The following is a 54,960-nucleotide window of genomic DNA, read 5'->3' as shown; positions in this document are numbered from 1 at the left end:
GGTCTTGATTTCCGTCTCTGTCACCCGAGCGTGTCGGATTCTGGCTCTAAGATCAGTCAAGCGTGAATCAAGGGCTGGCGAATTCTAAGAAAATCGATCTGGCTGACTGTCTCGACCGCCGCGCCGAACTCAACGAAGATTTCGGCAGGATCAGGTTATTATCCGCTACAGCCGATGGCGCTCGTCTAAAATTAGCTTCGACGCCAAGCCTTCCACGTTGATCCGCAAGAGCGAGGTTCTCTCCGTGTGGATAGTTGCGACGGCGCTATGATTACGAGGGTGTCCTGTGGAGGTCTAAGGCGGCGCTTACGTCTATTTAGCGGCCAGCAGCTACCCCCACTGAACTCGACATGATCCCTCCGATGTGAGGCTAGCTGTGATGCAACTCACGCGGCTGCTTCAATGACTCGATGTGAGCTTGCCTTTTCATCCGGTTTCGCTCAGCGCTCAGTAACTCGTCCTCGCCTACCAGGCCGTTGAGGAAAAGCTTCAGGACATGGGATGCGAGTGTCTGTGCCTGCGGGCTGCTAAGTGCAATACCATTTTCTTCGCAAGCTGTCCGACAGACGCGGGCGAGCATCTCCAATTCATCGGACATGACGACTTGACCAGGAAACAACATGGCTTCCTTCTCCACAAAATGCGCTTGGGAACACTGGCACGATGACTCCGCATGCCCCTTCTGTCTTTAAAAAATGATATCGGCAGGCGGCTTGGTCCGAAATGGTACAGGGACGTTCACGCATTTTGAAAAGTTTGTGGAGGTGGCTCTTCCCTCCAGCTGCCGAACAAGAGACGCTCCACCGGGCCTAGGCGTGAGTGCGCGGTCCTACGGAACCAGCCAGGAGCAAGAGCGATAATCCGACTATCACTACTTTGGTGGCGACGATGTCGACCTAGCCTTCCACGTCGCTACACGAAGCGCTGCGACCTCCGGGGCTTTGCTGCAATTTGCGGGCGAGGTGGGTGACAACCTGCTCGCTGGGCTATGTCAAGCGGGGAGCAGAGGATCTGGCAGGAGCCCAATACGATTGGTTCGCAAGTTGCCGGCACCCTCACCTCGTCCGGCCAGCTGACCACACCGCACGCTCGGTGGGTTTCCTGTTAGCTTTTTGGAGGCGAAAGGAACTCCTCTCAGAATCCGAAGTTTGGATTCGAGAGCTTAGGACCGCCGAGATGGCCGACATATTCAATAACCTGATCGGAGCAGTTGCCGCGATCTTTTATGTCTCCGAACACGAGCCTGCGCTGCCTGTGAATGCGCCGAATTTTCCCGACGACCTTGACCCGGTGATCAGGGCGGAGACGTTCGCGCCGGGGTTCTCCCAAAGTTCGGACTTTAGGGATAAAGATGATGTCGATGTATGAGCCATGGCGCAGCACCTGTCCCGCCATTGGCGCCAAAAAGGCTCCCACCAGTATAGGTTAACTCGCCTGATGCAAGCAGGGACAAAAAGCGCTGCAAGCCGTCCCGTTAATGAAACTATCCAGCCTTTCGCCGGTTACTCAGCGTTGACTTGCAGGAGGATCTGATATGCCAGGATCGGGTGAGGTTGTGGGAAGCAAGGCGCCAAGAAAGCCCCGCAGCAAGCCGCTGAAGGGCGAAGACGCCGAGGTGAAGCACGTGGTCGATACACACGATGTTTCCCCAACCCAGGCGAGAGAGCTGGTACGGCGCCATGGCAACGACTGGCGCAAAATCGACGAAGCCGCGAAGTCCTATAAAGACGAGAAATGAGGCCTTGCGCGCTGCCGGCAAGCGCATTGACCACGCGTTCGCCTTTAGGAAGTACGGCGAAGTTGAGTGGCTGAGAGCGACGGCCTTCGAAGCGGCAACCGAGAAAGCTATTCCAGGACTTGTCGATGGCACCGACCACTCGATGAAGGCTTGGAGCCCAGCGGCCGAGGTCTGACAATTGTGACCTTGGTCGACATCTTCAACGCCTGCCGAACGAAATCTGACTCAGAACGTTGACTTGAGCATGGCGTCATCAGTCGGGGCACTTCCATGAAAAAGGTCGAGCTTTCCACCTATCGGGCCAAACGGGATTTCACCAAGACAAAGGAGCCCAGCGGCGACCGCTCCATGCTGAAGTCGAACCGGCTTCGATTTGTCATCCAGAAACACGCGGCGACCCGGTTGCACTACGATCTTCGTCTCGAACTGGACGGCGTCTTCAAGTCGTGGGCCGTAACCAAGGGGCCGTCGCTGGACCCCCAGGACAAACGTCTCGCGGTCGAGGTCGAGGACCACCCGCTCGATTATGGAGACTTCGAGGGCACCATCCCGAAAGGCCAATATGGCGGAGGTACGGTGCAGCTCTGGGACCGCGGCTATTGGGAGCCGGAGGGCTCGATGTCTCCCCAGCAAGCCTTGGAAAAAGGCGACCTCAAATTCACGCTCGACGGCAAACGCCTGCATGGAAGTTTCGTCCTGGTGCGCATGAAGCACGACCGCAATGGCGGCAAGCGGATCAACTGGCTGCTGATCAAGCACCGAGACAAATACGCCACCGTTGGCAATGGAGACTCCATGCTCGCACAAGATCGGTCCGTAGCCTCCGGCAGAAGCATGGACAGGATCGCGGCGGGGACAGGGGCTGCGCCCAAGCCCTTCATGCTCCGAGGCGCCGGAGCGGAGGCCGACGCCGTCTGGGACAGCAATCGAGGCGATGCCGCCAAAACGCATGCGACGAGATCCGCAAAACCGACGGCACGCCCCGCGAAAGTCGCTCGATCGTCCGGAGCGAAAATGCCCGATTTCATCGAGCCCCAACTGTGCGAAACGCTCTCTCGGCCGCCAGCGGGAGCGAACTGGGTTCATGAGATCAAGTTCGACGGCTATCGCATGCAGATGCGCGTCGACGATGGCGTCGCAACCCTGAAAACCCGCAAAGGGCTCGACTGGACCGGGAAATTCGGCGCCATCGCAAAAGAGGCGGTCAGCCTTCCCAGTCTTATCATCGATGGCGAGATCGTGGCGCTTGGCCAGAACGGGGCACCCGATTTTAGCGCGCTGCAGGCCGCCTTGTCGGAGCGCAGGACCAAGGACCTGATCTTCTTTGCCTTTGACCTTCTGTTCGCGAACGGCGTCGATCTGCGCAAACAACCGCTGACCGGGCGCAAGGAACAACTCAGCGGCATCCTGGGCGATGTAGATCGCGGCGAGGCAAATCTCATCCGCTACGTCGAGCATTTCTCCAATGGCGGCGACGCGGTGCTGCGCTCCGCCTGCCGCCTTTCCCTCGAAGGCATCATCTCCAAGCAATCCAATGCGGCCTATACGTCCGGCCGCTCCAGCAGCTGGGCGAAATCAAAATGCCGTGCCGGGCACGAAGTCGTCATCGGCGGCTGGTCGACAACCAACGGCAAGTTCCGCTCGCTGCTCGTCGGCGTGAACCGAGGAGAGCACTTTGCTTATATTGGGCGCGTCGGCACCGGGTACAGCGAGGGGAAGGTCAAGCAGCTCCTGCCTAGGCTGAAGGCTGTGAAGGCAGCGATGTCGCCATTCACGGGCGATGGCGCGCCGAAAAAAGACTCGACGATTTTCTGGACGAAGCCTGAACTCGTGGCGGAGATCGAATTCGCTGGGTGGACTGGCGGGGGAAATGTCAGGCAAGCCGCGTTCAAGGGGCTGCGCGACGACAAGCCTGCCAGCGACGTGGAGGCGGAACGCCCAGCCGATCCCGAGGACACGCAGATCGCTCAGCCGGCCAAGGCGACGACGAGCCGGACGGGAAAGAGCCCGGTCGTTATGGGCGTCATCATCTCGAAACCCGACAAACCGCTGTGGCCAGACGCCGGCGACGGCGGGCAGCCCGTCACCAAGCTTGACCTTGCCGAATATTTCGAGGCCGTCTGCCACTGGATGATCAAGCATATCAAGGGGCGCCCATGTTCGCTCGTGCGGGCGCCTGACGGGTATGCCGGCGAGCAGTTCTTCCAGCGCCATGCAATGCCCGGAACGTCGAACCTTCTTGAACTCGTCAAGGTTTTCGGAGACCACAAACCGTATCTGCAGATAGACCGTGTCGAGGGTCTGGCCGCCATCGCCCAGATTGGTGGCCTCGAGCTGCATCCGTGGAATTGCCGGCCGGACCATCCCGAAATCCCCGGCAGGCTGGTCTTCGATCTCGATCCCGGCCCTGAGGTTGACTTTTCACGAGTGGTCGCGGCGGCCAAGGAAATGCGGGATCGTCTCGACGGCCTGGGCCTGCTGAGCTTCTGCAAGACAACGGGCGGGAAGGGCCTGCATGTCGTGACCCCCTTGGCGGGTCAGCGCAGCAAGACGACCTGGGCCGAAGCCAAGGCATTTGCGAGAGCGGTATGCCAGCAGATGGCGGCCGACAGTCCCGATCTCTACCTCATCAACATGGCCAAGAAACTGCGGACGTCGCGCATCTTCCTCGACTATCTTCGAAACGACCGCATGGCGACCGCGGTTGCTCCGCTGTCGCCGCGCGCAAGGGAAGGCGCCACCGTTTCGATGCCGCTGACATGGGGTCAGGTCAGGGGCGACGTCGATCCCCGAAAATACACCATCCGCACCGTACCCGGCCTCCTGAAGAAAACATCCGCCTGGGCGGACTATAACGATGGTGAACGTTCCATCGCCAGCGCCATCAAGCGGATGGGCGCGGCGGCAAGGATCGCGGCATGACGACGCGGGATCTTAAACCGGATTATGCACTCCCACTGGACACCGCGCCGATGGAAGCGAAGTCAGTCGACGCCCTGCCTGACGATCCGGGCCATTGGCAGTACGAGCCCAAATGGGACGGATTTCGATGCCTCGCATTCAAGGCTGGCAAGGCGGTGGAACTGAGGGCCAAATCGGGCAAGCCGCTGGGCCGATATTTTCCGGAAGTCGTCGCGATGTTGCGCGACCTTGAGGCCGACGCGTTCGTCGTTGACGGCGAGATCGTCATCGAGGTGGATGGTGAGCTTTCATTTGACGCGTTGCAGATGCGGCTGCACCCGGCCGAAAGCAGGATCCGCAAATTGTCGGCGGCAACGCCGGCGCGGCTTATTCTTTTCGACATGTTGGCCAGTGTCGACGGGCCATTGGTTTCCAAGCCTCTTTCAGCTCGGCGCGCCGAACTAAAGTTGTTCGTCGAGGCGGCCAGGCGCAAGGATATCGAACTATCCCGTGCCACGCGGCGCCTTACGGACGCAGCCAAATGGCTTGACCAGTCGGGACACGGGTCAACCGATGGTGTCGTCGCCAAGCGTCTCGATGATCCGTACCGGCCGGGCGAGCGCGCCATGATCAAGGTGAAGCGCTTGCGCACCGCGGACTGTGTGGTGGGCGGGTTTCGTTATCTGGCCGACTCGCGAGACGTCGGTTCCTTGCTACTCGGTCTCTACAATGACGACGGCAGGCTCGACCACGTCGGATTCACTTCGACAATTGCTCGCGAGGATCGCAAAGATCTGACCCGGCGTCTGGAAGGCCTGCGTGCACCACCTGGCTTCACGGGCAAGGCGCCGGGCGGACCGAGCCGCTGGAGCACGGAGAGGAGCGGACAATGGGAGCCGGTGCGTCCCGAGCTCGTAGCGGAAGTACGTTTCGACCATGTCACCGGGGATCGCTTCCGGCACGGCACGAAATTCTTGCGCTGGCGCCCCGACAAGGACCCAAGGCAATGCACGTTCGAACAGATACTGGGCCAATCTGTGCGGGCAGGTACGTCCGCTTCATTCCCAGCGGCGCGATCTCGTTTTGGCTCGAGTAAAGGCTGAATGGGCCTGAGACGGTCTATCTCGGCAGATATGGCAGAGACCGCATTTCGCTCGCTTTCGCCCGAGAGAAGTGCCTCGACGCAAAGCGCGTTATCGGCGAGGGGCGATTGCCGGCGATCGAGAAACTGCGCGACAAGCGTCGCCTGAAAGAGGCAAAGAGTTTTGGCGAATTCGGCGAGAAATGGCTCGCGGCCGGGCCCGATGGCCGGTAGCACGCGCGCCATGGGCGCGTCATCTTCGAACGGTCGCTTCCTCCGGCCCAGCGCAATCTCCTGCTGACGGAGATCACGCCCCGATGACCCGCGGTCCCTTGCGGCGCTCCGGCGACCCACGTTCGAGATATCCTCGTCGACCCGACGCTGTTTGGATCTGATCCCGCCGCAGAGCGCGAGACTGAGACAAACGCCGTGGTTTTCGTCATTCAACAATTCGTTGGCGCGGTGAGGGACGTTCGGCAAGTTCGCGCAGGCGAGCCTTCGCCAGTTCAAAGTCAAGTTTCGACCATCGTTCAAAAGCCTTCCGGTGCGAGGCGTGGGGCCACCAGAGCACGGCGTCGATAAGGTCGCGCATTGGTGGTTGCTGCTCCACAGGTCGACGTCGACCTCCACGGCGCCGATAGAACGATACCGGGCTTGCGCCGAACGCGACATGTCAGTTGTAACGCGTCACCGCGGCAGCGGCCGGGCGTTCGGTAACCCGGTACTGGTTGTCGCGAGATGCCGAAACCAGCTCATAGTCGCCGGCAAGGCCGTCGATGACCAGGTCGAGGAATGCATTGCAGGCGGCAACCCAGTCAATAAAATCAGGCACCGCGAGCGAAAAGGTCCCACGCTCGCCATAGCTGGCAGACAAGACAGACCGTGACCCGGGTCGGCTCCAGCGCACACTTAGCTCAGCCCACGAGTCCGCCAACCTTGTTTGCTGGGGCACTGCTTTCGCTGGAAGTCCTCGGCGGCTGCAACACTCTCCCAGGATCGATAGCCGCAGATCAAATCCTCGCAGCAGGATCGTAGGCGATTTCCCCAACCTCTTTCGCGGCGGACGCCACCAGCCGGTCTGTGCAAGCACGGGATGGCCGAACGATTGCGTGTTCACCAGAGCCGAAATGGCGTCTGCTAGAACAGTTCTGCGCGGAGGATCAACCCTCGCGTCAAACACCCCGCATTCGTAGTATCCATCCTCGCGCATCATCATGGAATTCCAGTCCACAGCACCGAACAACGACCAGGCAGTGACGGCGCGTACGTCGATACCATCAGCCGCGCATTCGCAGGCAGCCTGCCACCCCTCCATGAACCACCGCAGCTGTTCCTCACGAGTGCAGGCATTGTGCACTTCTCCGATTATCACCGGCAGAGCGTAGCGCCGCCACACTTCACGCAGACGCGAGGCAAATCCGAGTTCGCGGACCGGCACCCCGGCGCGGCAAGCGGCGATATCAACGTATGGATCGATGCCGTTGCCGCCGACCGGTTCTCGACGATGCCGTTCAATGCGGTGATCTAGAAACCGGTCGCTGGTGAGGTAGTAATCAATGCCGATCAAATCCGGAGGGCAGGGCGCGGCCTCCAACTCTGCTAGGTGGGCGTGATCGACACCAGCACCAAGAAGGCGTCCATGGAACGGATGGCATGGACCCACACGCCCACAAAGCAGATCCAGCGATAGCCATCGCCGGCGATTCTCGTACTCCGCCTGGTATGCTAGTTCCGGCGTCGCAAAAATCTTTCCGAAATCCTCGGTCTGCAGAAAGCGGGCTTCGGGGATGATTTTGCGAATGGTTGACATCGTCTTGGCGATCGCGCGGCATTGGGCAACCAGAAGCCTGAAGCAACTTGGCTCGTCCGCGCGGTGCGGATGCCAAAATCCATAGAGACCGCTGAGACGCGCTGTCGTCATCGGTTCGTTAATCGGCGTGAAAGTCCTTATCCACTGGTACCGCCGTGCGACCCGCCCGGCAAACGCAGCGAGACGATCGGCAAAATCGGGCGCGAGAATGGAGGTCCAGGATGGCCCGCTTCCATGATGGACTAGGGCTGCCATTGGGGTGATGCCGAGTTGCCGCATACGTTCGAACCGCTCGTCCAGCCAGGTCCATTCATCCTTGCCCTCCACCGCCTCGACGTGTTCCCACAACGCCGGGCATCGAAGCGTTTTGATGCCGAGGGAAGCGACGAGGTCCAAATCCTCGATGCGTTTTGAATGACCGGTTTCGAGGAGCTGATTGCGGATCACACTGCCGACACGAACCACGCTGCATTCAACGCCACCCCAGACCTCCACCATGACTACCCCGCCGCGCCTCTGGCCAGGGATAGCGCCGGCGCGTCCGTCTTCTGAATGCGATTGAAAGCGGCCAGAGCCTGACCAACCACCTGGTCCATATTGTAGTACCGGTAGGTTGCCAGCCGACCGACGAACATCGCATCGGTTTGCTGAGCAGCGAGTGCCTCGTATCGCTTATAAAGCACTTCATTCTCCGGCTGAGGCACTGGATAATATGGATCGCCGTCATCCGTCGGATATTCGTAGGTCAGACTTGTTTGAGGATGCTGTTGCCCCGTCATATGCTTGTATTCCGTGACCCTGGTGAAAGCCTCGGTCTGCGGGTAGTTGACGACGGCCACGGGTTGGACCAGTGGCGTGTCGAGCGTAACGTGCTCGAAGCGCAAAGACCGGTACGGCAACTTTCCCAGCCTGAAGTCGAAAAATTCATCGATCGGACCGGTATAGACGAGGCGCCGATAGGGGATGACCTTTCGAACTTCGCGGTAGTCCGTCTGCAGCATGACCTTGATCTTCGGATGAGCCAGCATCCGTTGAAACATGCGTGTGTAGCCGCCCGCCGGCATGCTCTGAAACGTGTCGGTGAAATACCTGTCATCGCGATTGGTTCGTGTTGGCACCCGCGCTGTCACCGATTTGCTCAGCTGCGAGGAATCGACCCCCCACTGTTTTCTCGTGTAGCCTTGGAAGAACTTCTCGTAGAGTTCGCGTCCCACTGTCCCCACGACCACGTCCTCGGCGGTGCGAATCTGTTCCACGCTCTCTCTGCGTTCGGCCAGAAACTGCTCCATTTGCTCGGAGGTGAGGTCGAGGCCATAGAGACGATTGATCGTGTCGAGGTTGATCGGGATTGGCACCAGCTTGCCGTCTACTTTGGCGAGGACACGGTGCTCATAAGGACGCCACGTTGTGAAATGGGACAGGTAGGCGACGATGGCTTCAGCATTGGTGTGAAAGATGTGCGGCCCGTAGCGATGTACAAGAATGCCGGCCTCATCATACCAATCGAAAGCGTTGCCGCCGATGTGACTGCGACGGTCGATGACAAGGACGGTCTCTCCGCGCTGACTGGCAAGGCGCTCTGCCAAAACGCTTCCGGCAAAGCCCGCGCCGACGACAAGCCAATCAAACATGGTCGACCAACCGGCTAAATGTGGGAAGACGCAAAACCTTCGCGGGCTTGAGCAAATCCTGCATGGCGCTCCAGGTCGAGTCCCAAGACATTTCCGAGAGGAACGCGTCGACCTTGGCCATTTCACCGCGACCTTTGCACAGAGCGGTGCTGAGGGCGGCGGGCATCGATCCTGCGTCAGCAATTTCGACCAGTCCGCGACGGCCGTAGATCTGTACAACATCGACGATGGCCGTCGCAACCACGGGCAGTCCGCCGGCCAGGAACTCAGGCGTCTTCGTCGGACTGATGTACCGCGTCGCTTCGTTCAAGGCGAAAGGCATCCACCCTGCGTCCCAACCGGCCATGTAGCTCGGCAATTCGGCATACCGCTTGGCGCCTAACCAATGAATGTTTGGCCCAGCGGGCAACGTAGCTGGGTCGATCTTGACGACTGGACCGATAGTGACGAACTGGACAGCAGGCATCGCTGCAGCAGTTCGAGCCATCAGGTCGATGTCGAACCGCTCGTCAATGACCCCGAAGAAGCCCACGCGCGGATGGGCAATGGTTTGCTGGTCGGGAGGGTCTGCCTGAAGGCGGCGCGCCTGATGGAAGTGTGCCGTGTCAATGCTGCTTGGAAACGCATGAACGGAGGGATGCTGGCTGCGCTTGGCTTCATAAAGGCTCATGCCGCCCGTAAACACAACGTCGGCCCTGCCAAAGAGCTGCTGCTCAAGCCGCTGGAGTTCTGGCGGTGCGTTCTTGAAGGCAGAAAGTTCGTCCATGCAGTCGTAGATGCAGACATCCTCCTGCAGCGCGGGGGTGAATTTGAGGGCCATGGGCGTGTAGTACCAGGCCACCAGGTGGTCGTGCTCGATGCTGGCCACCAGGCCCTCAAGCAGGATGGCCATTGCTTTGTCGACCTCAACCTTGGGCTGATGGTTCGGCAGCACGGGGGTCACAACCTCAAGGCCGGAGGCCGCCGGCTTGTGGCGAAGGACAGGGGTCTGAACGGGCTCGAATACCGGTTCTTCGAAGAACACGACGGTGTAGGTGGCTGCAGCGCGCGTCATCAAATGCTGCGGGCGTTGAAAAACAAAATCCCACCGCAGGTGTGAAAAGCAAATCAGGAGTGGCCTATCAAATGGCATAGGCAAGGGGTTGGATACGGTCTGATCCATTACAACGATCCGCATTAGGGTTAGCTTATGGTGGATGAAGCTCCGTCCGCAGATCGGGTTCCACGACGACGACGGAATTTTGTATTTCCCAGCCAAACCAAGATTTCTCATTACTCCTGGAACGGGCATCGCCTCCGCAAGTTGTCGGCGGGGAGGCGCAAATGATTGTCGATGCACATCTTCATACATCGGGCCGCGAGACGACGGGGGAGGTGCTGCAGTCGCTCGATAATGCGGGCGTGGACATCGCCTTCCTGCTGGCGCCCTTCATGACGTCGCCTTATTCGCTTTACGACCGCGAATCGTTGCGAGCTGGCAACCGCTACCTTTCCGACCTGATAAAGGGTCACTCGGACCGGCTCGTCGGGTTCGCGGTTGTCAATCCGCTCCATCCGCAATCAGCCGGTGATCTTGAGGAGGCAGCCGCGCTTCCCGGTATTCGCGCCCTGAAGATGGTTCCGACCGGCTGGTATCCATATGATCAGTGCGCCCATCGCGTGTACGCGGTCGCTGCGAGGCTCAATCTCCCCATCTTGTTCCACAGCGGGATTTTCATTGACGGCCGATCAGGGCGGTTCTGCCGGCCGTCATTCTATGAGGGGGTTCGCGATCATCCCGGCCTTCGCGTCACCTTGGCTCACCTTGGCTGGCCATGGTGTGACGAAGCCAACGCGGTTGGCGTTATCGATCGGATCAATGGCATCGACCCGACCGAGAGCCAGTTTCGCTTCGACCTGTCGTTTGGACCACCTCCCATCTATCGCGACGAGGTCTTTCGAAAGGCAATCGACGTGATCGGTCCACGCTCTCTGCAATTCGGGAGCGACCGCTTCCTGCCTTGCAGCGGTGCTCATATTCGCGCGGCAATAGATGAGGTCCGAGCAATTCTCGATCAACTCGATGTCGCAGCAGATGACCGGGATGCAATCATGTCGGGGACTGCAATGGATTGGCTCAGGCTGCGCCCGTGGCAAGGAGGTAATTGATGACCCGGTCACCGCGCGTGCTGCCAGGCGGCCAAACTGATGAGCGCACGCATGTCCTTGAGGTTTTGGGTAACGCCATTGTCGGCGGCATGGAAAACTATGTGCGCAACCTGGCCGCAAACCTGCCATCGAACGAGTTCAAAGTCTCGCTGCTATGCCCTTTTGAGAGCCCTTATACCGCCTTGCTCCGGTCCGAAGGCAGAGACGTCTATATTGCGCCGCTGCGTGACGATCCGCCTTGGAAGACAGTCGAACTGATCTGCACACTCGTCCGCGAAACGGGTGTCGGTCTGCTCCACGCGCACCTGATGAACGCGCATACCGTGGCGGCCATAGCCGGCCGACTGAGCGGGACGCCGACCGTAGCCACATTGCATGGCATGAGCTTGCATGCGCAGGAAATCAGCGTCGCGCGCACAACCGGGAGCCATACCATTGTGGTGTGCCGTGAAGCCTGGTCACAGGCACTTGCGGTGGGATTGGCGCCTGAGCTTGTGAGCCTCGTTCCCAACGGAGTCGACCTCGCAAAGTTTCATCCGAAGTCCGCTGACCCCGCAGAGTTCCGCCAAACGATCAACGTCGGCCCTGCCGACATAGTGGTTGGGTTCGTCGGCAGGCTGGCTTGGGAAAAAGGCCCCGACAAGTTCATCAAGGCAGCCGAATTCATATTGCAAAGGCGACCCGAGGTGCATTTCGCAATGGTTGGGACCGGGTTAATGGAAAAGGACCTTGGGGCTACAGTGCGACGCGCGGGACTGGAGTCTCGCATCCATATGATCGGGCTTGCGCGCGAACCACATCGGATTTATCCGGCACTTGACTTGCTGTTGCATACGTCTCGCGCAGACGCGATGCCGCTCACCATCCTGGAGGCCATGGCATCAGGCGTGCCGGTCGTGGCGATCGGCGTCGGCGGAGTACCGGAAATCGTCGCCACAGGCGAAACCGGTGTTCTCGTGGGCACCACCGAGTGGCCGGGTATCGTGTCGGAATATCCCGGAGACTGGGAAGGCGTCGCCTTGGCGGCAATCTCCCTTTTATCCAACCCAGCAAGACTGAAGTCGATGTCCGGTGCCAGCGTGAGGCGAGCGCAAGCCTGCTTCGATATCCAACAGTCGGCGACGTTGACGAGTCATATCTTCCGGCAGTTGCTCGGAGCTCGTACGGATAAGGCTCGCCTCCACTCAGTTCCATGAGTTCGGGAGCGGGACGTGCAGGATATCAGGATTTGGTGGCCCTGATTGCGGTAATGACAGGGTACAAGGGATCAACGACGTCGAGGCTTGCGCGATCGATCTCTTCGAATGCGAGACCCTGAAGGAAGGCTGTAGCGGCGAGCACGTTGCCGAATTGCTGTACCTCCACTGCGGAGGAGCCAAACCGTTCTTCGAAGAGGCGTTGTGCCGCAGTCTGGGTCATCGCCCAGAACCATTTTTCTGGTCCGTCATGGGCGTCGATTGACGTAATACCTGGTACCGTCGCTAGTACGACGCCGCCTGACGCCAAGGCGCGATGGATAGTAGCAAGGGCACCCCGCACCTCATAGATCATATGCAGCGTCTGAGTCACGATGATGCAGTCAAGGCATCCGCCCTCCACGGCATCCTCGTTCTGCAAATCGATGCGCATTGTGGCGTGTGGATTGGCACTCTCAGGCGAGTCGATGATGTCGGAACGCACGACACGGTCGAGACCAAAACGGAGCGTGTAGACGTTGTCGCCTATTTCCGCGACACGCCCCCGAATGTCGTTTGCATGACGCTCCAGGAAACTCTCGATATAGTAACGGTCGAGCGGCATGCCGCGATCGCCGCCAAATCTCCGGCTCAAAGGCTCGACCTCGCCAAGGTCCCCAAAGACCACGGTACCTGGCACTGGGATTGATCTCATGTGATTCAAACCTTGGGACCGCAGCGCGGTAAGGGTCTCAGTGAAATGTCATCAGGCGGCTGGCGATCATGGAAGCTTCCTTTGGCGCATCTTTCGTTGCCATGTCTTGTCATGAAGCGGGGGCCGCGCCGCCGCCTTGGCAGTCTGCACACCATGAGAGCATAATGATCCGCATCGGTTAGCTGTCGGCTTTCTTCCTCGCTGCCGTCGCATTGTGGCCGGTAGGAGCTGCACTCTTTGCGTCCTTCGAGTGAGCTGCCAGAGCGGGACCTGCGCCGGTCGCCTTGCGCATGTCCCCGCTGCGCTTTTCCGGCTGTCCTTTTTTCCCGAAGAGGCCCGAAAAATACCTTCCGAAAAACCCCATCACTTCCTCCTCGCTTAGCAATTCAGCCACGTCCAATACGAATTTGCGAGACGATGATTTGTTCCTCCGCAAGCTAGCTCTGTACGATTTCCATCCGCGGCCGCGATCGTTGTGACAAGCGGATCCATGGCCCCAGGCCAGTCGACTTGGCTCTGCTTGGCAACCCCCGCTTCGGGACCTTTTGAGATACGCTGTCGTTGAAGATTCGACAGGTCGATCGATGTGTCACGCTTCCGCGCACATCGATTTTCGACCGGGACGGTGGAACGTCCTGACAAGATCGACGTTGGCGCTGATCTTAGTCGAGGACGCCAGCATGGTGATGATCACCGAAACGAAGGTTCGACAGATAGTCGAAAACGGACTGCTCTCGACTGACGAAAAGATCTCGCAGTTGCTCAAGTTCGACTCTGGGCTTTGCCATGAGTTGAAGGGGAAACGGCGTTGGCCGATCATGGCGGCGGCAGGGACGTTCCTTGCGAAGACTTTTCTTGTGTTGGACGGCTCAGCGAGAAAGCGCGGATCGCAGTCGCGGGTCCTCTGCGGAAAGCGTTCCGACCGCGTGGCTGGCGGGTTTTCCAAAGGGCGAGAGTATCCCATTCAACGTCGGAGCAAATGTACCGGGGCTTCTACAAGCGTCTGGTAGACGCTGTCGACTTCCTCGTCGATCTCGCCTCGCTTGATTCCGATCGCTTTTGCATCGGCGAAAAGCTTATGTGTGAATTCGCTTACCGTCACTGCGTCGCTTTTAGCTTTCTCAGGAATATTGTTGGCAATCCAGCCATTGAGGAAGTCGATGCCACGCGGGCTCATGGCGCTACAACCTCAGTTCCCGCAATGGTTTCCACTGTGTTCACGATCTTTGCCGATGCTCTCGCGGATTTTGCATTCAGCGCTTGGCGCGTGGCACGGAGCACTTTTTTGGCCACGCAGTCGGGCGTTTGAAGCTTGTTCAAAAGCGGCGCTGTTTGTTTTCGGCGCAAAGATTACGGGCTCGGAAAAATGTGCAAGGACAAGGTTAGTTTCCATCTCATTTGTGCAGTGTAATCGATGGCGTAGTCGACTACGCCCCCACCAGGCGCCTACCTTGATCACCTGTCTTGACCCTCGCCGCATTGCGCGCGAATTTTTAGGAGCGTCGAACCATTTGGGTGATCGAGGAACGGACAATGCAGGGCAGAAGGTCGCAGGAGCGGAAGGGGCAATACCCTGTAGGTGAATTCGCATCGAAGCATGGTTTGTCCGAGAAGTCGGCTACGATCATTTTCTCAATCTTTACGGACCATCTAGGCCGGCGTGCGATGCTGCCGCACAGGCTTTCAAAGAAGCGCTCAAAGAGCGGGAAGCTGGCCGGTTGGTAAACCTGCTCACCATCGACTAGGACGCGCCCAGAGGCTTTGTCGAGCCTGAGTTTTCGAGACGTTGTTCGTCATAGGGAACCTTAGAGGGGATGGCCCGCGCCTGCGGTCAAGGCTGCGCGGGCCGATCAAGACGACCGACATCTCGGCAGCGGCACGAACCGATGAAGAACGCGCCGCCCCGGCTCCACCTTGAACGATCGCAAGGGTTCCCACTGTCAAGAGTTACGGGGTCCCTGCCCACAGTTCACTACGCTTTGACAAGCGCCAAGCCTTGGCCTGCGCTGAGCCTCAACTCTCTGAGCCGGGATGTTTTGGCGTCTCTGGCCTGACGTTCGGCGTCGATCAGCTTACGCGCTTCGCGGTCGGCTCTTTCAAGTCTTTCCTTGTCGATGCGCCGTTTTTTCATGGCAGCCTCCTTTGCAGCTTGCTGGCAACTTCATCATCCAGACCAGACGCCGGAGCGGCGCTTTCCTCACCAGCTCCTCAAGGCTAGATCCGTGTGAAATCTGCGAGCGCCAATCGTCGCCGTTGACCTTCCGCGTAGGCCAAGGCGAAGGATTCGATCTCGAATGACCGCGTGTGCTCATGGTCTTCCTCAACCACACGGACGTGCCATTCACCGTACCCGTCGACCAATTCGACACACGGAACGTTCAATACGGTTTTTTCCACGGCAATCGTCCTCGTCGTAGATGACAATTGGAAATCTAACTTCGTTAGACTCGGCCGCATTAAGAAATGTTAGTACGGACTCGTACCCAAGCCGCTTCTGGTCTCGAAAAATGCTCTTAGCCATTGCTCTGACTAGGTGGGGATAGTTAAGCCAACGCTTGCTGACTGTTAGGGCGCAAGCGGCTGAGAGATAGCGGTGCTCGTGCTCTTGCCCCAGACCGGAGGCCAAGAGCATGGCTCAGCTTCAACAATCGACCGTTCGCAATCGTCTATTGGCGTCCCTTTGCGCGGATGACTTTGCACTGTTGCAACCCACCTGGAGAGGATAACCTTAGCGGTGCGCGACCATCTGTTTCGAGCCGATCAGAAAATCGCTCACCGGAATATGGAATTGCTTCCATCGTCGCAGATACCGGGGAGCGGCGGTTCGAAGTCGGCATGGTCGGATTGGAGGGGTTGGCAGGAACACGGTCGTACTCGGCATCGATCGCACACCTCATAGCTGCCTGGTTCAGGCCGCTGGCGACGCGGTTCGGATTGGTTCAGCCAAGCTCCAGTCTGCGATGGAGCGCAGCCCGGATGCGCGCGCACCTGCTGCGCTTCATACACACGTTCATCGTTCAAGTCAGTCAGACCGCTTACGCAAACGCCGGTTATGCGCTTGAGGAGCGGCTCGCATGCTGGCTGCTGATGACGCACGATCGGATGGAGCATGACGACATGTCTATCACCCACGAATTCATGAGTATTATGCTCGGTGCCCGTCGACCCGGCGTCACGCTCGCGGTGCAAATGCTGGAAGGCACCGGAGCCATTCGAGCCACCCGCGGCCAAATCACGATACGCGATCGCGACAAGCTGGAATATCTCGCCGGCCAATCTACGGCTTTGCCGAGAAGGAGTATTCCAACGTGTTCGTGCTCCCGATCAAGCGAGGCCGGTGAGTTGAAGTTGCGCTACTTTCATGAATATACGCTGTCGCGGTCGCATCACGCCCGATTGTGAAGGCGATGAGCTACCCGACGAGAAGGCTCTGCACGACCACGCGCTCGCCGCAGCACGCGATCTCGTCTTCGGCGCCCGGGTGGACGCAATCTGATTGCAGTTTTGAAGTCACCGACCAGAGCGGCCGGGTCGTTCTCGTAGTGCCGTTTGCCGCAGTGCTTGGCGAGCCTGAGATCGGACCAGCTTGACTATCTAGTCCCGACTATTCGGTACGATGGCGCCTGGGTGCGCGATCGGCCTCTACAGCCGCCGGAGTGCGACCGGCACACCAAGGCCAGCGCCGGCCGGCGCGGCGAGCTGAACGCTGCTGCGCTCTAGCGTGCATACGAGCGCCGGCAGCCTTGAACGCGCCACGGCTCCGCACCCGAGGTCGCGGCGGGTTTTCGGCGACTTCCTCTCCGGATTTTCTTATCCGACGCGGAACAATTAAGAACGTCGCGAAATTAGATAGTGCTACCGGGTTGGAGCGCATGCATGCGGTTTGTTGCTATCATGGATCCAGCCGACCTTTGGCTGGTTTACGATGAGGTCGCCGGGATGCCGGCGGAGAGAGATGGAAAGGTTTTTGTCGGGCTATCGCGGGAGGCTGCGGAACGCCTGGCTTCAGAGGCGAACTGGCTTGGCTCAGAGGTTGGGACGGTAACCTTACAGCGCCGGGTTTGTGCGTTTCAAACGTTGATCAGCGCCGTCGGGCATAAGTGTTTTCTACTTCCGTCCGTGGTAGTGCAGGGCGAGAGACGCGATGGATGAGCATCCTAAATGTAGTGTTTCGATTGCGCAGCTAGACGGCCAGTGGGCTGTCCAGATCGTGGAAGCTGGGACGGTGACCAAGCGCCTTTTCGAGCGAGAGGAATTCGCCAGGAATTATGCTGCCGGCCAGTGGCTGAGGCTTAATCCAAAACCGGTTCTGCCGAAGAGCAGGCGAAAGCCCAAAGTGTAAACTCGGTCAGCCGTTGTTCACTGCCATCACGGCGGAACGGGTTGTCAGCAGGCGCGTTGCTCCAATTCCAATAGGGAGAACGCAAATGGACGACGACCTCCGCAGAAGACTCAAGGAACTCAGCATCGCGTTGCAACATCGTGCGAAGGAATTGTCATTGACCGGCGCCAGCGGAGACATCGCCATTCTCATGTCAGGGGCCGCAATCACACTAGAGGCATTGGTGGTCATAGCAGAAGAGGCAAAGGCCCCGCGTTCAGGCCCGTCGGTCGATCCCTTGGCTTCTGCTCCAACTTGAGGGGCACAAAAAAACCCGCCGGACTTGGCGGGTCCGCGGCGCAAATCAGGACCATGGGCATCACGAGCATTGCGCACGGTTGCAGTTATCGCGACGGTATCGCCGACTTTGATGCCTTGGCCCATGCATGATTCTGGCGCGGCCGCCGCCGGCGTCAATATGCGTGGAACCTAACAAAAACCGCGAGCTTATGTCCTCATGAGCGCACGCGGCACCGACTTTCTATATCGATGGATCTCCACCAACGTGCCGGAGACGGCAGGCGCAGATATGATCTCTCGTTGCCGAGCTGACCGAAAAGCTGTTTGCCGACGCCAAGGAATTCGGCATCAGCAGCACCGAAATCGAGGAAGATACGGGGAGCGTTTACGAGGCATTCTCGACGCAATCGTCCACTCCGATGCTGAAGGCGAGCCGAAATGATAGGCGCTACGTGGACGCTCCAGTCGCCATCGACGCGAAGATGGCAGTCACGGCGTTCTGCAACGTCGCGTGCATGCGGTCATTCTAAATCTGGAAGAGCTGCGCGACCGCGGGCCGGACACTCCGCTATGGAGTGGGACATCAGGCCGAGGCTGAAGTGCGAGGTCTGCGGATCAAAACAGATCGGCCTGATTTACGCGCCCGATTCCTAATCCGCGCGCCGGCGCGGATTATGAGGGTTGGAGGTCTGCCATGAACGAAACTGTCGTCATAACGCGCAAAATCGGACCCGAGGAACGCCGGGAAAGGCGCAGACTGCGACGAGACAAGCAGCGCGCGGCTAACATCGGACGCGCTGAAAAGATGCACCTAGCCCGGCTGGCGGCGACGTCTCCGGAACGCCAGTCTGCCGCTTTGGCGGCATCGGCCTTTGTGGGCTGTTCCGGCTGGTTCTATTGGAAATGGCGAGGAGCGTTTTACCCAATAGAGCTTCCAACGAGCGAATGGTTCGGCCACTACGCCGAGTGCTTCGACACTGTTGAAATCAACGCATCCTTCTATTCATGGCCGACCGTCGCGAACGTGAAAAGCTGGCTGCGTCAGCCGGGAACCCGAACATTCATATACACGGTCAAAGTGTGTGAACTGATCACGCACATCCAGAAGTTCGAAGATACAACGGCTCTGGTGAAAGACTTTGGACTGATCGCCGATATCCTCGGCGAACGGATGGGCTGCTTCCTCTTCCAACTGCCGCCCAGCTATCACTTCACCGAGGCCCGGCTAAGCGCCATCCTGAGTCAGCTTGACCATAGTCGGCGCAACGTGGTGGAATTTCGTCATGCCAGTTGGTGGAATGATACCGTTCATGCCGCCTTCCGCGGGACGGGCACGGTATTCTGCTCTTGCAGCGGGCCTCGACTTCCGGACGCGCTGGTCCGCACCGCCGACGATGTCTACCTGCGGCTGCATGGTCCGAAGCGCTGGTACCGACATGACTACTCCAACAGCGAACTGGCTGAGTGGGCCGACAAGATTCGCGCCAGCGGTGCGCGGAGAGCGTGGGTCTATTTCAACAACGACTACGAGGGGTTTGCCCCAAGGAATGCGCTGACGATGCGCGATCTTCTTGAGGAAGCGGGCTTCATCCGACCCGAAGCCGAAACGGGCAACCCCAAATCGCTGGTCGGTTTCCGATGAGCATGCGAACTCCGGCAACGTCTCATTTCCTAACTGCCAACTGGCCGCTGCCGGCGTCGGCCACGTTGGGCTCCTCGGTTAGAACCAGGCGCATCGAGCGAGAGATTCGCGCCCGGTTACCTTTGGCTGCGCGAAAATTCGTTGTCTTTGAAGCCGGGAACGTAACGATGCAAATGGAGCAGAGTGAGAGCGATCAGTTCAAGACGGCGTCGGCGAAAATCGATCGTTTGCTTCAGCGAATCGAGACGCTACCCGTGCTTCCGCGCGAGGCCGAGGACATTCTTTCCATTTCTTCTCGGGAGCGACAGAAATGGCTGAAGGATGGCCGGCTCAAGAGTATCGGGACGCGAACCGTGAAGATGCGCGGGCGGGCCAGGAAGGTTACCTTCCACGTCTTCGATCCTTGCGAAATCGAAGACGTGCTTGACCGCGACCTCCCGACCTTATGGAGAGCGGAGGACGCGTTAGAGGTCGCAGAGAACAGACGGCGGGGCGCGGGCAAGGCCGCGCGGACGCGTTCAAGCGGGTCCGCGCAGATCCTCCCTGTTGTGACGAATTCAGCGCGCGAACAAACGCGGACCAGTCTGAAGGGATGGGACACGTTCGATAAGGATGGGTTGCTGCGCGACCCTTAGCGGCCTCGGTCTTCAATGCCTATTTGATGAAACAGGGCGGAATAGCGGCGCGCCGCGCGCGGCCCGGCCAGGCGCATAGCGATCCATCGCAACTTGCTGCCAAGCCAACCTGCCTTGATCAACTTCTACGCGTCCCTCCGGGCAACGAGTCGAAAAAGTCGTCCCCAGAATGCTTTGGCATCCGCCGGTTTCTCCCCATCAAGAACGCGGGCCTCGTCATACAGAAGATGTGCCACGTCTTCCTTGAAGCCCGGTTCGTCCTCCTCGAGCTTTGCCAGCGCGGCGATGCGCTCATGCCGGGATCGATTTGCAGAACGGGCTTCGCAGCCTTGTCCAACAGATCATCCATCGACTTGGCCATGAGGTGAAGCCGACGCGACGACGGCTGCGGGTGGGCAACTGTTGCGGCTTTGTGCGCGTTCTGGCACCGACGAAAGCTGCTGTACTGGAGACAGATTTTGGCTGCGCGGCCACTGTTTTCCTACACGGGCATCCAGGGGAACAAAGGGTTGCTCACCGCGTTGCGGCAACGGTGACCGTGATATGGAGGCTTTCACCGTGAATGATCGTGATTTACTTCGGGATCCCCGCAAGGAGTATCCGGCGCCACCTTTTCCAAAGCAGCCGCAGATCACGCCTGGCCTTGCCGGAAAGATGGACCCGATACCGGACCACGGCGAGCAAAGCTATGGGGGCTCTGGCAAGCTTGCTGGGCGCAAGGCACTGGTGACGGGGGGCGATTCCGGGATAGGGAGGGCCGTGGCCATCGCCTTTGCCCGCGAAGGGGCGGACGTGGCTATCTCATACCTTGCGGAAGAGGAAGATGATGCCAAGCAAGTCATCGCACTCATCAAAGCCGCTGGCAGGACGGCCCTAGCGCTGCCTGGCGACGTCAAGGAGGAGGCTTGGTGCGGGGATTTGGTCGAGAAGGCCGTCTCAGCCCTGGGTGGGCTGGATATCCTTGTGATCAATGCCGGGAGGCAGCAATATCGCGAGAGCATTGAAGAGCTGACGACAGACGACTTCGACAAAACCATGAAGACGAACCTGTACGCCCTTCACTGGATCGCTCAAGCAGCCGCGCCGCATTTGCCGGCCGGCGCCTCCATCATCACTACGGCATCAATCCAGGCCTATGATCCTTCGGCTCTCCTGCTCGACTATGCCACGACGAAAGCCGGCATTGTCGCGTACACCAAGGCGCTTGCCAAGCAATTGATCAAGCGGGGCATTCGGGCCAATGTCGTGGCTCCCGGGCCCGTCTGGACCCCTCTACAGCCGAGCGGCGGTCAGCCAGATGAAAAGGTCAAGCATTTCGGCGAAGACAGCGATTTCGGCCGTCCTGGACAGCCAGCCGAGCTGGCGCCGGTGTATGTGCTGCTGGCGTCGGGGGAAGCCAGTTTCATCAATGGCGAAGTTTATGGCGTCACTGGCGGCAAGGGAGTCGCTTGAGCCTATACAAACATCGAGCATAAGGATGTCATGAGGCGCATTGCACGCAAAATTGCTGTCGCCATCATGCTGGCCGCAGCGTCGGCTGCGACAGCAGCTTTCTTGATGACCTCGGCTCATCTGCCGTTCTCGCCAGACGATCCGCGATTTGAAGTGAGGGGGGATGTGGGCCGCGGCAAGCTGGTTTTCGCGGCGGGACAATGCGCCTCCTGCCACGCCACCCCCGGTCAGTCCGATCGATTACAACTTGGCGGTGGCATGGCGCTCGCGTCGCCGTTCGGCACTTTTCGGCCGCCCAACATCTCTCCGGATCCTGTCGACGGAATAGGCAGATGGAGCGCTGCCGATCTAGCAAATGCGCTTATCGGGGGGGTCTCTCCCAAGCGCGAACACTATTACCCGTCCTTCCCCTACACCAGCTTCACCGGCATGACAGTTGCCGACATCAACGATATCTACGCCTATCTCATGACTCTGCCAAAAGTGTCTGGACGTGCGCCGCCGCACGAACCCGCAATCCTGTTCAGCATTCGGCGGTCCGTCGGATTCTGGAAGCTGCTATTTTTTCGCCAGGGCCGGTCGACTGCGAATGCTGACGGCAAAACGATGCTCGATCGCGGCGCATACCTCGTCGAAACCGTTTCTCATTGCGCGGAATGCCACTCCAGCCGAAATGCGTTTGGAGCAATCCGGGCCGATACGCTGTTTGCCGGCGGTATCGACCCGCAAGGTACCGGGTTCGTGCCCAACATTACGCAGGAACGATTGGGCGCGTGGACCGAGACCGACATTGCCACGATGCTTAGAACCGGAGAGACGCCCAACCACGGTCGGGTGGGATCTTCCATGGCCGACGTGGTGACAAATACCGCCATGCTGCCTGAAGGGGACCGCGAGGCGATCGCGCACTATATCAAAGCGCTTCCGCCGGTCGCGACGCCACACCCATAGGCTCATTGGGCATAAAGATAAGCTGCAAGATCTCTCGCTTCCCGTTCAGAAATCCCCGATGGCGGCATCGCCGTTTGCGGGGAGAAACGCTGCGGCGAAACGATCCAAGCGACCAGATTGTCGGGACGGTTTTCCAGGACACCCGCGATATAGACGCGCTTCGACAGTTCCGTCAGTGGCGCACCAGCCTGGCCGTCCGCCCCAGGAATCCCCGAGATCGTGTGGCATCCGGCGCAGCCATAGCGGCGAAAGATCGCCGGCGCTCTATCAGTATCGCCCCCGGTCATCGCCCTGGCAATGGCGGCCCTGGCATGCTTGTCACGCACGACGCTGGCCGAGATGAAGGCGGCCGAGGCCACGACAATAAGCATCGTCACCAAGGCGGCCTGGCCGGGGGCTGATGCGAGCGGGCTAGACATTCTGCGCTTTTCTCGCGCTCGGGCCTCTGATCCAAAGCGCCAGCATCGTCAGTGCCGCGGCTGCATAGATGGTTCCGGCGGGGACCCACATGATCATGCCTGCCAGTTCTTGGTCTTCAAGCGGCGTCAAGCCCCAGGCCATCGCGGCTTGCGTCTGCGCGACGTACAAGACGCGGGGAGCGAGGGCCATCAATGCGCCCAGAACGCTTGTGTGGATCATGGTGAAAAACAGATGCCAGGCAGCTGAGCCGTAATCACTTCGCCAAACAAGCGCCCACCAGAACAAAATCGCCGTAGCGAAGAAACTGAGGTGCTGCAAGCGATGCATTGCGGGGTTTGTCAGGGCGGCGTCGAACACGATCGGCACATGCCAGGCCCAGATCGCAGCGCCATGCAAGATGGTTGCGCTGGTCGCGCCCGCGCACCTGTCCCACAGCCCACGCATCAGAGGCGCCCGCATCACCATTCCCGCCCCCAGGCGGACCCTGCCGGGCAATCCCCACAGCAGGATGCCAGTCGGACGCGCCAGCACGATCAGAGGGGCCGACACAGCCATGACGATTTCGTGCTCAATCATGTGAAAGGTAAAGAGGTGTTCGCCAAGCCAGTGAAGTGGGGATAGCAGCGCACCCGCCAGGGTCAGGATTCCAGCGCTGTAAAGGCAGTTCCGGCTATGCATGCCGCCGGGCCGGCTTATGCGTCGAGCCAGCCTTGCCGCTCCCACGCAATATAGCAAGGCCAGCGTCCCAAGTGGCGCTACAATCCACGGATCGAAGGTCCAGGCAGGCTGCAAGCCATGCGCATCGTCGCCATGCGCCATGGCCGGGCAGGCCATCATGCCCCAGATCAGGGCGCAGATCAGCGTTGGCATGCGTCCAGCAGCATCGAGGCTGCCTCCTGCAACAACAGGGCAAAGACAAATGCCAGCGCGACCAGAAATCCCGCATCAACGAGAAAGCGCCTGGTCTTGGCCATTTCCGGCGATGCGGCGCGTGCTGCAGCAAGACCGGCGATGGAGATAACCAGGAGGATGCCGCAGAGGGCGGCGCTCCATGCACTATTCTGTCGGCAGTCGATGTAGGGCATGATTTGGCCAAGCTGGGTGCTGAGTGCCCAAGCCAGCGGCGGGACGCCAAGTCCGGTCCATTGCAGCCTAATTTTGTTCACAGCCGAGGTATCCAATAAAGGCAAGCGTACATTGGCAACCACGTCGCAACCACGAAGTTCCAGTACATTGCACTGTCGCTGACATCTCCGAACCGGCGCGGCGTGTCGCCATGCCGGGAAAACATCAGGCAGGTGAGAACCAGCGTCTCGATGACATCAGTCAGAATGTGGGTGGTGTGGAGGCCAAGCATGACCCATACAATCGATCCGTATGCGTTCTGATCCCACTTGATATGCATCGCCGGAAACTCGAAGGCGCGCAGGATCAAAGGCACTATTCCAAGCACTGCCATGACGATCAACCCTACGCGAACCTTTCGCAGATCCTGCTCGCGCGCCCAGCGTGCGACGAGGATGTTGGGAACAAGGCTTGCCAGCAGAAGGACTGTCAGCGTCGTGCCGGCAAGCAGATCCGGTGGCGGGGCGCCCAATGGCCATCGCGGTGCCAGGCTCATCAGGTAGAGATAGATCACGATCGAGAGGGCAAAGCCCGTCCCTTCGATGAGCATGAAAGCCAGCGTGCCCCACCATGACGGGCTTGCGGTGCCAAGGCCATGTGCTGGGAGTTCGGTCAGATCGAGCACAATATCTTCTTTCATGACTCGTCCTCCGGCACGCCTTTGGGCCAGAACCAGCCTATCAGCGAGACCGAGACCGGGATGGAACCCCAGACAACCGCCCATGGGCTGAATATCGACCAGACTAGCGTCAAGGTGGTCGCAAGCGCTGCCCAAAGCGGCCAGATCGAATTGCCGACCGATGATTCCAGCGCTTCTGGAATGCCCTCAACGACGCTGGTGATCAAAAGCTCGCGACGGTCGACTCGCAGGCCGGCGACGACTGGGAGGGCGGTCGCTTCCGTCCACAACGGCTCGCGGCTGCCGACCACGGGTGGCCTGGCAAAATTGTAGGGTTGTGGCGGCGAAGATGCCGCCCATTCAAGCGTCGAGGCTCCCCACGGATTGGCTGTCGCAACGGGACCTGACCAGGCGCTCCGAATGGCGTCGATGAAAAATAGAAGGAAGCCAGCGGCCACGGCAATTGCGCTGAGGCTAACGAACATGTTGAGGCCGGCCCAAGGCATCTCAGGCTGATAGGTGTAGATGCGACGCGGCATGCCCTGCAGACCCAGGATGTGCATGGGAAAAAACGTCAGGTTGAAGCCGCCAAAGATCAGGCCGAAGACCCAGCGGCCCAGGGTCTCGCTCATCATTTTGCCCGTCAGCTTCGGGAACCAGTAATAGATCGCGCCGAGCAGCGGAAAAACCGCGCCGCCGACCAGGACGTAATGAAAATGGGCGACAACGAAATAGGTGTCGTGGACCTGGGTGTCGAACGGAACCGATGCCACCATGACGCCTGTAAGGCCGCCAATCACAAAGATCACCATGAAGCCATGACAAACAGGAACGGTGTCTTGAAGATCGGCTTTCCCGCCCAGATAGTGGCAAGCCAGCAGAAAATCTGTAATCCGGCCGGGACCGCGATCGCCATGCTGGAGGCGGTAAAAAAGCTCTCTCCAAGCCGTGGCAGACCAGCGACGAACATATGGTGGACCCAAAGGCCGAAAGCGAGAACCCCCGTCGCCACCAAAGCCATCACCATGGCCAAATACCCAAACACTGGCCGACCTGTAAAAGTCGCCACAATTGTCGACACCATGCCAACCGCCGGGAGAAAGATTATGTAGACCTCGGGATGGCCGAAGAACCAGAACAGATGCTGCCACAACAACACATCGCCACCTTCGGCAGGGTTGAAGAAGTGGGTGCCGACAAGGCGATCGAGGATAAGGCTCGTGCTTGCGATCATGATCGCCGGCATGGCCAGGATGACAAGAAACGAGGTCACGAGCATCGACCAGACGAACAATGGAATCCTGTCTAGCGACATCCCTGGCGCGCGCTGCTTGAACACGGTCACAACGATCTCGACGGCGACGGCGAGCGCAGAAAGTTCGGTGAAGGTGATCATCTGTGCCCAGATATCGGCACGTTTCCCCGCGCCATATTGCGGCCCCGACAAAGGTACGTAAGCAAACCATCCGACGTCCGGGCCGGTGTCGACGATGAAGGCAATCCACAAAAGCAAGCCGCCGGCGACATAGATCCAGTAGGAAAATGCGTTGAGGCGTGGGAAGGCGATGTTGCGTGTCCCCACCATCAAAGGCACCAGGTACACGGCCATTGCCTGCATGACGGGAACCGCGAACAGGAACATCATGTTCGAGCCGTGCATGGTGAAAATCTGGTTGTAGCGATCGGGTCCGATGAATCTGGCTTCAGGCTGCGCCAGCTGCAGCCGCATCAGCAGCGACAACACCCCTCCAAGGGCAAGGAAGACAAACGCTGTCGCGATATAGCGTCGGCCGATCACCTTGTGATCCACCGTCGACAATGCCTCCCACAGGCCCGGCTGCGCTGACCAGGTCGAGGCGAGGGCGCGCTTCAGCTCCCTGTCGCTCAATGCCGTGTCCCTGAGGCCATCCTCCGCAGAGCGGGTCATTTCAGGCTCTCCATATAGGCGGAGATGTTCTGTAGCTCGACACTGGTTAGCGGCACCATCGGCATGTTGTTTCCGGGCTTCAGCGTCTGGGGATCGGCGATCCAGGCGGCGAGTGAACCGCGCGTGGTCTCCACGAGGCCGGCCGCGATCGTTTGACGACTCCCGACGTGGGTAAGGTCAGGCCCGGTGTTGCCAGTAGCGGTCGTACCCCGGATGGTATGGCAGGCGGCGCATGGCTTTGCCAGGAAAGCAATCCGTCCGGCGGCAGCGTCAGGAGCGACCAAAGGGATTGCATCAGCACTTTGCGCAGCGGTCCAGCGCGCGTAATCGGCTGGCGCCTCCGCGATGACCATCACGGCCATATGACCGTGCTGCAGTCCGCAGAACTCAGCGCACTGCCCGCGATACACACCCGGCTTTTCGGCCCGCAGCAGCAGGCTGTTGGAACGACCCGGTACGAGATCTTGCTTGCCGGCCAGACTTGGCACCCAAAAAGAGTGGATGACATCAGCGCTTTCAAGGCGAACATGAACATCCTGACCGACCGGGATGTGAATTTCATTGGCGGTCTGAAATCCGGGCGTGGCGGCGGAGCTGGCATAGAAAACCTGCCACCACCACTGCTGAGCTCTTACGGTGATCGCTATGGAGGCCCTTTGCGGGAGGCCAATGCTTCGGGTGGTGTAGAAGCTGGCAACCGTCATGCCGGCAATCAGAACGGCCGTCGCAGCCACTGACGCGGTCACGACCACAGCCAGCCGGCGTTGCTGGATTTCCGTTTCGCCCTGCTGCCGTTTGCGCCACAGTGCGAGACCAAGCACGAGCATCACCGCAACCCAGATCAGTGTGCACAGGGCGACGATGCCGACGATCAGGTGTTCGACATGAATGGCGGGAGCGCCGTAGGGGGCGAGCGCGGACTGGTTTCCGCTGCAGCCGCACGCGAACGCGGCAGGCCACAAGGCGACCACGCGCGCGGCTCTCAAGGCGACGGCCCCTGGTCAGGGTGAACCCCCGCCGGACCCTGGTCGAAGAGGATTTTTGCGGGTCCGCGATTTTCGGCGGGCCGGGTCTGTTTGTCATCGTTTCGACTAGGCGCCGCTACTTTCGGCTTGTAGGCGCCGATCGTCTGAACATAGCCCGCGAGCTGCCATATCTGTTCGGTTGTCATCCGGTCGCGAAACGCTGGCATGCCGTGTGGGCGCCCGTCGCGGACGGAAGCAACGATGGAAACGATCTCGGGCCCGTAGAGCCACCAGCCGTCCAGGAATGACGGGCCCGCTCCGCCGTGACCATCACCATGGCACGCTGGACAGCCGAACCAGGCATAAAGACGCTTGCCCTGGCTTAGATTATAGGCGTCCGTTTCGTAGGGCTTACCCAATGCAAAATAACTCTCGGGCGGCGTTCCGCTGATGCCATTTGGCATCAGCCGAAGTCCATCAAGATCAGACGCTACAGGCGGATCCAAGCGGAGCTCTCGAGGCTCGCGAAGCCATCCAAGGGCGGCGCTAGCAAAGCCAAGCGCTATCGCCGCAGCCACAAAGGCGCCGTTCGAGTAGCTGATCTCCCTCTTCATCATTCGCTTACAACAATTCAACCATCCTGAGTCAGGATTGATCGGCGCAGACGCACTGGCAAAAGTTTATACGAAGGGGTCTTCGACCTTGGGTCGTGATGCGCCAGGGGAAACAGCGGATTTGTCTCAGGGTAGTACGCCGCACAACAGCCCTTGGGGATGTGGTACCGCACGACCCTAAGCCCGCCGATTTCGCGGACGCTGTTGTCATCAATCGCCGTCATCATGTCGATGAGTTCACCATCGACAAAGCCCAGACGGGCGATGTCTTCGCCGTTCATGAACACAATGCGACGCGTGCCTTCAACGCCTCGGAAGCGGTCACTGTAGCCGTAGATTGTGGTGTTGAACTGGTCGTTCGATCGCAGGGTCGCAAGATGCAAGACGTCTGCCCTCCCCGCCGTTGAAAAATCGGGAAAAAGCTTGCTCGGCGTGATGAAGTTCGCCTTTCCCGTTTTTGTCACCCACTTTCGTTCGCGCGCCGGCAGCGGCCTGGCAAATCCACCCGGCTTGAAAAGCCGTTCGTTGAAATCTTTGAAGGTTTCGGGGTAGGTCCGCTCAATCGCATTTCGGATCTCGGCGTAGTCGCCAACCCAAGCATCCCAGGGGGGGCACGGCTCTCAGGAAATTGCCGCCAAGGCTGACGAAGGCGCGGGATTGACCGCTCATTATCGCTTCGCACGTTTCGACCGTCGAGCGGCCTGTCCATCGCGGCGGCTCAAAGTCATAGAGTTGGGAAAGCTTGTCGAGTGGCGCCAGGCCGGGCTTCTCCGTGATCCCGACCGTGCGCTGGCCCTGCACGTTCGAATGGCCACGCACGGCACAGATATTCGCCCCAGGCTTGCCGATGTTGCCGCGCAGTAGGGCCAGGTTGCAGACCATGTGAACGTTCTCGACGCCCATGAGCTGTTGTGTCAGGCCCATGCCGTAAACCATCATCACTGCGTTTGAGTTGGCATAGGTTGCAGCGGCCTTTTTCATCTCTGAACGGGTCAACCCCGACACACGCTCAAGTTCGTCCCATTGATGTGCGCGGGCGGCCGCTGCGAATTGCTCGAAGCCGGTCGTGTGTTCCTTGATGAAATCGTGATCGAGAACGTGCTTCTTGTCAGCCGATGCCATTGAGGCCGCAAACGCAATCATGGCGGCATTGTCTGGATCTTTAGGCGTCGCGTCCCGTCCGGCCACAGGTTTCTGACCGGAGGCCTTCAAAGCGTCGTCGGCTTCGAGGAGCGCCTTGCACACGCCGAACAACGCTGCGATATCGCCGCCATTTTTGACTTGATAATATTCCGACGAAATCGGTGTTTCTTTCCCGGTCAGCATCTGGACGGGCGATTGAGGATTGACGAAGCGCTCCAGTCCGCGTTCCCGCAGCAGGTTGAAGGTAACAATCTTTACGCCTCGGTTGACTGCGTCCTGCAGATCATGAAGCAGGCGTGGCGACGATGTCCCGACATTCTGGGCAATGTAGAAAATGCAGTCCGTGTTTTCGAAGTCGGACAAAATGGCCGTGCCGACGGACGCGCCGATGCTCTCGGGAAGAGCCACCGAAGAGCTTTCATGACACATGTTCGAACTGTCGGGCATGTTGTTGCTGCCATACATCCGTGCGAACAACTGATACATATAGCTGGCCTCGAGTGACGCCCGCCCGGATGTGTAAAGATCGACCTGGTGCGGATCCAGCGCGCGCAACTCCCTGCCGATCTCTTCGAACGCGGCGGACCACTCCACGGGCACATATTTGTCGCTGGCAGCGTCCCAGCGCATGGGATGCGTCAGTCGACCCTTCTCTTCCAGATCGTGATCCGACCAGTGCTCAAGTTCGCTCAGCGTGTGGCTGCTGAAGAAAGTGGGATCCGCACGTCGCGACGTGGTCTCCCAAGCTGTCGCCTTGGCGCCGTTCTCGCAGAATTCCAGTGGATGCGGCTGGGCTGGTTTTGCCCAGGCGCAACTGACGCACATATATCCCTCGGGCTTGTTCTGAGTCGAAAGCAGTCGGCTCCCCTTTAGGGGCACGTGTTCTCTCAACAGAACCCCAGCCACGGATTTCGCTGAGCCCCACCCGCCGGCGGGCCCTTCATACGGCTTCATGGTGGCTGTTCTTGTTTTCGGAGTCATTTCCCGCCTCGTTTGCACCCTCTCACCTGTTAAAACGCTCGTCAGTCAGCATTTCCCGGCAATATAGAACTTGGGACCCGTCTGACGGTTCCACGAACCAAGCCGACTTCAATCTCTCAACGTTTGCCAGCGACGAAGCGAGATGTCGACGAGCGTGGCGGCACGGTTGCCACATCGGTGAATATGACGTTCCCAAGACTGCTGACGGACCACTTCCGGGGGCACTTCGGGATTGCATCCCCGCTCTGGAACCTCGTGTCGTGTGGAAAGTTGTCCAATGTCCCTGATGGAGATTCCAGCCATGGCGCGTCCAGATAACAGACCCGGTCCTGCCGAGCACTGGATGGCCACCAGGGCTCCAACGGGCGATCAACCCCACATTCGGACGTCTGTGACGGAGAAAGATCCATGACCATCGCCAACCTTCAGCTGGAGGGGCTGCTGATGGCGGTCGCAGCGGTCAACAACGCCTTGGTTCGTAAGGGTCTCCTGTCAATCGATGATATCGACATCGCCTTGAAAACCGCGGAGGCCGCGTCCACCGGCAATGAGGGCCCGATGCGGTGTGCTTCCCTTTGCGGCTATTGCAACTGGCGAATGCGAGTCAGTTCGAGTCCGGCGTGCCGCCGGTTTGCGAGTTGGCCAGGCAGGTCGGGATCGCCAAGCAGCCCTACAACGACCAGATGTGAAGGGAGCATAGGCATGGAAATCTTGGAGATCGTCGTTGCCAACAACGTTGTGGAATTCCGCGGGCAAGGGGGTGACAAGATAACCGTTACGGTCGCGCAACCGGCGGTCTTATCCCCTGAAGAGCTGATAGCAAAATCCAAGATCATGCTTCTGCACGCCGCCACATTTAGTGTCGACGAAGAGAATTCTCGTGAACAGCGGATAGCCGATGCCGGGGATGAGTATCGGCTTGAGTATCATGACAATGGGGAGATCCGTGGGGTGGGAGGCCTGGTCTTTCCCGATCTGGACGCGGTGCGCGACGAATGCAGGCGATCGGCGGAGGACCTGTGGAAAGACGCGCTGTCTCGGGGTGAAGCACCGGTGGGCTGGGCCGTCAGGGCGCGTGACCGTCGCGGTGACATCGTCGCCACGGTCGATTTTTCCGACTTGCAACACGCCTCGGCCGACCTGAACCAACGACCTCAATCCGGAATTTGAGCCTTCATTCGCATGCGTTTTCAAAGGAGAGAACTATGCCGCGTAAGCCAGTAGCCGAAGCCAACGCACCGACAGCCACCGTCCACGACTTGACCTTGAACAGAGGTCAAGGCGGGGAATTGCATCAGCTTGCGGAGGGTGACACTGACGTCCTGACAACAGCCCAGGGTGGCCCGGTCTCAGACGACCAGAATACTCTCAAAGTCGGCGCACGTGGCCCCACCCTGATCGAGGATTTTCATTTCCGCGAGAAGATTTTCCATTTCGACCATGAACGCATCCCTGAGAGGGTTGTGCATGCGCGGGGCTACGGCGCCCATGGCTTTTTCGAAACCTACGAGTCGCTCGCAAAATATACACGCGCCGACATCTTCCAGCGAGCCGGAGAAAAAACGCCAGCGTTCGTCCGGTTCTCGACTGTGGCCGGCAGCAAGGGGTCATTCGACCTCGCTCGCGACGTGCGCGGGTTTGCCGTGAAGCTTTACACCAAAGAGGGCAATTGGGACATCGTCGGAAACAATATCCCGGTGTTCTTCATCCAGGACGCGATCAAGTTTCCAGATGTCATTCATTCGGTCAAGCCGGAGCCTGACCGTGACTATCCGCAAGCCCAATCGGCGCACGACACATTCTGGGATTTTATCAGCCTGACGCCGGAATCGATGCACATGATCATGTGGGTCATGTCGGATCGCGCCATTCCGCGCTCTTTCCGTTTCATGCAGGGGTTCGGCGTGCATACCTTCCGGCTTGTCAATGCAGCCGATGAATCCACGTTCGTGAAATTCATCTGGAAGCCCAAGCTCGGCATGCAATCAGTCGTGTGGAACGAAGCGGTCAAGATCAACGGCGCCGATCCCGACTTCCATCGCAGGGACCTCTGGAATTCCATCCAATCCGGCGACTTCCCCGAATGGGAGCTATGCCTGCAACTGTTCGACCAGGAGTTTGCTGACAATTTCGACTTCGACATCCTCGATCCGACCAAGATCATCCCGGAAGAGGTCCTTTCGCCAATACCTGTCGGACGCCTCGTTCTCGACCGCATGCCGGATAATTTTTTCGCCGAGACCGAGCAGGTCGCGTTCATGACCCAAAATGTCCCGCCCGGCATCGACTTCAGCAATGATCCGCTGCTGCAGGGCCGCAATTTCTCTTACCTCGACACCCAACTAAAGCGCTTGGGCAGCCCCAATTTCACTCATCTGCCAATCAACGCGCCGAAGTGCCCGTTCCATCATTTCCAGCAGGACGGCCATATGGCGATGCGAAACCCGGTCGGGCGGGCCAACTACCAGCCGAATTCATTCGGCGCCGGCCCGCGCGAGTCCGCTGAGCGTGGGTTTCGGTCCTTCGCCGACGGCGAAGAAGGCCAAAAGGCCAAGCTGCGTCCCGAAAGTTTCGCCGACCACTACAGCCAGGCCGCACAGTTCTTCAACAGCCAGACTCCGCCGGAGCAACGCCACATCACTCAGGCCTTGACCTTTGAACTGAGCAAGGTGGAAACCCCAGCCATCCGCGAACGGATGATCGCGCACTTGCTGAACATCGACGAGGGGCTCGCTGTCACGGTCGCCGACAAGCTTGGCATCGCCGACATGCCGAAGCCGGCCGACGCCGCCGTATCCCCGCGGACGGATCTCGAGCCCTCGCCAGCACTGAGCATCATCGCCAACGGGCCAGAAAGTTTTGCGGGCCGTAAAGTAGGTGTCCTGATCGGCAACGGCACGGACGCCGGTCTCTTTAAAGCGTTGCAGGCTGCCATTAAGAAGGAAGGGGCAACCATGGAGGTAATCGCGGCAAAGGTGGGTGGCGCGCTGGCGAGCGATGGTACCGAAATTGTGGCCAAGCATATGATCGACGGTGGCCCATCGGTGCTGTTTGACGCGGTCGCCCTCCTGCTGACCGAAGAGAGTGCCAATTTGCTGGCCGGCGAGGCAGCGGCACGCGACTTCGTGGCGGATGCCTTTTCTCATTGCAAGTTCATCGGCTTCACCCCCGGCGCCGTGCCGCTTCTGGGCAAGGCGGGCGTTGAGCCTGGGGCTGACGAGGGCATGCTGCCGCTCGCAGACAAGGCGAGTGCCACGGATTTCATTGAGAGTTGCCGGGGTCTGCGGCTGTGGGCGCGGGAATCAGTGGTCAAACTGTGAGCCCGTTTTCAGACAGGAATAGGAGGGGCCCGCAAAAGCGGGCCTCTTTTCGGTGGATCGTTTCAGCATGACCATGGGGGTTCTTGTGGAAGCGGCTCCTGGAGGCCAGGTGAGCGACCACAAGGGCGCCTGTCTCGTCCTTGACGCTTGCCGCCAGCCTCTCATCTGATCGCCGATTGCGGCTACGACAGTGCCTGGTTCCGCGAGCGACTCGCAGCCAGGGCATTGAGCCGTGCATCCCCTCAAGCCGCAAAGTCCCACACGCCTACGACACAGCGCTCTACCGCCATCGCCACAAGGTTGAGAACCTGTGCGCCAAACTCGAGGACTGGCGCGCATCGCAACCCGCTTCGACCGATGCCGCCTATCTTCTTCTCGGCCTCTGCATCGCAGCCGGCGTCATCTTCTGGCTCTGATCAATGAGTCCTGACCCCAGGCGAAATGCTTTGAGTAAAAGTTCGCCACTGATTTTCGTCGCCGCTGCACGCCGCCGAAGCGGGGACGGCTGAATGGGCGGCCAGCGGCCGGGGCGACACCATAGGTTGCTCTGCACCTCTAGCAGTGTTTCACTATTGCCTCCGGTGCGCAAAGGTCCATTGAAAGCGCAATCCAGAAAGGACACTTGTAAGGTCTCCATCGGATGGCGAAGAAACTAAAAGTCTATCAAACCTCGATTGGCTTCTTTGACCTTGCCATCGCAGCACCATCGATGAAAGCTGCCGCAGAGGCCTGGGGCGCCGATCCCGACATCTTTAAACGCGGATTCGCGAAACCGACAGAAGACCCCAAAGTGGTGGAAGCAACAATGGCCGCGCCAGGCGTCGTGTTGCGGCGGCCAGTCGGATCGCATGGGAAATTCACTGAAAAGGCTGTGCTTCCGAAAGCACCAAAGGGTGTCCAGCGGGCTCCGCAGGGTCGTGCGCAGCGCGCCGACACCCGCAAGCAAGCCAACACGAAATCCGACGGGAAAGCCAAACGCAACGCGGCGGTCGCTCTCGAAAGGGGAAAAAAACGTGAGGCCCTTGATCGCGCAAAGGCGGACGCCAGGAGCGAGCGTGCGAAGAAGCAACGCGAGCGGATGATCGCCAAGGCCAATGCCGCCTTCGCGCGCGCCCGTAGTCGCCATGAGAGCAGGACGAACTCCATCAGACAGCGACGAGAGGAGCTGGACAAAGAGGAGGCCAACGAGAGCCAAAGATGGGAGCGCGAGCAGCAGGCGCACGGTGACGCGCTGAAGGAGGCAGAAGAGTAGGCAGGCGTAGGCTTGCGCCGCGACATCCCTGGCGCTTTTCACGGTCTGTCCAAGGATCTCGCTCGCCTGATCGCGAATCTTGTCGCTAAGTTGGCCGACCTGCGTCTTTCAGTTCGAGGTAAAAGCGGCGCCCCTATGGCCGTACCCAACGCCGGCCTGGCGCGGCAAGAACGAGGGGCAGCAAATCAGTTGTTGCAGTCGTGGCCTTGGCTGTCTGTTCCGCAGTGGCTGAAGCAATCCCGCTCGCTGCTCGAAATGCCACGTGCAATGCGGGCTCCGCCTCGTGAGGTTCACGCGGTGACAGCGGACCCAATATGGCAGAAGCCTCGAAACTTCGGCGCGGGAAAACGCGTGCAGGCAATGGCCCGGTCATTTGTGTTGTGCAACGTGAACGACTTCCTACCCCCGGTGGTGACGTTGGGTACCTCGACAACGACTCTCACGCCGCGGGCTAACCACTCCTCGGTAGCCCCTTGAAGTTGACGCTGTATCGAAGCTTCGGCGATCACATGCCAAAACCTCGGATAACCGCGGGCGGCGGCCCGCCGGTTTCTTCCCAAACGAGTGCCAACCATTGCTTCGCGGAATTTCGTTCCAACTGACCGCGAACTGGCCAGTGTCCTGCGAGAGCGAGCCATGTGAGGGCCATGACGGTGTCGCCGTGGCCCTCCCGCAAGGGGACTGAGGTCAAGCCGCTTTTTGCTGCTCGGCCGCCCTATCGTTTACTCCACCCTCGCCTAGCGACGTCAGGGCCTCGTCAGTGGCCCTCTCCTCCTCAAGCGTGGCGTTGAGAAGCTCGACGATGTCATCCTTGCCCAGCGACGTCGCCCAAGCGATGAGTGTGCCATAGCGCGCAATCTCATAGTGCTCAACCGCCTGCGCGGCAGCGACAAGGCCGGCGTCAAGCGAGGTCGTGCCTTTATATTCGTCCAGGATTTCGGATCCTTCCTCGATGATGCCGTCGATGGCCGGGCAGATCTTGCCGCGCGCAGCGACCCCGAGGATATCGAACACCTCCTCAAGACGCTCAACTTGGCCCTCAGTCTCCGCAAGGTGTTTTTCGAAGGCGGCAGACACCTGCGCGTCGTCCGCACCCTTGGCCATCTTTGGCAAGGCTTTTAGTATCTTCTTTTCGGCGTAGTAGATGTCCTTAAGACCGTCGAGGAACAGATCCTCGAGGCCCTTCGTGCTGGCACTGGCTTTGTTGGTGGCTGCCATCTGACAATCTCCTTTGGTTGAATTACCCCTTCGGGTGCTAATCCAACTCGGATCTTCATGGCGGGTTCCTCCGAAACTCAGGTGTGATTGATTTTCTTTTTTAGCCTCGGAAATCTATTCAAATGCGCCGGGAAAAAGAGCGAGCTTTGGCGCTCGGCTCGCTTTCTTGCCGCTAACGAATGGTCCTGTTTGCTGCTATGGCTTCGAAGGCCTGGCTGTGAGCCAAGCGAGCTTGAGAATATCGGCGGAGACAAACACAATCCCCTCGTGCACGGGATTATCTTCAGTGAAGCAAGCCGTACGGTCCGATTTGGCCGCGCACGATCCGGTAGCTGAGTTGTCGCGGGTCAGCCGGCCATGTGAACAGGCGCTCGGCGCAGTGGCCGTCCACCCGAATGGCATGAGGCACCATCACATCTGCGGCTCCGTGGACGCACCCGGCCCGCTTGGTTAGACGAGCATGCTTGAAGATCCGGATACGGTGAGCCAGCGCGCAGACCACATCAGCACCGGCCAACCGGTGTGGCCAGAGTTGAACTCGATCGCGTGCGGAACCTTTTCGAGCGCAATGCTTTACGCATCCGATGTCACGCAGCGTACTAGCAATCGCAAAAACCACCCTGTGCCGTCTGCTGGCTCCGGTGTTGCTCGCCGGTCTAGCTGGCTGCTCTTCATCCGATTCTGGAGGTAAGCAGGTCCAGACCGCGAAGTCGGCGGCCAATTCAGCGATCATGATCATCGACAATTGGACCGCCGGCGCCGCGCCTTCCCACTATGCAGCAGCCACGTTGCGGGCATTAGCCGACATGCTAGCTGACTGCGATCGTCAACTACAAAGGGAGAACGTTTCGGATACTTTCAAGCAATCAGCGCGGCAGCTCGCAGCTGCAGCCGCGCGGGCCGAGGACGCCGTCAACACCGGCAACCAAGCGCAAGTGGGGCCAGCCCGCCAGGATCTTCGGACTGCCCTTGCCAAGTTCGTTGTGGCGAATGCCGCAGACCAAGCGACAAATCCATGAAAAAATTACTGGAAATTTCACTTGGCGTTGTCACCAGTGTTGGCGGTTTCCTTGAGGTCGGATCGTTGGCGACGGCAGCTCAAGCCGGTGCATTGTTCCACTTTCAACTGGTCTGGGCCATTCTCCTCGGCACTATCTGCATCATTTTCCTTGTTGAGATGGCCGGCCGCTTCGCCGCCGTCAGCAAGCATACTATAGCCGATGGCATTCGGGAGCGCTTCGGCTTCAATGCATTCGTATGGCCTTTGATCGGCACACTCCTGCTCAATTTCCTGGTGCTGTCTGCCGAGATCGGTGGGGCCTCCATTGCTGGCGAACTCGCAACCGGTATTGGTTTCCGGTTGTGGGCGCTGCCGGTAGCCTTAATTGCGTGGCTCTTGCTGTGGAAAGGCACTTTTGGCCTGATCGAGAAAGGCGTTTCGCTATTGGGGCTGATTACGCTTTGCTTCGTCGTAGCCGCGGTAATCCTCAAACCTGAGTGGACACGGGTCGCCGCTGGTTCGGTGCCCACACTGCCACACCACGACATATCAACTTACTGGTTCATGGCGGTAAGCATTCTGGGTGCTTCCATCTCACCATACCTCTTCATGTTCTATTCGGCGGGAGCGATCGAGGACAAATGGGACAAGAGTTATCTCGGCACCAATCGCGCCATTGCCGGGCTCGGTATGAGTTTCGGCGGAACGATCTCGATAAGCGTGCTTATCGTGGCGGCGTTGGTGCTTGGGGGGAACGGTATTACCCAGGTAGACGATTACCACCAATTGCCTTTGATGCTGACGCCAGTGTTCGGTTTCTGGGGCTTTGCGCTGTTCGTTGCGTCGCTCGGCATTGCCTGCTTCGGCGCCACGGTCGAAATCGCCCTCCAGCAGGGATACCTCGTGGCGCAGGGGTTCGGGTGGAGATGGGGCGAGGACCGCAAGCCTCGCGACGATCCTGGCTTCGCCATGGTTTATACCTTCACGCTCTTCGCGGCGGCCATACCGATCGCACTCGGCCTTGATCCGCTGAAACTTACCATCTTCACAATGGCCCTTACGGCCGCCAGCCTGCCCCTGACTGTGGTGCCATTCCTATTCCTGCTCAATGATGAGGCTTATATGGGCGAACATCGCAACGGCGTGATCTCCAACGCTGCCGTGCTTTTTATTATCGCGCTTGGCTTCATTCTCGCGGTTGTGACCATTCCGCTTCAAATATTTGGAGGCAGTTAATGCATGTCATACGCGACGTTTTGGATAAGCAGATTGTCGACCGCAATCACGTCAAGATCGGCAAGGTGGACGGGGTGGTAGCCCGACTAAGACAAGGCAAACCCCCAAGGATCGTTGCCGTCGAGATCGGCTCGATCGCACTGGCGCGCCGCTTGGGACGGGTCCCCGGACGCTGGATGGCCATTCTGGCTACCAAGCTGGGTGGCGACCGCCACGCCAACCCTCATAGGGTGGCATGGAGCAAGGTTCGCACCATCGGCCTGGAAATCGAGTTAGATATCGACGCGCGCGAGACTGCCATCTTGGACTGGCAGGTCTGGCTGCGCGACCACATCGTCCGAAGGATTCCGGGAGCTTGACGATGGCAACCATAAACCTCGACCAACTGGCCGGCCGGCGCATCTTCTCGAAGGAGGGTCGCTGCATTGGCCACTTGGAAGAGATCGTCGCCGACGCAGATGGCAACGAACTTATCGTCGCTGAGTACCATGTCGGTATATTCGCGGCGTTCGAGCGTCTGTCCGCCTCGTCAATCGGAACGGCCCTCCTCGACCTCGGCCGGCTGCGCCATCGCAAAGGGATTTATCGGATCCCGTGGGACAAACTAGACATTTCCGACCCGACGCGTCCGACCCTGCGCTGCTCAACGCAGGAGCTTGCGGCGCTGCAATCCAGCGCCTCAGTCAAACGCTGAGACTGGCCTAGAATCTCCGCGTTGAACACAGGCGCCCCTGGGATGGGGCCGCTTTTGTGCAGCGGGATACCTGGTGAATGATCGTTGGCGGGTATGCTTCCTTAGGACAGGATTGGCCTCCACGCGACTTCCGTCACGTGCTCGTCAGAGCTGCGACCTAAGCCAGGCTGCAAACCAGTCCGTGATCCGATCTCGCAATGGGCGGGCTTGCCATTCCTCCAGGCTGATCTGTCTGGATCGGCGGAGATCTTGGTCGAACAGATCGATTTGGGTCCTTGCGAAATCCTTGCCATAGACGTTCATCATGGCTTCATCGTTCAGTCGCAACGATCGCTCGTCCAGGTTGGCTGAGCCGAAGCTCGCCCACGCATCGTCAACTATCAGCAGTTTGGGATGGTACATGGTGGGCTGAAACTCAAAAATTCGGACGCCGGCTTTGAGCAACGTGCCCCAGAAGTAGCGCGAGGCCTTCCGGGTCAGTGGCACGTCGGTCAGCGAATTTGGCACAATGACATCAACCAACACGCCTCGCTTCCTGACCTCCAGGATTTGCTGAAGCGCAATGTCGTCCGGCACGAAATATGCCATGCCGATACGCAAGTGGTCGTGAGCTGCGGCCATTGCCGCCAACATCATAAGTTCCATGTCCGCAGAGCCATTCGGCTGTGAAGACAGGATCAGTTGGGCGTCAAGCGCTCCGGCCGGCACAGGAGGAGGATAGAACCTGTCACCCTGCAATGTCTCCCCGGTCGTTTCTAACCAGTTTTGTGCAAATGCGCTCTGGAAAGCCGACACCGCTGGTCCTTCAATGCGGTAGTGCGTGTCACGCCATTCATCGGGGCTGCGCGCATCGCCCCGCCAGTTATCCGCAATTCCGACGCCCCCGGTGAAGGCGACGCGCCCGTCCACGATCAGCAGCCTGCGGTGCGTTCGATTGTTTACGCGGTCAATCGTGTACCAGTGTACGGGTCGATAGCGCTCGAACGTTACGCCGGCGTTTGTCATGATGTGGATCAGGTCTTCATCGAACGGGAAACTGCCGACCCAGTCGACCAGGACTCTGACCTCAACGCCTTCCATCGCCTTCGCAGCTAGTGCCGTGGCGAACCCGTGGCCGACATCACCCGACCAGTAAATATATGTCTCCATATCAATGGTCGAATGAGCCCTTCGAATCGCTTGCAGCATTGAGGGAAAGATCTCGTCCCCGTTGACGAGGGTCTGCACGGCATTGGTTCTGAACATTTGCGCTTGCGAGAAACTGCTCAGGGTCCTGGCGAATTGCGGGTCTGACGAATCGAAGCGGTGTGGCACAATCGATCGCAAGACGCGGGGCTCGGGGATGAGATATATCGCCAGCAAGGTGAGCAAGCTTGCGATGGCGGCAATGGCAATATAGATCAGCTTGTCCAAACGGCCCGCTCTGACGGCTGCAGGCGAAGCTATGAACGCTAGAGGCCGCACGGTGGTCCCTGTTTCGTCTCGATCTATGCACCGCAATGATGGAAGAGTTCCCGCCCGGATTGAGGTGTGACACGCTTGCGCTCGAGTAACTTTCCATCACCAAAACTCAGGACCGCGGCGTAGGTTCCGGGCATCGCCAGCGATCATAAAGCACATGCGACAGGGGTATTTGATGTAGATGGACCCCCGGGTCGGGCGGCCCCTGCCTGGCGGCCGATTTCTGGCGCTTCCGATCCACCAGAGAAGGTTCGTGGTTGGAGACGTCGCAGCTGGCTTATGAAAGAGCGTCCCCTCAATTAATCGACGTGCGAGTGTCTGGAAATTGTCTCACTCGATATCCCCGGCAAAGGGGCACAGCGATGTCGCTTTGTCGGGGCAGGTGTTGACGTCTCGGTTCTGACCAATTCCCTGGCCGCCACAGAACGTCGCCGCCGTCCACGGCGCTTACCCAAACTACCGCAAGCGCTGGTGAGGAAGCACGTCAAACTTTTCGAGCTTCAACCCTTCACGACAGGACCGGCTTCGTCGGCTCCTTCAATTTCGATCCGCGGTCAGTGTCTTTGAATTCGAAAATGGGCGTCCTATTCGAGGATGCGAGAGTGGTCGCTGAACTGCGGAGCCGATTCCACCGGAATCGAGCTATCGGCTCGAACTCAAACAGAATGTGCATTGGCACGGATACGACGAGGGCAAAATGCAGGGCTACATGAACCAGAACCCGGATTCTTTCGTCGTATCCTGGCGAGCTTGGTCCGTTACCTTCCTATTGAATTTCAGCTTTTGCCCGCAGCACAAGATTGCAACGCGGGCAGGTGGTCGGGGTCCCACCTGACAGTGCCGGCGGACGTCGGCGGCAGATACGGCATTCGGATTTCACCCGGCGAGTTTTTCGTTGACCGTGCGCCCAACTTTCTAGCGTCATTGATCTTGGACATGCGAACAGTCTCGATGGTCACATTCACAATAGTTCAGCTCTAAATCGTTCGTTCCGCCATGGAGCGGTTAACGAGCGCGTTGGAAAAGCCCCAGAAGCGGGCCTTTGCTTCCGTAGACGGGATCCTTGCGTGGACGGCCAACCTTGGGAATTGTCTCCAGCGCGTCCTCATGTTGGTCGGCAGTCGTGCATTCGTCGTATGTTCCAAAAGGCGGATACGCACCGACGACCAGGAAATCGCCGGATGCAGATAGGCATTGGTGACCGGTGCCAGCCGGAAGTACCGCAACGTCGCCCGCCTTCAGCGACAGCGTACGGCCCTTTTTGCCGCCAAATTGTACCTTGGCGGCGCCGCGTGCGACGCCCAGCACCTCGTGAATCTGCGAGTGGTAGTGAACGTAGGTGTAGATGCCATTGCGCCAGCTGCCGTCCCAGCCATTGACTCCGAACAACGCTTCCATGACGGCGGCCGGATCGAATTCGTCGGGCAGGCGTACTGCGCCCCGGTAGACGACCAGCGGCCAAGCCGGGTGATTGGGCACAAGGCCATCATCCTTGAATCGGAAGGCATTTGCTTTGCGCCGTCTGACGAGACCGGCGAGATCTTTCTTCCCGGGTCTCGCAACACCGGTGATCTTCTCGACGGCTCTCTTCGCGTTCTCCAGAATGCTCATGCCGAAGCCTCGCGTTGGTACTAGCCGCGCCTGAGCCCTAGTAGTTGAGCTTCGGATACCAATCGGTTCCGCGTCCGCCAGGGGTAAGGTCAAGGATCGACCAGAGTGACGCGATGTCTGGAGCGTCTCGGGGATCCTGGCCGGGGTCGGCCATCTCCGCCGTCATCTCACTGGCCCAGAAAAGCCGTACCCGCTCATCGTCGCGCCTGAACACGACCAGGGCTGGGTTTTCGCTGCCATCGGCGTTGATCAGCTTGAGGTCATTGGCGTAGTCGTCGCCGACTGTCTGGACGAAATCCAAATCGCGCCACCCACGTTCCTGTGCGAATGCGATCTGCCGCTCGACCGGACTGCGTCCAAGAATTTTCAGGCCGACGCGCTGCTTGATGTCAGCGGCATTTCCATTCACCGCACCCAGCCAGTTCGTGCACATGGGACACGGGCGCGCGCGCTGCGGCCCGAACATCCAAAAATAGGTTACCACTGTGTCCTTGTCGCCGAAAAGCTCAAGCAGTCCGAGATCGGCGCCGTTCGCATCCTTGAAACGATAATTCTTCTCGATGACCGGTCCATCAGGCAGGCTTCTGCGCTGCTCGGCAACGCGGGTCATATGCCGACGGAATTCGATCTCGTCCTTCAACAACGACTGTCGAGCCTTTTGGTATTCATCGCTAGCGCCAGGAAAAGGTGTCCGGGCTTTTCTCGCCAGTGCGTCGGCAGGCGTGAGATTGCCGCTATCCATGATAGATCTCCAATATGTGCGCCGCGAGTGCAAGATGATTGCAATTTTGGGCGGGGAGCAAAAAAGTCAACGACGCACCCTGTCTCAGATCGACGGTATCCAATGCAGCTTCAGCGGGGGCCATCGGCAGTTCCGACTAGCGTTCAGTTGTGGATCCAGACTTTGTGCGGCGCGCCTTTTCGGGGATCAGTTTCCATCCATTGGCGGGGAGGCCGCGGATGAACTCCTCCAGATAACGAAGCACCTCAAACAAAACGACCAGGATCATGATTGTGGCAATGTAGGCCACCGGCAGGGCTCGGGCTTCCAGCGTCCCACGTCGGCATCGTCCTCGGCGTCCGCCAGACCCGCCTCTGCAAAAAAGCAGCTGAACAAGGCGCGCAACAGAGGTCACGCGGACAGATAGCCAGGGACAGGATGCCGCCACGGCGGTGCCCCGGTCCAGGCCGGAAATTTAGCCGCAGGATTATTCGTTTGCGCTAGGAACTGGTTGCTGTTGGCGGAGTTCAATTCACGACAACAGGAGTGAAAAATCGTGAACACACCAACCAACGACCTCAGCGAATCTTCAAGCGACCTGGAACGGATTCACACTTCCGATGCCGACAAGGCAGGCACCAGCAAGGAAGCACTCGGCAAGTTGAAGTCGAGCGCAGCCGAAACAGCAGGGCATCTCAAAACCGCTGCCGCGTCAGTTTCGACTGACGCGAAGAATTATGCCGGTTCGGTGGCATCCGATGCTGCTGGAGCGTTCAAAGAAGCGGTGGAAACAAACAAGACCGCTGGCGCCGACGCGATCGCCAACATAGCCCACTCGGTTAAGGAAGCCGCCGACGGCATCGAGAAGCAAGCGCCGCAGGTTGCTGGCATGGTTCGCAGCGCAGCCGAAGGCGTGGAACGGATTTCGTCGGATATCAGGGATCGCAACGTGGGAGAATTGCTCGATTCCGTGACGAAATTCGCGCAGCGACAACCGGCTGCCTTTTTCGGCGTAGGCATCCTGGCCGGCGTTGTGCTGACCCGGATCATGCGAAGCTCCGACCGATCCTGAGATAAGGGCATTCAAATGGATGATGGTTTCGATCGCCGACCTTTGGGGAGCGTGTTCAGCGAAGGTCTGAGCCATTTCGCTTCGCTGATGCGCTTCGACCTTCGTCTTCTCCAGGCGGAGATGAAGGTCAAGACGTCGACGATCGTCTCGTCGGGCGCATGCGGAATCGCGGCATTAGCACTCTTTGTCCTGGCGGCGTTCGCAATGGTCCAGTTCCTGATCCTCGCGATGATCCATGTCGGGGTAAATCCGATGGTCGCTTGTCTGGCGGTCGGCGTTTTGCTGGGGGTCGGCGGAGTGCTGTTGCTCTATCTTGCCAAGAGAGCGCTGGTGGGATGGACCATCACTCCGGTCGAGACCGTCAACCAGGTCCGCACCGATATCGCAGCACTAAAACAGGGGATGCGTTTTGGCTCAACCCAGTGAAGAGATGCGAGAGATCATGCTGCAAAGCCGAGTAGAACGGCAGGCCTTGTTTGAGCCTGTCAGCGAAATAACCCGGCGACTGCAGCCCCGAAATCTGGTCGATGCGTCGACCCGATACGCGAAGCGGAAGGTTGCGAAGGCGCTTGGCGGTGTGTCCGATGCGGTGAAGGATAATGGCGGCGCCGCCGCAGCGGTCGCGTTGGGCGCAGTTGCGGTGTTTGACGCCGGCAGGCGAAGTGCCCGCGGCCTAGCAAGCGCGGATCGTGACGCTGTCGACCTGGTTGCCGGCACCACGCATTCGGACGCAGCGTCAATTCGATACGAAGCCCATACGCCCAAGGCGATCACAAACTCAATGCGTGCGAAGGTGCTTGCTGGATCTGCAGGAGGCCTGTTGCTTGGCCACATTATCGGCAAGGCCTTCGAGCCCACAGCAAAAGAGCGCGCCCTGTTCGGCAAGGCTGGAGCTGACGTTCAGGATGCCGCGGACAAGTTTATCGCTGAACATGCGCGCGGTGCGAAATTGGCCGCCGCACAAGCGTTCGGATTTGCCAGATACGCCGCTGCATTCCTGTCTGTATTGACGGCAGCCAGCGACTATCTCGGCCGCGCGGATGAAGACGACGATCAGCCAAATCGCTGATCGGCGGTGGCGAAGGGCTGTTCATCGCTGTTTGAAGGAATTCCCCTGCAGATTGTTGGAATCAACATTGGACCTGCGGCTGCGCCCTCCGGCCCGCCTCTGGTTCGAGTGGTGTTTGAGGGCGGGGAATCTGTCGCCGTGGAAATGGCGCGAGGCGAAGACGCCGACGGCGCGCTCGGCGCAATCGACCGTGCAAAAGCCCTGCTTGTCCAGACCGCAGCGTTCGAGATGCGTGTCAACGGGGACGACATGTCGTCTGCGGAAAGCGACGATGTCCACTCGGGGGAGAGCCGTGTTTACACGTTCGAATATCGCGATGGGGAGCAGGCTCGCCAGGTCAACCCCGCCGAAATGCCAAGTTTTGAGGCCGCTCGTGCCGAAGCGATCCGCTGCGCAATCGACATCGCTAGTAGATCTGAAGCCCGGCGCTGACAATCTGACCGATGGCTGGTACGCGTCGCGACCAGGCCGGCAACGAGCTTTGCGCGATCGACGTTGCCGAGGCTCAAGCCGCCCGGCAGACCAATGGCAACACGTCGCTTTGACCTGGCAGTTGTGGGCCGGGACCTGAGGGGCTGGCCATGCGCTGGATCGGTTCGCTGGTGGCCGCGCAATGGCGGCGGCGATTGTCCGGCTCTGCGTCTCGAACCACGCGCATTTTGTTCGCCCGTCACCTCTTTGGGAGGCGACGGGCTGAAGTAGCAACGTGCTCAGTCGTAGACCTTGACGATTTTGCGGGTGCCCGGATCCACGAGAACCGTGCGGTTGTCGATCACGACGTAACGGTATTGGACGTTCGGCACTTCGTGAAGCTCGACCGTATCAGGCAGAGCCGTGCCGACGTTGAGTTCCACACCGGGAAGCTTCACCGAAGCGAGAGGCTGTTTCTTCACATACTCACGGATAACCGTGTCTTGCTCGGGCTGGATGATGATATCTTCTGCAGCAGCGACGCCGATGCCTGCGAGAAGCAGCAGCGCGGCTGCGGTGCCAGTAAGATAGATTTTCATGATTTTCTCCTTTGTTAGGTCCGCACGGACGACCCTCGTCGTCGGCCTGGCCAATCCAACTTTGTCGTCTTGCAAATGTTCCCAGGCACAGGCTTCGGTCGGGCTGACGCAGGACCAAGGTCTGACTGCAAGACGCAATGGTCTTGCGGATTATGCTGCCCGGAACAGCCACTGCCTGCGCTCGTTGTTTGATGCAGATTGCAGGAGGAATGATTGGAATATCCCTTGGCTGACGATCTCAACATCTGCTTGGCCCATTGCTGCGCTGAGAGGATTCTACTGCAGCGGAAAATGGCGATCGAACTCTCTGTCCTGACTGATGAGCGTGGAGTGAACTAATGTTTGACAAAGAAGTCCGGTTCCTGGAGGCAGGCTTACTCGCGGCAGTGCCAATTTGCGTCGCCCTCGCTGCCCTCATGGCCTTGTTGACCGTGGCAAGGACGTGAACCGCATCCTTTTCTTGGCGGCCGATTTCCTATCGCGGCCACCGGGTTTCTACGTCTTGATGATAGCCATGGTGGCGTGTACCGCTCTGGTGCCGTTTGGCATGACAAATGCAGTTACCTATGCGCTTTCAGTAGCGGCTATCGTGATCACGGGCATCGTCCTCATTCAGGGCTATCGAGACACAGCCGCCATCCACGCCAAACTCGATGAGATCATCGTTTCACTGGAGGAAACCAGAAACGATGTCGTCGGATTGGAGCACGCCGAGCCGGAGGAGATCCGGGAAAAGCTTATCGTGCTCGAAGAAGAAGCGGCAGATCGAGGACAGCGATCATGAGCGTTTCTGGCCCCGCAGACGACGTGGCCATGTCCGTCGACCCGCTCACGGCATCTGATCAGAGGAAGTGCCAAGCGTCTGGCCGAAGATGGGGGCGGGCGTGTTGCGCCTGTTCCATCTGAAGAGAAGTCCTTTCGTTTCTTCTTCCTGTCAAGGGAACCCGACCTCGACCCGATCAGGCTCGCAAACTCGTCGATAGCATTGAAGGAGACGGTGCCGCGTTGGTGGACGCCGCAGGCCGAATGAAAATCAAGCCCCATGACTGACGAAGGCGACATGCCTGATCTGATTTTCGCTTGCTGGCAGCCTGTGTCGGGGGATCAAAAAACCCGGTCGCGCATTTAAGTAATGGCTAATAATGGCCTAAGGAGGAATCAATGAAAAAGACACTTCTTATTTTGAGTCTACTTATCCCGCTCGCAGCATGTTCGCGCACCGAACAGGGCGCTGCCGTCGGCGGATTGGGCGGCGCAGCAGTGGGCGCCGCCGTGGCAGGCGACCCCGTGAAAGGCGCAGTTGTTGGCGGCGCAGTTGGCGCGATAGCCGGGGCGGTCATTGGGCACGCCAGCGAAGCCGGCCAGTGCAGATACCGCGATAGGTATGGAAGAGTTTACGTCGCTCGGTGCCCGGACGGCTACTGATTTAGAGGCGCGTGGTCCTCTACGATCACGCGCCTTTTTCCAAGGCAGATGATCAAATGGCATTTACAAAAAACGCGGCTGGTTATCCGGAACGTTGTAGCTGCTGCGCGACAAACTTCGAACTTGCGACCGCGAGTCCAGCCGCGCCTGTTGAAGCCCAAACGATTGCCGAGCATTTCTTGTCCCGGGCTTTATCGGTGCATGCATTTTGATTGCGGTGGCCGAATGATTAGAGGACGTCGCAGTCCCATGGCTATCCGAGCCCGCAAATTTTGAAGGGAGTGCGAAAATCCTGCAGTAGTCCCAACCGGAACATCGGAAGTGCTAGTGCATTTGCTAGAGAACGCCAATTCAACTGGGACTCGAAATGCGTCGCGCGTTGATAAATGCATGGAGCATGGTGCGGGACAGCGTCGTGGGCTTTGTCGACGACAATGCTCTTAGCCATGGCGCGGCAATTGCTTTTTACGCCACGACATCGTTGGCGCCAATTCTGCTCATCGTGGTGGCAATCGCAGGTCTCGCATTCGGTCATGAAGCCGCGCAATTAGCTTTGTCTTCCCAGATCACAGGCCTGATGGGTGCAGAGAGCGCAAATCTTCTTCAAACTGCACTAGAGAGCGCGTCCGGAAAATCATCCGGCACCTGGGCGGCGGTGATTGGCATCATCACCTTGCTCGTGACCGCTTCCGGGGTCTTTGGCGAAATGCAGCAGTCGTTGAACGCAATATGGAAGGTCGAAGCGCAAGGCAGTTCGTTGTCGCGCCTGGTGCGCGCACGTGCAGCAAGTCTGGGATTGGTCGCTGCACTTGGCTTCATGTTGCTCGTCTCTCTCGTGGCAAGCGCGGCGATTTCGGCCCTAGGCAACGTCATCAACGCACAGTTGCCGTTCGGCACAATCGTGCTAGGCGTAATCAACGCGGTCGTTTCGTTTGTCCTGATCGCCGCCATGTTCGCCGCTATCTTCAAGATCTTGCCTGATCGAACGCTGGAATGGCGCGATGTCGGGATTGGCGCGGTTGTGACAGCTGCCCTGTTCACGCTCGGGAAATCGCTTATCGGTTGGTATATCGGCTCCAGCGCGATCGCGTCCTCATATGGAGCTGCCGGTGGGCTGCTCGTCATCCTGCTGTGGGTTTACTACTCGGCGGAAATTTTTCTTTTTGGTGCGGAAATCACTCGGGCCTATTCCGTTCGACACGGCAGCAGGTCCGATCTGCACACGGTGGTTCACAGTGCTTTGCCTGCAAGACAGGTCATCGGATTTCAGGCAGAGCAAAAGTCTAACCCTGCTGGACTTGTCGTGCTGTTTGCGGTGGCATGCGCGAGCGCAATACTGACCACCTTGATGTTGGGTCTTCGCCGCTGACCACGTCTGGAAGGCGCTGATCGCCTTGGCGAAGCTCTCACCAAGGTGGCGGAGATCAGGCATGGCAAGAAGCGGTGCGGTCCAAGAGAATTTGTGCCTTCAGAAAGGCTGGGCTGAAACCCTTGCGGTGTCGGATGAAAATTGCGCCTGGTTGACGACAGCCAGATCCTGCTTCGCCGCTTCGGCTGCGCCACAAGCGAGGAGGAATGCCGCCGCGACAACAAGGAGCCTGATCATCGAGTTCACTCCGGATGGGACCTGCCTATATGACGCGGCGCGGCGTAACCTCGTACCGGTCCTCACATCTCAGTCGGATAGCTTGGTCGCCCCCGGACAGCGCCGCAAGGATACCAACATTAGATCGCGGCTCGCGGAACTTTTGTGAAGCTGAGCCCTTCCTCCATTTGAACCGTGGAGAAGACCAAAATGGCAAATCTGGGAAGATTGGCGATCGCGATGCTTGGGGTCCTGGCATACCAGAATCGCGACAAGATCGGCGATATGATCCGTAGGGCGGGAGATCGTAATCCAAGCGCTCCGCAAGGCGCGATTCTGGATCAGATATCGAAAGGCGTGTCGGGGACAGCCCTCGGCGACATCCTCGACCGATTCAGAGGGGCAGGGGCAGGATCGAAGGTCGACTCTTGGGTTGGTACCGGGCCGAACCAGCCTATCCAGCCAAGCGACGTGGAGGCGGCCATAGACGAAGACACACTCACTTCGCTCTCGATGCAGACGGGTCTTTCACGCGAGGACCTCATCAGCAGGATTACGCGAGATCTGCCCGAAGCAGTCAACAAGATGACGCCAGATGGTAAATTGCCCGCTGGGCCGACGCGAGAACCGGGTGAGACGACCCTGCTTGATGACGTGCCCACGCGTAGGCCACAAGCTAAGAATTCAACCGGCCAAGACGATGTCTAGAGCCACAGCTCTAGACCGGGGCGATTTGATAAATCGCACACGCCCGGCCGCTGAGACGAGCCGGGAGGGCCATCGCGATTCTGAGGTGACAAGAGCAATTGTCGAGTTGGATTTATTGGCCGCGTTGCTTGATTCCCGCTGGCGCATTCCAGGAACATCAATTCGTTTTGGACTGGATGCCTTGGTGGGTCTGGTGCCCGTACTCGGAGATGTGGCGACGGGCCTAGTCTCGGCATATATCGTGGTGCGAGCCCGAAACAGCGGTGCTGGAAATGGCTTGGTCGCCCGCATGTTAGGGAACGTGCTGCTTGATACGGTAGGGGGAAGCGTTCCTATTCTCGGTTCAATCTTCGATATCTATTTTAAAGCCAACAACCGCAACATCCGACTGCTTCGTCATCACCTCCAGAGGTAGGCCGATGCTGGCAGCCGGCCGGTAAAGCGGAGTGAGCTCGGTTCTATTTGTTAAATGGGTGCAGCCGAGCGCCACTTCGTCGGTGGCTTGGCCGATCACCCTCGTAGCAACCAGTTCATTGATTTTCCATGCGTCTCTAGTGCGCCCCGCGCGCGATAGATAGGGGTGAGACCCGACCGTGACCGGGTCCGGGTACCAGCGGCCATTGCCGGGTTTTTGGTGGGGTGGTCTGGCCGGCGTGCGGACCGGTTTCGCCAAGGAGTTGCCTAATATTTGCGCGAAGTGACTGCGAGCTTATCGAACGCCCTGCAAGGGGCTGGACGCCGTACAGGCATGAGGTAGAGCACAGCGCAATCCGAAACAGAGGGTTGGCGGGCTTTCCTCCTTACGCCTTTCTCATCCGACGGCGCCACATTCTATTGTCGGTGACGAGACCACTATCATCGTCAGGGCGGGCGAGCGATGGAGTGCCTTCGATGGTGAAGACAATTCCGGCGTCCTCAAACGCACGGCGCATGGCCGCGATGTTATGGGGACGCGGTTTCCTAACGCCGTTCTCAAAATCGCTGATCGTCATTTCGCTAAGATTGGCCTTTGCGGCAAGTCGGACTCGCGACCAGTTCAGTAGGGATCGTGCTGCTCTTAATTGATCTGCTGAGAGTAGATTGCGGCTGTCCATAAGCACTCAAACATTCAATATGGCTAATATGTTCCCTTGACCTTTCTGCGGCGATCTGAAGCCTATAAGCTGCGCGACTTATGCCGATCTGCCAGACCTTCGGCGGTGAAGTGCAAGACCACGAGCTTATTGAGCGGCCTGGCCAAGGCTGGGCGCCGTGGGCAAAGGGTCGGGCGACCAGTGGGCGGCGCGCGCGCTGCATTTCCCTCAGATCAACGTCTCGACGTGGTTCTTAGGTCAAGCCGGCCCACTGGCAACCGCTGCCTGAAGTCTACAGGCTGGCCCGTGAGGCAGAGAATCATCGGGCCGGGTGGAGGCGCACGGGCTATACCGTACTGAACAACGGCCAAGGAGTGAACCGGCGTTGACGCTTTAGCTAGGAAGGCGGCCACCGGTCGTGACAGCCGCCTCGATTTTCAGACGTGGTGCGTGCTCAGCTTCCTGGAAGGCGCAGGCTCAATGCCGTCCTCCATGAGAATGTCCTTCTTGCGAGCGAACGCTATGAAGATACCTCGTGCAGTCTCCGGATCGACATCGCCAATCAGCGCGGCTTTGCAAGCGCGAATAGCAGCTTTCTGCTCCGGGCTGTTGCCACACCACTCCGCTGCGAATTGATAGGCATCTGCGACCGTGTTGAGCTGACGGGGAAAGCCGAGCCCCACCCACACCCGGACTGGCTTTTCGAAAGGCTTCGACAGCATCACAACCTCCTATCAGGCCGTCACTCCTCCGCCTTGGCGACCTTTGCCTGTCATCCACGGCATCGTCATGGGCATTTCCTCAAGGATTCTGGCTGCTTTCGCAAACCCGCTGAACGCGTCTCTGGCTGCGGACAGCGGATAGTCGCTGTCGAAAGCCCGTTGGCAGGCGCGCAATGCAGTCTGGTGAATGGGGCCGCGCCTGTCCTTCGGCCACTCATAGAGAAATTCTAAAGCGTCCTCGAGACACGCGATTTCCTGGACAAAGTTGTTACCGCTTTTGACGAAGACGGCGTTCTGAAACATCCGATCGTTCATAGGGTCCTCCAAGTCGAACGAACAATTGAGAGTTTTGTTTTTTTGGCGCGGTCCAAGCCAACCGCGCTCACGCGATAGAGGCGCCAGTAGCTGTAAAGAGATCATCTCCGTTTCTTCGCAGTCGGAGCCTCCCAGCAGAGGCCGGGAGGCGGGCCGCAGTTCAAAGTTACAGATCGACGAGGTTACGCGGCTTTACGCGCGCGGTCGGGGTCTTGCGTGATCTGAGCGGCGGCCGCCGGCGTGTCACCCACGCCGATGCTGATGCGGCGCGGCTTCAGCTCTTCGGGAATCTCACGGACAATGTCGATCGTGAGGAGACCATTCTCCAAGGTGGCTGCCTTGATCTTCATGTGGTCGGCCAACCTGAACGATTGCCTGAAGCTGCGATAGGCAAGGCCCTGATGGAGAAGCTGGCGCCCGCTCTGGTCATCAGCTTTCTGACCAACCACGATTATTTCGGGGCCATGCTGGGTCAATTCCACCTCGTCCTGGCTGAAGCCGGCGATGGCCATGGCGATGCGGTAGTCGTTCTCGCCGACCTTCTCGATGTTGTAGGGAGGCCAGTCCGGGCGCGTGCCGCTGTCGAGCATGTCGAAAAGGCGGTCGAAACCGACGGTGGTCCGATAAAGGGTATCAAAGGTTCTCATAGCCACATTCTCCTTGAAGCAACATGGGTACAAGGGCGCCGCCCCATGCGGCGCCGCCATTTTTGCCGAGCCTATGGCCTTGGCGGAAATCGAATTAGGAATCGTCCCAAATGAGTTCAAGAGCATCTCGAAATTTTTTTGGCGGCTGCGCTTGGCATCTAGGGAAAGCGCCGAGGTTCTCTACCAACCCGCATCTTTAACGTTCGTTGACTCGCGCTGGTTGATTCCGGCTACTCCAGACCAATTGCCCGCCGGTTCCGCCGGCGGGCTTTTTAAAGTGGCCGGAACCTCCTTCCAGTGAGACAGTTTGGCTGTACCAGCGCGTTCTTCAGCGGTCCGTGTTGGCGACCGAAGTTCCCCAAACATCATGGTGAGGCCCGCGCTGCCTTATCCGTCCGCGCGGGCCATTCCGATTTTCCTTGATCCTGCATTACCTTGAATCGGCATTAGAGGGATCCGGCTTTGTTTGCCGGTCGGTTGGCGGCTGAAGCGGGCCCGCCCTGCAAGCGGCCCCGACGGAACGGCATTTGCGAGCCGTCGAAGGATTAGCGGAACCTAATTTGCTGCCGCAACTTAATCTCACGTGAACGAACAACCTGACCGTAAGAAACTTGTACCCGACCCTCAGCCAAGCCGGGAGGTGAGCAAGGGGGTATTGGTGGCGGCCGGGGCGCTGTTTCTTGTCTCCTTCGTTCTGGCCGCTTTTTGGTTCCTTCAATGAGCAAGCGCGGAATCGACTTCCTAGAAAAATGGATGGCGGAGCATCTGCCGAACGCCTTCACCGACGATCCCGCGGCAATTACAGACCTTACCGATCAGGCCATTAAGGCGGCGGACAAAGAAGGCATCAGCCTGGAAGAGATCAGCGAAGAAGTCGGCAGCGTGTTCGACGTCATTTTCGATGCGATGCAGAACCGCTCGATATGATTTCGAAAGAACTCGCTCTGTTTAAGTACCGCGCGGCTCAGGCGTGACAGCATCACGACCAGCCTCACAGATCCCGCCGCAGAAAGCAGGCTGAGCGTGTTTGGAGGCCGCGCCCATCGGCAAGAAACGCGACCGGCTCGGCCTTCGCCGGAAGTTCAACCGGCACTTCTGCGCTCGATGATCCGGCGAAAATGTCTCCGTTCTTCACCGACGCCGGCATGAAGACCATGAAGTCGGAAGCGGATGCAAAAGCCGCGTGGACGGCCATGAGTGCGGACGACCGGGCCGCAATCCTGAAGGAGTGTGCCGACGCCGGCGGCGGGCTTTTTTGCATCTGAGCGGAACTCCCTTTTGCGAGGTTGAGCCCGATGCGGCAGGTCCCTGTCCCTGATCAAGGGCTGGTTTGATTGTTCGGGACACGCTTTAGTACAGGAAGCGCGGTTATCGCGATCGGGCGTATCAACGCCAGCGACGCGGCCCGCGAATCTGCCGCCAAACTACAGTCGCATGCCAGCCGGAACAGTTACGTTCCAGGCCTGTTGTCGGGAATGTACTGTTCCCCATCAAGTGCTCCCCAAACTGGCCCGCTGCTACCTCTCTGGCGCGGGCTTTTTGCGGTTACAGACCCAGCCAACAAGCACTTGGAGCCTGGGAAACCGACAAACCGGCCCGGACACCCATGGGCCCGCTGCATCCCAGGATCGGCGGGCTTTTTTGCATCCAAAGGGGAACAGCACGAGGTCCGCGAAGTTGATCAGTTGCGGCGGTGCGACGTCATACTCCTCCCGCTGCCGACCGGTCCGCAAGACGGTCGGGCCCGCGCTCGCCTGATAACTGGCGCGGGCCGCTTGCCCTCACGGTTGCCTCAACCACTTGGATAGCACGTCGCGTAAACCGTTGATTCAACCATTGCTGGTATCTAGGGTGAGTGTGGGAGCGGCTCCGACAGTGCGGCTTGGGTTGGGGCTGTCGGAGCCGCCTGCGCAGCCGGGGTAGGTTTGACCGCGCCGTCCTATTTTGGGACAGTGCGGTCAACGATCCGTTAAAATTTTCTGGAACTAATAAAGCGCGCGCTAATTGGATCGCCGGCTGGGGGCTGGTGTGCTTGTCGATCCATTTGATGCCGACCCTTATGGAGAAACACCAGAGGGAAGCAACTGGACTTGCGAGGTCAAGTCCGACGGCTACCGATCGCAGATAGTGATCGACGGGGACGGCAACTGGATACAGGTGCCCAGGCAGGTGAGGCAGCCCCGACCATGTCGCGCTGCCGGTAGCGTCTGGGGCACGGGCCGGCGTCACGATGCGCGGGACGCTTCAGCGCGCAGGACAGCGGCCAGTGGACAGCGTTGGCGGCTCCCTCCGTTCCCTAAACGTGCAAGACACGTTCTTAAGCCTAAAAAACGCGCGTCTGGCGATGCTTCCCAGCGCCGCTGACACCATCAGTCCGCCGCGTGCCCCCACGCGACGGACCTCTGATGGGAGCGGCTACATCCTTAAGGAATCGACCGCTTGTAGGTTGTATTGTGAACTGCCGGGATCGCGTTAGCCTATGGTGTGATCGCGGAAGCCCAAGGACATCGACGACCAGTGCGGGTCG

General features: G+C 59.1%; 56 protein-coding genes and 5 pseudogenes. 34 read left to right on the top strand and 27 right to left on the bottom strand.

Going from position 1 to position 54,960, the window contains the following annotated elements; all coding sequences use genetic code 11:
• Positions 1–370: 370 nt before the first annotated feature.
• Positions 371–637 carry a hypothetical protein gene (locus FJV77_RS07745; RefSeq protein ID WP_246691173.1) on the bottom strand — a complete coding sequence of 89 codons (267 nt, stop codon included), beginning with the start codon at positions 635–637 and terminating at the stop codon, positions 371–373.
• 539 nt (positions 638–1,176) lie between these two features.
• Here FJV77_RS07745 and FJV77_RS07740 point away from each other — a divergent pair.
• The 4 genes from FJV77_RS07740 to FJV77_RS07725 all read left to right on the top strand — a co-directional run bounded on the left by FJV77_RS07740 (position 1,177) and on the right by FJV77_RS07725 (position 5,742).
• Positions 1,177–1,368 (top strand): hypothetical protein, encoded by a 192-nt coding sequence (locus FJV77_RS07740; RefSeq protein ID WP_142866233.1) that lies wholly within the window; start codon positions 1,177–1,179, stop codon positions 1,366–1,368.
• Positions 1,369–1,534: 166 nt separating this feature from the next.
• On the top strand, positions 1,535–1,738 hold the full coding sequence (locus FJV77_RS07735; protein WP_142866232.1) for a hypothetical protein: 204 nt from the start codon (positions 1,535–1,537) through the stop codon (positions 1,736–1,738).
• Positions 1,739–2,008: 270 nt separating this feature from the next.
• Complete coding sequence (gene ligD / locus FJV77_RS07730) at positions 2,009–4,660, top strand: DNA ligase D (RefSeq protein WP_142866231.1); 2,652 nt, start codon at positions 2,009–2,011, stop codon at positions 4,658–4,660.
• Positions 4,657–5,742 (top strand): ATP-dependent DNA ligase, encoded by a 1,086-nt coding sequence (locus FJV77_RS07725; RefSeq protein WP_246691172.1) that lies wholly within the window; start codon positions 4,657–4,659, stop codon positions 5,740–5,742. Before ligD ends, FJV77_RS07725 begins: the two co-directional genes overlap by 4 nt.
• 417 nt (positions 5,743–6,159) lie before the next feature.
• Here the strand turns inward: FJV77_RS07725 and FJV77_RS32265 are convergent, their stop codons facing one another.
• The 4 genes from FJV77_RS32265 to FJV77_RS07705 form a co-directional block, all read right to left on the bottom strand.
• Entirely contained in the window at positions 6,160–6,312 is a 153-nt protein-coding gene (locus FJV77_RS32265) for a hypothetical protein (RefSeq protein ID WP_185970227.1), read from the bottom strand.
• Between the two features lie 81 nt (positions 6,313–6,393).
• Positions 6,394–8,028 carry a glycoside hydrolase gene (locus tag FJV77_RS07715; protein ID WP_142866230.1) on the bottom strand — a complete coding sequence of 545 codons (1,635 nt, stop codon included), beginning with the start codon at positions 8,026–8,028 and terminating at the stop codon, positions 6,394–6,396.
• A 2-nt stretch (positions 8,029–8,030) separates the two neighbouring features.
• On the bottom strand, positions 8,031–9,161 hold the full coding sequence (glf, locus tag FJV77_RS07710; RefSeq protein WP_142866229.1) for a UDP-galactopyranose mutase: 1,131 nt from the start codon (positions 9,159–9,161) through the stop codon (positions 8,031–8,033).
• Entirely contained in the window at positions 9,154–10,323 is a 1,170-nt protein-coding gene (locus FJV77_RS07705) for a glycosyltransferase (RefSeq protein ID WP_246691171.1), read from the bottom strand. Before FJV77_RS07705 ends, glf begins: the two co-directional genes overlap by 8 nt.
• 161 nt (positions 10,324–10,484) lie before the next feature.
• On the opposite strand from FJV77_RS07705, the gene FJV77_RS07700 reads away from it, so the two are divergent.
• Positions 10,485–11,309: an amidohydrolase family protein gene (locus FJV77_RS07700; RefSeq protein WP_142866228.1), complete on the top strand. Its 825-nt coding sequence runs from the start codon at positions 10,485–10,487 to the stop codon at positions 11,307–11,309.
• Entirely contained in the window at positions 11,309–12,505 is a 1,197-nt protein-coding gene (locus tag FJV77_RS07695; protein WP_142866227.1) for a glycosyltransferase family 4 protein, read from the top strand. Before FJV77_RS07700 ends, FJV77_RS07695 begins: the two co-directional genes overlap by 1 nt.
• A 25-nt stretch (positions 12,506–12,530) precedes the next feature.
• Here FJV77_RS07695 and FJV77_RS07690 read toward each other — a convergent pair whose 3' ends face one another.
• From FJV77_RS07690 to FJV77_RS32260, 3 genes are all read right to left on the bottom strand, one after another.
• A complete protein-coding gene (locus FJV77_RS07690) occupies positions 12,531–13,109 on the bottom strand; it encodes a class I SAM-dependent methyltransferase (protein ID WP_142866226.1) in 579 nt (192 codons plus the stop codon).
• 1,054 nt (positions 13,110–14,163) lie between these two features.
• On the bottom strand, positions 14,164–14,376 hold the full coding sequence (locus FJV77_RS07680; RefSeq protein WP_142866225.1) for a DUF768 domain-containing protein: 213 nt from the start codon (positions 14,374–14,376) through the stop codon (positions 14,164–14,166).
• A gap of 795 nt (positions 14,377–15,171) precedes the next feature.
• The gene (locus FJV77_RS32260) at positions 15,172–15,330 is read right to left on the bottom strand and encodes a hypothetical protein (RefSeq protein ID WP_185970226.1); all 159 of its coding nucleotides are present in this window, start codon (positions 15,328–15,330) and stop codon (positions 15,172–15,174) included.
• Positions 15,331–16,175: 845 nt separating this feature from the next.
• On the opposite strand from FJV77_RS32260, the gene FJV77_RS32820 reads away from it, so the two are divergent.
• The 7 genes and pseudogenes from FJV77_RS32820 to FJV77_RS07630 all read left to right on the top strand — a co-directional run bounded on the left by FJV77_RS32820 (position 16,176) and on the right by FJV77_RS07630 (position 22,500).
• A complete protein-coding gene (locus FJV77_RS32820) occupies positions 16,176–16,601 on the top strand; it encodes a helix-turn-helix domain-containing protein (protein WP_246691170.1) in 426 nt (141 codons plus the stop codon).
• Positions 16,602–17,626: 1,025 nt separating this feature from the next.
• Positions 17,627–17,839 carry a hypothetical protein gene (locus tag FJV77_RS07660; protein ID WP_142866223.1) on the top strand — a complete coding sequence of 71 codons (213 nt, stop codon included), beginning with the start codon at positions 17,627–17,629 and terminating at the stop codon, positions 17,837–17,839.
• Between the two features lie 198 nt (positions 17,840–18,037).
• A pseudogene (locus FJV77_RS07655) lies at positions 18,038–18,262 on the top strand (hypothetical protein).
• A gap of 252 nt (positions 18,263–18,514) precedes the next feature.
• Positions 18,515–19,462, top strand: coding sequence for a DUF72 domain-containing protein (locus tag FJV77_RS07650; protein ID WP_246691169.1), 948 nt, complete (start codon positions 18,515–18,517; stop codon positions 19,460–19,462).
• 167 nt (positions 19,463–19,629) lie between these two features.
• Positions 19,630–20,097 (top strand): hypothetical protein, encoded by a 468-nt coding sequence (locus FJV77_RS07645; protein ID WP_348643815.1) that lies wholly within the window; start codon positions 19,630–19,632, stop codon positions 20,095–20,097.
• Between the two features lie 543 nt (positions 20,098–20,640).
• Complete coding sequence (locus FJV77_RS07635; protein WP_142866222.1) at positions 20,641–21,549, top strand: SDR family oxidoreductase; 909 nt, start codon at positions 20,641–20,643, stop codon at positions 21,547–21,549.
• 105 nt (positions 21,550–21,654) lie between these two features.
• Positions 21,655–22,500, top strand: coding sequence for a cytochrome c (locus tag FJV77_RS07630; protein ID WP_246691187.1), 846 nt, complete (start codon positions 21,655–21,657; stop codon positions 22,498–22,500).
• Positions 22,501–22,502: 2 nt separating this feature from the next.
• Here the strand turns inward: FJV77_RS07630 and FJV77_RS07625 are convergent, their stop codons facing one another.
• From FJV77_RS07625 to FJV77_RS07590, 8 genes and pseudogenes are all read right to left on the bottom strand, one after another.
• A complete protein-coding gene (locus tag FJV77_RS07625) occupies positions 22,503–22,919 on the bottom strand; it encodes a c-type cytochrome (RefSeq protein ID WP_246691168.1) in 417 nt (138 codons plus the stop codon).
• Entirely contained in the window at positions 22,912–23,790 is an 879-nt protein-coding gene (locus FJV77_RS07620; RefSeq protein ID WP_142866220.1) for a cytochrome c oxidase assembly protein, read from the bottom strand. Before FJV77_RS07620 ends, FJV77_RS07625 begins: the two co-directional genes overlap by 8 nt.
• A complete protein-coding gene (locus tag FJV77_RS07615; RefSeq protein WP_142866219.1) occupies positions 23,778–24,005 on the bottom strand; it encodes a hypothetical protein in 228 nt (75 codons plus the stop codon). The genes FJV77_RS07620 and FJV77_RS07615 overlap by 13 nt, the downstream gene beginning before the upstream one ends.
• 77 nt (positions 24,006–24,082) lie before the next feature.
• On the bottom strand, positions 24,083–24,685 hold the full coding sequence (locus FJV77_RS07610; RefSeq protein WP_142866218.1) for a cytochrome c oxidase subunit 3: 603 nt from the start codon (positions 24,683–24,685) through the stop codon (positions 24,083–24,085).
• Positions 24,682–26,591, bottom strand: a pseudogene (gene ctaD, locus FJV77_RS07605) (cytochrome c oxidase subunit I). Before ctaD ends, FJV77_RS07610 begins: the two are co-directional and overlap by 4 nt.
• Positions 26,588–27,577 (bottom strand): cytochrome c oxidase subunit II, encoded by a 990-nt coding sequence (gene coxB, locus FJV77_RS07600; RefSeq protein WP_142866217.1) that lies wholly within the window; start codon positions 27,575–27,577, stop codon positions 26,588–26,590. Before coxB ends, ctaD begins: the two are co-directional and overlap by 4 nt.
• A complete protein-coding gene (locus FJV77_RS07595; protein WP_142866358.1) occupies positions 27,574–28,170 on the bottom strand; it encodes a cytochrome c in 597 nt (198 codons plus the stop codon). Before FJV77_RS07595 ends, coxB begins: the two co-directional genes overlap by 4 nt.
• 17 nt (positions 28,171–28,187) lie before the next feature.
• Positions 28,188–30,294, bottom strand: a pseudogene (locus tag FJV77_RS07590) (FdhF/YdeP family oxidoreductase).
• Between the two features lie 408 nt (positions 30,295–30,702).
• Between FJV77_RS07590 and FJV77_RS07585 the strand changes: the two are divergent.
• The 4 genes and pseudogenes from FJV77_RS07585 to FJV77_RS07570 all read left to right on the top strand — a co-directional run bounded on the left by FJV77_RS07585 (position 30,703) and on the right by FJV77_RS07570 (position 34,866).
• Positions 30,703–30,983: pseudogene (locus FJV77_RS07585) on the top strand (hypothetical protein).
• Positions 30,984–30,996: 13 nt separating this feature from the next.
• Positions 30,997–31,464 (top strand): hypothetical protein, encoded by a 468-nt coding sequence (locus FJV77_RS07580; protein WP_142866216.1) that lies wholly within the window; start codon positions 30,997–30,999, stop codon positions 31,462–31,464.
• 35 nt (positions 31,465–31,499) lie between these two features.
• Complete coding sequence (locus tag FJV77_RS07575) at positions 31,500–33,614, top strand: catalase (protein WP_142866215.1); 2,115 nt, start codon at positions 31,500–31,502, stop codon at positions 33,612–33,614.
• 640 nt (positions 33,615–34,254) lie between these two features.
• Complete coding sequence (locus tag FJV77_RS07570; RefSeq protein WP_142866214.1) at positions 34,255–34,866, top strand: cell envelope biogenesis protein TolA; 612 nt, start codon at positions 34,255–34,257, stop codon at positions 34,864–34,866.
• 687 nt (positions 34,867–35,553) lie between these two features.
• Here the strand turns inward: FJV77_RS07570 and FJV77_RS07565 are convergent.
• Positions 35,554–36,084: a ferritin-like domain-containing protein gene (locus FJV77_RS07565; RefSeq protein WP_142866213.1), complete on the bottom strand. Its 531-nt coding sequence runs from the start codon at positions 36,082–36,084 to the stop codon at positions 35,554–35,556.
• Positions 36,085–36,815: 731 nt separating this feature from the next.
• Here FJV77_RS07565 and FJV77_RS07560 point away from each other — a divergent pair.
• Genes FJV77_RS07560 through FJV77_RS07545 form a run of 4 tightly spaced genes read left to right on the top strand, consistent with a single transcriptional unit; the run spans position 36,816 to position 39,014 of the window.
• Positions 36,816–37,103: a hypothetical protein gene (locus FJV77_RS07560; RefSeq protein WP_142866212.1), complete on the top strand. Its 288-nt coding sequence runs from the start codon at positions 36,816–36,818 to the stop codon at positions 37,101–37,103.
• Positions 37,100–38,320 (top strand): divalent metal cation transporter, encoded by a 1,221-nt coding sequence (locus FJV77_RS07555; RefSeq protein ID WP_142866211.1) that lies wholly within the window; start codon positions 37,100–37,102, stop codon positions 38,318–38,320. Before FJV77_RS07560 ends, FJV77_RS07555 begins: the two co-directional genes overlap by 4 nt.
• Positions 38,320–38,679 (top strand): hypothetical protein, encoded by a 360-nt coding sequence (locus tag FJV77_RS07550; RefSeq protein ID WP_142866210.1) that lies wholly within the window; start codon positions 38,320–38,322, stop codon positions 38,677–38,679. The genes FJV77_RS07555 and FJV77_RS07550 overlap by 1 nt, the downstream gene beginning before the upstream one ends.
• Before the next feature lie 2 nt (positions 38,680–38,681).
• Complete coding sequence (locus tag FJV77_RS07545; protein WP_142866209.1) at positions 38,682–39,014, top strand: hypothetical protein; 333 nt, start codon at positions 38,682–38,684, stop codon at positions 39,012–39,014.
• 144 nt (positions 39,015–39,158) lie between these two features.
• Here the strand turns inward: FJV77_RS07545 and FJV77_RS07540 are convergent, their stop codons facing one another.
• Entirely contained in the window at positions 39,159–40,427 is a 1,269-nt protein-coding gene (locus FJV77_RS07540) for a phospholipase D-like domain-containing protein (RefSeq protein ID WP_246691167.1), read from the bottom strand.
• A gap of 605 nt (positions 40,428–41,032) precedes the next feature.
• Here FJV77_RS07540 and FJV77_RS32815 point away from each other — a divergent pair.
• On the top strand, positions 41,033–41,188 hold the full coding sequence (locus tag FJV77_RS32815; RefSeq protein ID WP_246691166.1) for a hypothetical protein: 156 nt from the start codon (positions 41,033–41,035) through the stop codon (positions 41,186–41,188).
• 292 nt (positions 41,189–41,480) lie between these two features.
• Here FJV77_RS32815 and FJV77_RS07530 read toward each other — a convergent pair whose 3' ends face one another.
• Together FJV77_RS07530 and FJV77_RS07525 are read right to left on the bottom strand one after the other, a co-directional pair.
• Positions 41,481–42,086 (bottom strand): cupin domain-containing protein, encoded by a 606-nt coding sequence (locus tag FJV77_RS07530; RefSeq protein ID WP_142866207.1) that lies wholly within the window; start codon positions 42,084–42,086, stop codon positions 41,481–41,483.
• Positions 42,087–42,123: 37 nt separating this feature from the next.
• Positions 42,124–42,828 (bottom strand): DUF899 family protein, encoded by a 705-nt coding sequence (locus FJV77_RS07525; protein WP_142866206.1) that lies wholly within the window; start codon positions 42,826–42,828, stop codon positions 42,124–42,126.
• A gap of 535 nt (positions 42,829–43,363) precedes the next feature.
• Between FJV77_RS07525 and FJV77_RS07520 the strand changes: the two genes are divergently transcribed.
• From FJV77_RS07520 to FJV77_RS07505, 4 genes are read left to right on the top strand one after another with little or no spacing between them, the layout of a single operon-like run.
• Entirely contained in the window at positions 43,364–43,879 is a 516-nt protein-coding gene (locus tag FJV77_RS07520; RefSeq protein ID WP_246691165.1) for a hypothetical protein, read from the top strand.
• Positions 43,880–43,894: 15 nt separating this feature from the next.
• The gene (locus tag FJV77_RS07515; RefSeq protein ID WP_142866205.1) at positions 43,895–44,305 is read left to right on the top strand and encodes a phage holin family protein; all 411 of its coding nucleotides are present in this window, start codon (positions 43,895–43,897) and stop codon (positions 44,303–44,305) included.
• Positions 44,289–44,948 carry a hypothetical protein gene (locus FJV77_RS07510; RefSeq protein WP_142866204.1) on the top strand — a complete coding sequence of 220 codons (660 nt, stop codon included), beginning with the start codon at positions 44,289–44,291 and terminating at the stop codon, positions 44,946–44,948. Before FJV77_RS07515 ends, FJV77_RS07510 begins: the two co-directional genes overlap by 17 nt.
• A gap of 6 nt (positions 44,949–44,954) precedes the next feature.
• Complete coding sequence (locus tag FJV77_RS07505) at positions 44,955–45,380, top strand: hypothetical protein (protein WP_142866203.1); 426 nt, start codon at positions 44,955–44,957, stop codon at positions 45,378–45,380.
• A gap of 278 nt (positions 45,381–45,658) precedes the next feature.
• On the opposite strand, the gene FJV77_RS07500 is transcribed toward FJV77_RS07505, so the two are convergent.
• Entirely contained in the window at positions 45,659–45,958 is a 300-nt protein-coding gene (locus tag FJV77_RS07500) for a DUF1236 domain-containing protein (protein WP_142866202.1), read from the bottom strand.
• Between the two features lie 442 nt (positions 45,959–46,400).
• Here FJV77_RS07500 and FJV77_RS07495 point away from each other — a divergent pair, with 442 nt between their 5' ends.
• The 3 genes from FJV77_RS07495 (at position 46,401) to FJV77_RS07485 (ending at position 48,752) form a co-directional block, all read left to right on the top strand.
• Entirely contained in the window at positions 46,401–46,742 is a 342-nt protein-coding gene (locus FJV77_RS07495; RefSeq protein ID WP_142866201.1) for a low affinity iron permease family protein, read from the top strand.
• Positions 46,743–47,119: 377 nt separating this feature from the next.
• The gene (locus tag FJV77_RS07490) at positions 47,120–47,383 is read left to right on the top strand and encodes a YMGG-like glycine zipper-containing protein (protein WP_112564442.1); all 264 of its coding nucleotides are present in this window, start codon (positions 47,120–47,122) and stop codon (positions 47,381–47,383) included.
• 415 nt (positions 47,384–47,798) lie between these two features.
• Positions 47,799–48,752, top strand: coding sequence for a YihY/virulence factor BrkB family protein (locus FJV77_RS07485; RefSeq protein WP_348643814.1), 954 nt, complete (start codon positions 47,799–47,801; stop codon positions 48,750–48,752).
• Positions 48,753–48,851: 99 nt separating this feature from the next.
• Here the strand turns inward: FJV77_RS07485 and FJV77_RS32255 are convergent, their stop codons facing one another.
• The gene (locus FJV77_RS32255; protein WP_185970223.1) at positions 48,852–48,989 is read right to left on the bottom strand and encodes a hypothetical protein; all 138 of its coding nucleotides are present in this window, start codon (positions 48,987–48,989) and stop codon (positions 48,852–48,854) included.
• Positions 48,990–49,178: 189 nt separating this feature from the next.
• Between FJV77_RS32255 and FJV77_RS07480 the strand changes: the two genes are divergently transcribed.
• Together FJV77_RS07480 and FJV77_RS07475 are read left to right on the top strand one after the other, a co-directional pair.
• A complete protein-coding gene (locus FJV77_RS07480) occupies positions 49,179–49,676 on the top strand; it encodes a YidB family protein (RefSeq protein ID WP_142866199.1) in 498 nt (165 codons plus the stop codon).
• A complete protein-coding gene (locus tag FJV77_RS07475; protein WP_348643813.1) occupies positions 49,564–50,091 on the top strand; it encodes a DUF4112 domain-containing protein in 528 nt (175 codons plus the stop codon). Before FJV77_RS07480 ends, FJV77_RS07475 begins: the two co-directional genes overlap by 113 nt.
• On the opposite strand, the gene FJV77_RS32250 is transcribed toward FJV77_RS07475, so the two are convergent.
• From FJV77_RS32250 to FJV77_RS07455, 5 genes are all read right to left on the bottom strand, one after another.
• Positions 50,020–50,349, bottom strand: coding sequence for a hypothetical protein (locus tag FJV77_RS32250; RefSeq protein WP_185970242.1), 330 nt, complete (start codon positions 50,347–50,349; stop codon positions 50,020–50,022). The two genes, FJV77_RS07475 and FJV77_RS32250, sit on opposite strands and share 72 nt — an antisense overlap.
• A gap of 127 nt (positions 50,350–50,476) precedes the next feature.
• Positions 50,477–50,770, bottom strand: a complete 294-nt coding sequence (locus FJV77_RS07470) for a helix-turn-helix transcriptional regulator (RefSeq protein ID WP_142866197.1) — start codon at positions 50,768–50,770, stop codon at positions 50,477–50,479.
• A gap of 416 nt (positions 50,771–51,186) precedes the next feature.
• Positions 51,187–51,471: a DUF982 domain-containing protein gene (locus FJV77_RS07465; RefSeq protein ID WP_142866196.1), complete on the bottom strand. Its 285-nt coding sequence runs from the start codon at positions 51,469–51,471 to the stop codon at positions 51,187–51,189.
• A gap of 12 nt (positions 51,472–51,483) precedes the next feature.
• Positions 51,484–51,786: a DUF982 domain-containing protein gene (locus FJV77_RS07460; protein WP_142866195.1), complete on the bottom strand. Its 303-nt coding sequence runs from the start codon at positions 51,784–51,786 to the stop codon at positions 51,484–51,486.
• A gap of 182 nt (positions 51,787–51,968) precedes the next feature.
• Entirely contained in the window at positions 51,969–52,433 is a 465-nt protein-coding gene (locus tag FJV77_RS07455; RefSeq protein WP_142866357.1) for an Hsp20 family protein, read from the bottom strand.
• 79 nt (positions 52,434–52,512) lie between these two features.
• On the opposite strand from FJV77_RS07455, the gene FJV77_RS07450 reads away from it, so the two are divergent.
• From FJV77_RS07450 to FJV77_RS07440, 3 genes and pseudogenes are all read left to right on the top strand, one after another.
• A complete protein-coding gene (locus FJV77_RS07450; RefSeq protein ID WP_142866194.1) occupies positions 52,513–52,734 on the top strand; it encodes a hypothetical protein in 222 nt (73 codons plus the stop codon).
• Between the two features lie 416 nt (positions 52,735–53,150).
• Positions 53,151–53,360, top strand: coding sequence for a DUF768 domain-containing protein (locus FJV77_RS07445; RefSeq protein ID WP_142866193.1), 210 nt, complete (start codon positions 53,151–53,153; stop codon positions 53,358–53,360).
• A 131-nt stretch (positions 53,361–53,491) separates the two neighbouring features.
• Positions 53,492–53,698 (top strand): annotated as a pseudogene (locus FJV77_RS07440) (hypothetical protein); the annotation flags it as partial.
• Positions 53,699–54,960 lie beyond the last annotated feature (1,262 nt).

Source organism: Mesorhizobium sp. WSM4306 (genome assembly GCF_007003975.1).
Taxonomy (GTDB): domain Bacteria; phylum Pseudomonadota; class Alphaproteobacteria; order Rhizobiales; family Rhizobiaceae; genus Mesorhizobium.
This window is presented reverse-complemented; position numbering and strand designations above follow the sequence as displayed.

Excerpts from the sequence above, each read along its gene's own strand:
- FJV77_RS07740 (WP_142866233.1), top strand. The coding sequence starts at position 1,177 with ATGGCCGACATATTCAATAACCTGATCGGAGCAGTTGCCGCGATCTTT.
- FJV77_RS07735 (WP_142866232.1), top strand. The coding sequence starts at position 1,535 with ATGCCAGGATCGGGTGAGGTTGTGGGAAGCAAGGCGCCAAGAAAGCCC.
- ligD (WP_142866231.1), top strand. The coding sequence starts at position 2,009 with ATGAAAAAGGTCGAGCTTTCCACCTATCGGGCCAAACGGGATTTCACC.
- FJV77_RS07725 (WP_246691172.1), top strand. The coding sequence starts at position 4,657 with ATGACGACGCGGGATCTTAAACCGGATTATGCACTCCCACTGGACACC.
- FJV77_RS32265 (WP_185970227.1), bottom strand. The coding sequence starts at position 6,312 with ATGCGCGACCTTATCGACGCCGTGCTCTGGTGGCCCCACGCCTCGCAC.
- FJV77_RS07715 (WP_142866230.1), bottom strand. The coding sequence starts at position 8,028 with ATGGTGGAGGTCTGGGGTGGCGTTGAATGCAGCGTGGTTCGTGTCGGC.
- glf (WP_142866229.1), bottom strand. The coding sequence starts at position 9,161 with ATGTTTGATTGGCTTGTCGTCGGCGCGGGCTTTGCCGGAAGCGTTTTG.
- FJV77_RS07705 (WP_246691171.1), bottom strand. The coding sequence starts at position 10,323 with ATGGATCAGACCGTATCCAACCCCTTGCCTATGCCATTTGATAGGCCA.
- FJV77_RS07700 (WP_142866228.1), top strand. The coding sequence starts at position 10,485 with ATGATTGTCGATGCACATCTTCATACATCGGGCCGCGAGACGACGGGG.
- FJV77_RS07695 (WP_142866227.1), top strand. The coding sequence starts at position 11,309 with ATGACCCGGTCACCGCGCGTGCTGCCAGGCGGCCAAACTGATGAGCGC.
- FJV77_RS07690 (WP_142866226.1), bottom strand. The coding sequence starts at position 13,109 with ATGCCGCTCGACCGTTACTATATCGAGAGTTTCCTGGAGCGTCATGCA.
- FJV77_RS07680 (WP_142866225.1), bottom strand. The coding sequence starts at position 14,376 with ATGAGCCCGCGTGGCATCGACTTCCTCAATGGCTGGATTGCCAACAAT.
- FJV77_RS32260 (WP_185970226.1), bottom strand. The coding sequence starts at position 15,330 with ATGAAAAAACGGCGCATCGACAAGGAAAGACTTGAAAGAGCCGACCGC.
- FJV77_RS32820 (WP_246691170.1), top strand. The coding sequence starts at position 16,176 with ATGCGCGCGCACCTGCTGCGCTTCATACACACGTTCATCGTTCAAGTC.
- FJV77_RS07660 (WP_142866223.1), top strand. The coding sequence starts at position 17,627 with ATGGACGACGACCTCCGCAGAAGACTCAAGGAACTCAGCATCGCGTTG.
- FJV77_RS07650 (WP_246691169.1), top strand. The coding sequence starts at position 18,515 with ATGAACGAAACTGTCGTCATAACGCGCAAAATCGGACCCGAGGAACGC.
- FJV77_RS07645 (WP_348643815.1), top strand. The coding sequence starts at position 19,630 with ATGCAAATGGAGCAGAGTGAGAGCGATCAGTTCAAGACGGCGTCGGCG.
- FJV77_RS07635 (WP_142866222.1), top strand. The coding sequence starts at position 20,641 with ATGGAGGCTTTCACCGTGAATGATCGTGATTTACTTCGGGATCCCCGC.
- FJV77_RS07630 (WP_246691187.1), top strand. The coding sequence starts at position 21,655 with ATGACCTCGGCTCATCTGCCGTTCTCGCCAGACGATCCGCGATTTGAA.
- FJV77_RS07625 (WP_246691168.1), bottom strand. The coding sequence starts at position 22,919 with ATGTCTAGCCCGCTCGCATCAGCCCCCGGCCAGGCCGCCTTGGTGACG.
- FJV77_RS07620 (WP_142866220.1), bottom strand. The coding sequence starts at position 23,790 with ATGCCAACGCTGATCTGCGCCCTGATCTGGGGCATGATGGCCTGCCCG.
- FJV77_RS07615 (WP_142866219.1), bottom strand. The coding sequence starts at position 24,005 with ATGCCCTACATCGACTGCCGACAGAATAGTGCATGGAGCGCCGCCCTC.
- FJV77_RS07610 (WP_142866218.1), bottom strand. The coding sequence starts at position 24,685 with ATGAAAGAAGATATTGTGCTCGATCTGACCGAACTCCCAGCACATGGC.
- FJV77_RS07595 (WP_142866358.1), bottom strand. The coding sequence starts at position 28,170 with ATGAAGAGGGAGATCAGCTACTCGAACGGCGCCTTTGTGGCTGCGGCG.
- FJV77_RS07580 (WP_142866216.1), top strand. The coding sequence starts at position 30,997 with ATGGAAATCTTGGAGATCGTCGTTGCCAACAACGTTGTGGAATTCCGC.
- FJV77_RS07575 (WP_142866215.1), top strand. The coding sequence starts at position 31,500 with ATGCCGCGTAAGCCAGTAGCCGAAGCCAACGCACCGACAGCCACCGTC.
- FJV77_RS07570 (WP_142866214.1), top strand. The coding sequence starts at position 34,255 with ATGGCGAAGAAACTAAAAGTCTATCAAACCTCGATTGGCTTCTTTGAC.
- FJV77_RS07565 (WP_142866213.1), bottom strand. The coding sequence starts at position 36,084 with ATGGCAGCCACCAACAAAGCCAGTGCCAGCACGAAGGGCCTCGAGGAT.
- FJV77_RS07560 (WP_142866212.1), top strand. The coding sequence starts at position 36,816 with ATGATCATCGACAATTGGACCGCCGGCGCCGCGCCTTCCCACTATGCA.
- FJV77_RS07555 (WP_142866211.1), top strand. The coding sequence starts at position 37,100 with ATGAAAAAATTACTGGAAATTTCACTTGGCGTTGTCACCAGTGTTGGC.
- FJV77_RS07550 (WP_142866210.1), top strand. The coding sequence starts at position 38,320 with ATGCATGTCATACGCGACGTTTTGGATAAGCAGATTGTCGACCGCAAT.
- FJV77_RS07545 (WP_142866209.1), top strand. The coding sequence starts at position 38,682 with ATGGCAACCATAAACCTCGACCAACTGGCCGGCCGGCGCATCTTCTCG.
- FJV77_RS07530 (WP_142866207.1), bottom strand. The coding sequence starts at position 42,086 with ATGAGCATTCTGGAGAACGCGAAGAGAGCCGTCGAGAAGATCACCGGT.
- FJV77_RS07525 (WP_142866206.1), bottom strand. The coding sequence starts at position 42,828 with ATGGATAGCGGCAATCTCACGCCTGCCGACGCACTGGCGAGAAAAGCC.
- FJV77_RS07515 (WP_142866205.1), top strand. The coding sequence starts at position 43,895 with ATGGATGATGGTTTCGATCGCCGACCTTTGGGGAGCGTGTTCAGCGAA.
- FJV77_RS07500 (WP_142866202.1), bottom strand. The coding sequence starts at position 45,958 with ATGAAAATCTATCTTACTGGCACCGCAGCCGCGCTGCTGCTTCTCGCA.
- FJV77_RS07490 (WP_112564442.1), top strand. The coding sequence starts at position 47,120 with ATGAAAAAGACACTTCTTATTTTGAGTCTACTTATCCCGCTCGCAGCA.
- FJV77_RS32255 (WP_185970223.1), bottom strand. The coding sequence starts at position 48,989 with ATGATCAGGCTCCTTGTTGTCGCGGCGGCATTCCTCCTCGCTTGTGGC.
- FJV77_RS07480 (WP_142866199.1), top strand. The coding sequence starts at position 49,179 with ATGGCAAATCTGGGAAGATTGGCGATCGCGATGCTTGGGGTCCTGGCA.
- FJV77_RS07475 (WP_348643813.1), top strand. The coding sequence starts at position 49,564 with ATGGTAAATTGCCCGCTGGGCCGACGCGAGAACCGGGTGAGACGACCC.
- FJV77_RS07470 (WP_142866197.1), bottom strand. The coding sequence starts at position 50,770 with ATGGACAGCCGCAATCTACTCTCAGCAGATCAATTAAGAGCAGCACGA.
- FJV77_RS07465 (WP_142866196.1), bottom strand. The coding sequence starts at position 51,471 with ATGCTGTCGAAGCCTTTCGAAAAGCCAGTCCGGGTGTGGGTGGGGCTC.
- FJV77_RS07460 (WP_142866195.1), bottom strand. The coding sequence starts at position 51,786 with ATGAACGATCGGATGTTTCAGAACGCCGTCTTCGTCAAAAGCGGTAAC.
- FJV77_RS07455 (WP_142866357.1), bottom strand. The coding sequence starts at position 52,433 with ATGAGAACCTTTGATACCCTTTATCGGACCACCGTCGGTTTCGACCGC.
- FJV77_RS07445 (WP_142866193.1), top strand. The coding sequence starts at position 53,151 with ATGAGCAAGCGCGGAATCGACTTCCTAGAAAAATGGATGGCGGAGCAT.